We start from the raw sequence: 54,640 nt of genomic DNA on the forward strand, positions 1-54,640 counted from the left end.
TCACGTTCAGAAGAATTCTCGGAGATAGTACACACGATAGCTGCGGAGCAGAAAGATGAATAAACATTTTAAACTGAAAAAAGTGCTTATATGTATTGCTGCAGTGCTTGGAGGAGTGCTTGTTCTGGTCACTGTTATTTATATAAACATTAAAAACTTTACAGTTAAGAGAATGCAAAGTGCAGATGGTCAGGAAGTATATCTAATGGGTACATTCCACACCAATCACTTTGACACCATATCAAATTATTCTTTTGAAGAAATGCTAAATGCAATAGAAAACATAGATCCTGATGTTATTTTTATCGAGGCAAGAGAAGAAAACTACGAACAGTATGGGGTCGTGGATGGGCCTGTTGATATGTGTATCACATATTGCTATTGCCAGGATAATGATATTCCTGTGGAAATGATAGATTACTGGAAAGTAGATAACGATAATTACAAACGAAATACCACCACGGATGATAGGGATGATCATATTCATCAAAAAATAATTGAGAAACTTAAACTCTATGATAATAAAAAAGTCCTGGTCATATGTGGATTTGGACATTTGTATCCACAGGTGAATCGACTGCTGGCTGAAGGGATGGTAAAGGAGAAGCTCCCTCATATTTCAAGCTTGTTTAAGAGTGATGACAAGGAATTTAAGTATCCGTCTTCGGTAAATGAAGTCTGGGAGCAAAGAGCATTTTTTTATGCTTACACGTATCCTGAATCAATACAGGAAGATGAAACAATAAACGATGAAGTGAAAGCACAGTGGCCTATTGATGAAAATCATAGTTTCTATGATTCGCAGATTAAATATTGTGATTTGTTTAGCGCAAATCAGCTATACAGGTGAGATTAATTAACTTTGGGAGCAGACGAAAATGGTTGATATAAGAATTGCTACAAAAGATGATATAGATAGTTTGATGAGTATTCGCCTTGAAATGCTTAAGGTCGTGAATAATCTGCTAGAAGATTATGTGTATTCAGATGAACTGAAAAATGAGAGTCGCGATTACTTTATGAATGGAGATCAGATGACGGTTCTTGCCAGTGATGGAGGTGAAGTTATTGGATGTGCATCCATGAGTTTTATCAGGATAATGCCTACATTTAATCACCCAACAGGCAAAAGAGCCCATCTTATGAATGTCTACATAAGAGAAGAATATCGCCGACAGGGGATAGCTCAAAAGATGGTTGAGTTGTTAATTGAGAAAACTTGGGAAAAAGGTGCCACAGAAATCAGTCTTGATGCAACCACATTGGGAAGACCACTCTATAAAAGAATAGGATTTACAGATTCAGAAGAATGTATGGTTTTGACAAAACAATAGGAGAGACATAAATGGAACAGACAATTATTTTGGAAACAGAAAGACTTTTTCTTCGTGAAATGAATATGGATGACTTTGATGCATTATACAAAGTTCTCGCTGATAGAGACATCATGCAGCATTATCCATATACTTTTGACGAGAAAAGAGTCAGAGATTGGATTGAAAGAAATATGAATCGCTATCATAAGGATGGTTTTGGACTGTGGGCTGTATGCTTGAAAGATACCGGAGAGATGATTGGAGATTGCGGATTGACACTTCAGAATATTGATGGGGAGATGTTACCTGAGATTGGTTATCACATTCGTGCAGATCATCAGCGCAAAGGCTATGCAAAGGAAGCGGCAGCAGCTGTCAGGGACTGGGCGTTTGACAACACGAATTACCCAGCACTCTATTCATATTGCAAATACACAAATGTTGGTTCATATAAGACAGCGGAATCAATAGGTATGCATTTTGAGAAGGAATACCCAGATCCTGATAACAAGATTACACATGTATCAGTATTATTTCGCTAGGAGATGGCTCATGTTTTTCAAGAAAAAGATAGAGAAGAAAACCTATGACAAATCATCCAAGAAACCTGTAATAAAAGCTTCTATCTGTAATGGAGAACAGGTGGCAGGCTTCAAAGACAATAATACTGGTGCATTTGAAGAAGTGATGCTTATAAAGAATGCTGATGATTTGGCAGTATTCAAAGAAACATATGACATAACTGAAGAAATAGAGAAGATATATTAAAAGGGATTATAAACAGGTGATTGAAAATGATTGAGTATAAGCAGACTAAAGAATTTACAGTTGACCAATTGCAGAGATTATTTCTTTCAGTTAATTGGGAATCAGGAAAATACCCAGAAAAATTGGTTAGAGCAATGCTCAATTCTTCTAGAGTTATATCTGCATGGGATGGAGATAAGTTAATTGGGTTGGTTCGTGCATTAGATGATGGAGAGACTGTAGCATTTCTCCACTATCTTTTGGTAGACCCAGTATATCAGGGCTATCACATTGGAGATAACCTAATGAAGCAGATTATGAGTTTTTATGAGAATCTTTTGTACGTGAAAATTATACCATCTGATCCTAAAACAATTCCATTCTATGAGAAATATGGATTTAGACAATATGACAACTACTCAGCTATGGTTCGCAAGAATTTTTCATGAAACGATAATTTACGGAATATACACGTTTTATAGCCTTTTTTACCGTAGTCATTTTTGTAGTTAACATTGCTTTTACGGAAGATTAAGAGTTTATGTCCTTGTTTTCCGTAGGATTTTTTGCATGTTGCAAGGATGTAAGTGATTTGATTCAAAATTACTACGGAAAAACAATTGTTTTAAGCTAGTTGTTCCGTAAAGAGGTTCAATATACCAAAATTGACTACGGCAAAAATGACATGAGATGTTAAATATTCCGTAAATCTAATTTTTAAGGGAGAATAGCTATGCCAAAAGTGAAGCTTACAATTACAAAGAGTAAATGTAGATGTGGGTATTTCAAGGAAGGACAGGAGTTTATAGTGGATGACTTATGTCCACCATTATGTCATGAGTTATGGAATAATATATATCCTTCAGTCTATGGCTTGCAAAATGGTGCTACCCTTGACTATGGGGATGTAAGAGCAAAAATGTTTGATGCAAAATGTCCGGATGAAGGAAGGGTTTGCATACATGGGGAGGTTTTAGAGTAGATAATCTATGAATTCAAACATATCAAAGTTGAGTAACCAAGAAGCTGATATTCATATTAAAGAAGACAGTTCAAAGCTTTTATTGACAGGTGCACTCCATGGTGCAACACACATGAACCCCATGCTGCAATTAAGCCTGGAAAGAAGGGATATTCGATTGCTTTGAGAACTGGACCTAATATGCCGGAATGCGAAAGAATCATCAGTACTATTGAACATTTTTATGGTCATCTTGATATAGAGTCCGTTGCTCAAATGGGCCTGACATCGATTGAATATAAAGAGGATGTAGAACCTAGAAAAAAAGAGATAATTGATTTTTGTAGTAGGATTTAAAAAATTTAGCAACAATACAATAAATGTTTATCGCATGAATGTGTAGGATGCTTTATTTTTTACTTAGTTGCGATACTTGGGATTTGATGAGATTTATTTACAAAAAAACATTGCTAACTTTGGAATGGTAGGGGAAACATAATGATTATAGAAGTAATTAATCCAACAGAAAAGCAAAACATAGCTAGGAAAATCTTGGAGGCTCTTACCGATTGGTTTGGAATTGAGGAGAGTAGAGAAGACTACATTACGCGTAGTGCAGAGTGGACATTTTTAGTAGCTAGAGATGGTAATAATGACGTAGGATTTTTGTGCTTAAAGGAAACAGGAAAAGCTACTGTGGAAATTGCTGTGATGGGAGTTTTAAAAGAGTATCATAGGAAGGGCATAGGACGTCAGCTTGTTGAAAGAGGAAAAGAGATAGCTAGGTCTGAAGGTTATGAATTCATGCAGGTTAAGACTGTAAAAATGGGAGTCTATGAAGATTATGATAATACAAACCATTTTTATATCAGTTGCGGTTTTAAAGAACTAGAAGTTTTTCCACTATTGTGGGATGAGTGGAATCCCTGCCAGGTGTATGTGTTGGCTTTGAAGTGAGGTGTAACGTTTTGAATATATTAGCTGAAACAGATAGATTATTAATAGTTGAGATGACAATGGATATGGTGGAGGACGTCCACAGAAATTCATTAGATGAAGATATAAGAAGATTTGTACCTGATGAAGTATTTGAAACATTGGAAGAGGCCAGGGATACGGTGGAATTCCTAATGTCTCAATATAATTCCACTGATGGGCCGATGGTTTATGCATTGCTTTTGAAAGAGGATGATGTAAATATAGGGTACGTTCAACTTGTTCCCATTGGAGAAGGCAAATGGGAGATTGGGTACCATATTGCAAAACAGCATACATGCAAAGGCTATGCAACGGAAGCAGTAAAAGCATTTCTTCCGATTATAGCAAAGAAAGTTGGCGTAGATGAAGTTTATGGAATTCGTTTATTGGAAAACAAAGCATCAGGAAGAGTCCTGGAAAAATGCGGATTTGAAACCTTCTTTGAAGGAGAAGGTGCTTATCATGATGGAGTCTATGAAATAAGTAAGAGTGTTTGGGGATAGAAAATATGTTAAAAGATTTTTATGATATCGAAACAGAACCAATAGTAAATCTTGAAGCATTTTATGGTAAACCTAAAGAGATTACTGATAAATGCTTAATTATTTTTTCTAAAGAAATTCATGATTATTTGCTGGCAAATTATGCATGTGAAAACATCGGAACAATAACTGCTTGTAATGGAAATACACCTATATATTTAGTTGAACATAATGGCGAAAAAATAGCATTCTATTTAACAGGTATCGGAGCAGCTGTTACATCAGGAACTTGCTATGAGGTTCACTGGCAAACAGGTGCTACAAAATTTATTATGTTTGGCTCCTGTGGAAGCTTAAATCCCGAAGCCACAACAGGTAAATTCATTGTGCCAACCCAAAGTTACCGAGGCGAAGGCACATCATATTATTATGCACCGGCGGCAGATTATATTGATATAAAAGGTTCTGAGAGATTATCAGAAATTTTTGAAGAGCTAGATATCCCACATGTAAAAGGTCGAGTGTGGACAACAGATTCAATGCTCAGAGAGACAAAAGGGCTGGTTTCAAAAAGAAAATCTGAAGGATGTATAGCAGTAGAAATGGAACTTGCTGGTGTTCAGGCATTATGTGATTTTTATGGTTTGACACTGTATGATTTTCTTGAAGCTGGTGATGTACTTGCAGATAGCGGCTACGAAGTGAAAGAATTAAAAAATGCAAATCACAGTCTTGGAAAGTTATTTATAGCACTAGAAGTTGCGGTAAGAATATAAGCTTAGTTAGTCAAAATGGAGAGTCAAAAATGGTATTATTAGTTATTGATATACAAAAAGGAATTACAGACAACAGATTATATAATTTCGATGGCTTCATACGAGAAACAAAGAAGGTCATTGATGCTGCAAGAGCAAAGAATATTGAGATTATTTATGTTCAGCATGATGATGGTCCTGGAACAGGTTTTTCGGTAGGAGATGAGGACTATGAGATAGCAGATCAGGTTGCTCCAAGCGAGCATGAAAAGGTTTATGTTAAGACTATCAATAGTGCTTTTGGGAATGAGAAGTTGTCTCAACACTTACAAGAACAAGAAGATAAGCGCCTAATGATTGTTGGATTACAAACTAATTTTTGTATTGATGCAACAGTAAAATCTGCCTTTGAAAGAGGCTTCAAGGTAATTATTCCAAAGGGAACAAATTCTACTTTTGATAATGATTACATGAATGGTGAGACAACATACAGGTATTATAACGAAATGATGTGGCCTGAGAGATTTGCACAATGTGTATCTGTAGAAGAGGCTATTATAATGATGGAGAGAAATTATGGTACGAGAGATAATTAGAAATCAAATGTTTTTGGCGCAGAAGTGCGAGCCTGCCACAGAGAAGGATGCGCAGATAGCACAGGATTTGCTGGATACATTAAGAGCTAACATAGATCACTGTGTTGGTATGTGTGCCAACATGATTGGAGAAAGGAAGACTATTATTGCTGTTGCGGCTGGTCCTTTTCAGTTTGTAATGATTAATCCAAAGATTACCAAAAAGAAGGGCGAGTATAAGACTGAGGAAGGATGTCTTTCCTTAGATGGAGTAAGACCTTGCACCAGATATGAAGAGATTGAAGTCGATTTCCTTAATCAAAACTTTGAACCACAGCATGCCAAGTATACTGGGCTTACTGCTGAATCTATTCAACACCAGATTGACCATTGTAATGGGATAGTAATATAAGAACTTAATATATTTGTGAGGACAACATTGGATGATAATTAATCAACAGAAATATGTTTTATCAGATGGGCAAGAAGTTACAATAAGGAGTGCCATAGCCGAGGATGCACAAAAGGTAGTAGAGCACAGAGAAGCGGTTGCAGCAGAAACACATTTTATGGCTAGATATCCAGAGGATGGACCTTTCAATCTTGAAAGAACGAAAGACATTTTAGAGGGTATATCAAAAGATGAAAAAGACTTTATGGTGAATGCCTATATCGGTGATGAAATGGTAGGAGATCTAGCAGTGAGAGTAGTAAGACCTCACATTAAATTTCTTCATCGAGGATACTTGGGAATGTCAATTAGGCAGCAGTATACAGGCTTAGGACTTGGTAGCTTTATGATGCAGACTGCTTTGAATCAGGCAAAAGAAAATGGATTTGAACAAGTGGAATTAGGTGTCTTTAGCGATAATGACAGAGCAAGACACTTATATTCAAAATTTGGATTTGAAGAATATGGCAAAAATCCAAGGGCATTTAAGCTCAAGGATGGAACATATAGAGATGAAATAATTATGGTAAAGATATTCTAATATAGTGTTACGAAATACTGGAGATAATAGAGCAGATATATGAACTTAAAACAATTAAAAGAGAACCAAATAACGAAGCTCTACAATGAGCATATGGTAATAGATTTTCCCAAGGATGAATTGAAGCCACTGAATATGATTCTAGAATCAGTGCGTGAAGGTTTTTATGACTGCCTGGGGCTTTATGAAAAAGAGGAAATGGTTGGCTATACCTTCATGGTAAAGCTTGATAACAGCTATCTAATAGATTATATAGCTATCTTTCCAGAATTTAGAAATAAGGGTATAGGAGCGAATCTGCTAGGTATTATAGATGACTATCTTGAAACAGCAGATAGAATTTTTGGAGAAGTAGAAAATCCAGACTATACAGAGGATGAAGAGCAAAAGAAGCTTCAAACCAGGCGTCTAAACTTCTATCTACGCAATAGCTGTAGAGACACAGGTCTTCGTGTAAATTGTTTTGGTGTTAACTACATAATATTAGAAGCAGGAAAGACTCAATTTAAGGATAAAGATGAGGCTTGGAATCTGTATGAAAGATTCTATAAGAGCTTCTTAACTGAGGAGAAATTCAAGAAAAATATAAGAAGAATAAATTAGCAGAAAAAAATTTAATATTTACGATGGAATATAAATGAAAGTAAGTGTAATAAGAAAAGGAGAATATTGAAATGGAAAAGAAAAGAACAAAGAAAATAGTAGTAGGTTTGGTTATTTTAGCAGCGCTCATTGGTGGCTTTTTATTATGCTACAACAAGTTTGCTGCTAAGGGCACAGTTGGCGAAAAGGCCATAGTAATTGAAGTAGTAGATTCTAATGGCACTAGTTCAGAGTACGATGTTAACACAGATGCTGAGTATTTGAAGGATGCTATGGATGAGTTAGCCGCTTGTGACAGCTCTTTCTCATTTAGTGGCCAGGAAGGTGATTATGGTCTCATGGTAGAAGTAATCAACGGAGAGCAGGCTATCTATGCTGAGGACAATGCTTATTGGGCATTATATGTAAATGGAGAGTATGGACAGTATGGTGTAACTGAGCAGCCAGTAGGTGATGGAGATACCTATACTTGGAAATATGAATCTGCAGAATAATATGAATAATAAAATCTGTTTTACCACTAAAGATATTGCTTTGGCGGGGATGATGATTGCTGTAATTGAAGTATGTAAAGTGGCTCTTAGTTTTTTACCAAACATCGAGCTGACCACATTTTGGCTGATTATGTTCACTCTTTATTTTGGAAGAAAAGTGGCGGCAGTTGTTCCTGCGTTTATCTTGGTGGAAGGTGTCGTCTATGGAATGAATACATGGTGGATAATGTATCTTTATATCTGGCCATTGCTTGTATTCATAACATGGATTTTTAGGAAGGAAGATTCCGCATTATTCTGGGGAATTGTATCAGGGATATTTGGTCTCTGCTTTGGAATGCTTTGTTCAATTACATATTTTTTCATCGGATTAAGTTCTGGTGGAGTAGTTGCAGGATTTAATACCGCATTTTCCTGGTGGGTATCAGGAATAATGTGGGATATGGTTCACTGTGCAGGTAATTTTACATTTATGGTGGTTCTTTATACACCTATAAAAAATGTAATGAAAACGATAGCTTATAGAACCAATTGTTGAGTATCTTCAAGAAATAGGATAAGAGTTTTAGCACGAAATGGAGGAGTGTATGAAAAAGAAGGTAGGCGTGGTTGTAGACATTATTATGTATGTGATTCTGCTGGTTCAGATGATGTACGTGTTTATTGGAAACAATTTACACGAGCTGCTTGGAATAGGATTTTTTGTATGTCTCATTATTCATCTTTGCATTAAGAATTGGTGGGCCAAGACAATCCTGATTAAGGATAAACCTGCCTCTCGGAGATTTTTTGATATCATTACTATACTGCTGGTTTTGACAATCATAATTCTGATGCTCAGCAGTATGGGGGTATCAAGATTTTTGTTTACCTGGTTCCATTTCATGGGCAGCGCAGATTTGCACCGTTATCTTGCTACAGCTGTACTTACGCTTGGTGTAATCCACGGTGGAATGCACGGATTCTGGCACGCTAAGAGAAAGAAACTTGCTGTTGTGGGAATCGTTATTGCAAGTGTAATTGCTTTCGCGCTTGGTATCTTTGGAGTACCATTTTTAAATCGTCAAAAGAGAAGCGTGGAGATTTCCTATGCAGATAAGCAGCCAGAAGCAACTATAGAATGGCAAGGAAACAAGCCGCTGGTAGTATATTTTACAAGAATGGGAAATAGTAATTTTGAGCCAGATGTTGATGCTGTTTCTGGTGCATCTCTCCTTATGTCAGATGGAGAAATGATGGGTAACAACCAGCTATTGGCGAAGATGGTTTGTGACATCACAGGATTCGAATCAGAAGCAATCACTCTCACTGGAGAAAAGTATCCATCATCTTACAGTGACACGATTGTGGTGGCTGGTGATGAGCTTAAAGCCCAAGCCAGACCTGGTGTGGAGCCAATTGATGTTTCAGAATATGATTCAATTATTCTTATCTACCCACTGTGGTGGGGTTCGATTCCAATGCCTGTTGCCACATTTCTTGAGAATAATGATTTCGATGGAAAGACAATCTATCTAATCATAACTCATGGAAGCAGTGGATACGGAAATACGATATCTGAGATTGAAGAGCTCTGCCCTAATGCAAAGGTAGTTCCAGGGGCAAGCATTTATTGTGAGGACATCCCAGATGCAGGAAATCAGTTGATTGAGTTGCTTCGCAGTTGGAATACAGGAAGCAATTGATTTTAAAATTATTCCCTTATTATTAAAATATTGCTAGGAGGGTCATGCTGCAAATAGCATGGCTCTTTTAGTTTACATTACGCGGGTATAGTGTATAATAAAAATCGGATTATTTAAGGGAGTATGAGTATTATGAAGAAAAAAAGTGATATTTCTTATTTTATTATCTTTGGACTTTTCGTATTTACGATAATGTTCTTATTTTTTACTGTTCTAAATCCATTGGAGGTTTATGATGCTGATGACTGGCTATATATAGCTCAGCTTCGCAAACCCATTCCAATGATTCATGTTTGGAATCCTACAAGAGTTTTTCCTGAAACTGCAATGCCAGCTGTATCTTATTTTGGCGCATTGGTAATCAATCCCATAATAAACAATTATTGCCGCTCATTAACACTTGCTCACGGCTTGTTTGCAAGCATGGTATTTACAATTTATTTTGTCCAGTTTGCGGTGTTGTTCTACAAGCGTAAATTTGCAACAGCAAAGACAAGTATAGCTTATGGCTGTCTGTTCATTTTGCTTCATTTTATTTCGCATATTTACAAAGGCAGTGATAATTATTTCATGATAGGTGCAATTAATCTAACATGCTTTTATTACTATGTTTTATCTATGATAATAAATGCAATTTTGGTTATGCATTTTATGTCATATGGCGGTATTAAAAAATGGTTTAATGAAAGTAATTTGCCTCATAAATTGATTGTTGCTTTTTGGACTTACTTTTGCATTAATTCCAACCTGTTTTCATCGGTAGTCCTTGCAACTTATGTGGGTGTTGAACTGTTATTAAATCTTATTAATGACATAAAAGCAAAGGAATTTGATTTAAAGAAATACTGTACTGCTAATTGGTTGAATTTGATTATTATTATCTGTTGGTTCGGAGCAAATATTTTAGAGACTACCGGAGGCAGAGCTGACAATATCCATAAGAACTTTATTTTAAATATTCCAATAGTTACAGCATATGCCGTAGCCAGCATTGTAGCTAAGAATGTGTTTGTTACTATTTTGGATTTGGTAGTATTTATTTCATGGTTCAAATTACATGGGAAAAAGCTTAATGACACAGCACTAAAATTTGCAGTTATTATTGGTTTTGGAATACTGTATCTCATAATGTTAAGTGCATCGTCAGAACCATCGTATATGCTTAGAACAGAGGTATCGATTTGCAGTCTTTTCTATTTATTTATGGGTATGATTGCATGTTTAAATGAGCTTATAAAAACTAATTCAAAATACAAACGCGCACCATTGATATTGTTAGGAACGTTGGTACTATTTTTTATCTTCCCAGGCAGAATACTTAATTCCTACAACTATTCAAATATCACCTATGACAAGAGTGAAGCTTTAATGAATGATGTTATTGATCAATTTAAGGAAGCAGAAGAAAAGGGAGAAACTGAGCTTGTTCTTGAAATACCAAAGTTTAATGAAGGTGGAAATTGGCCTGTTAGTGTAGAAACTATCGGAGATAGATATAGTAGTGCCTTGTATAGACACAAGATAATTAAACCAGAGATTAAAGTTAAAGACATCATTGTAACCGAGGAGAAGAACGAAAAGTATGGTATTCCGGAAGAAAGGAGTACGGGTTCGTTCTAACAAGGATATAAAAATAACCATGTTGATTATTTATCAGCATGGTTATTTTAGTTTACCTAATGATTCACCTCATAGTATTGTAGTGCATATTGAGGATTGTAAATCGGTTTCATATCCTTATTGATTTCAATTTTATCAAGATTTTCATAGCGTGTTGAGAAAATATAGCTTTCATCCATATCCTTGACCAAATCTAAGGTGTCTGGATTTACAAAGATATATGAGCTAGCCTTTTGAGCTGGCACAAAATAACAAAGCGCCTCCCAGTCCTCCTCAATATAGAAAATACAATCTTTACCTTCTATATTCGATAACAACTTTTCATACTCACGCGAATAAAAATCTTTTGAAGTATGAAAGCCAAGTGCTGCAAAGCTGATTATATTTATCAGAAGGAATACAGAGAAAGATACGTATTTACGATAACTGGTTTTTGTTCTATTTACAATTATAGAATCTACAATATCAAACACCAAATAAAAAGGAATAAATACTATTGGCATCCAATATCTGAAACTGTAAAATGGTGCAACCTTAAGAACAACTAAAACGTAAAGCAAGCCGCAAAGGAGAAGAGCTGTACTATAGGTGTATTTTTCTTTGCCCCTCTTTATAACGACAGCCAAACTAATAATTGCAATGATGGCAAATATTATTGAGGTTACATCAATGGAGGCAGCAGAGCTTAAGGCTTGGCGACCTCTTCCTCCTCTGAAGATGTGATTAAATATATGATGCCATAACAATAAATAAACAACTGCCGATCCGCAGGCTGTGAGAATACAATTCCTTAGTTCTTTATATTTTTTCTCAAGTATTAAATGTATTCCAAAAGCTAAAGAAATAAAAAATAGGAAAATTACAAAATAGTAATGGCTAAGCATTCCCAGAATGGTAATGACAAAATATGCAGGATAGAATCCTTTATCTAGAGTTTTGTCCCAATATTTCTTAAAAAGGTATGCCAGCAAAATAGTAAAGAAGGTGAACTGTGCATACATTCTTATAAGAAGAACAGTATCCATAAAAGCCATACTTGTAGTGTAAGCAAGAATAAATCCAAAAGTCTTTCGACTATCGTGAGTCAGCTCTTTACCAAGTAAGTAAAGTATTGGGATAATCAAAAACATCCAAAAGATATTTACTGCAATGCCATACCACAAGCTATAGGAATCTTTAAATATAGAGCAAATGGTATGGATGAAAAAATAATAGAGTGGAGGATGAACATCGTTAGCCTGATTACTTAAAACATTACCATAATTAAAGGTGTTCTCTGGGCTAACTTCCATAAAGTCTTTATAAAAACCTTCGCCCGAATACTTCTTTCCGAATTCGATGTCAGGACAAATACTGCCAATGTTATTGGCAAGTCCAAAGGTCCAAACCTCATCAACATTGTAGTCCATTTTTCTATAGGTAAAAAACAGAGTAAGTACTGTTGAAATTAATAATAGAATTACGATGAAACGTCTATCAATTTTACTCATAAACTAATCCCCTTAAAATGAAATGTACGATACTAATAATAGATGTTTTTGAGGTGCCATTCAATATAATTTTCTACTAGCTGGCCGTTTTATTGAGAGAGTATTAGGTTATAACATAATAGAAGATGAGACCTACTTGGTGTTTTTGTAATAAACAGTGAGTATTATTGTTTAATCAACAAATTATTATATCACGTAGTTAAATAGTGTGATAGTATACTTCTTGCGGTTGCTCGAGATTAATGAAATCTCCTATATTGCTAGAATGTTTGTGACCCGAAAAATGATTTCAAAACATCCTTGAGCAAATATATATATTAGGAGAATAAATTATGAAAACAATGGAGGAACTGCGCCGGAATTTCAAGTTGCTGGATTCTGGTGTGGCAGGTGCGAATTACACGTATCTGGACAACAGTGCGACTATGCAGGTTCCTGAAAGTGTGTTGGAAAGCATATGTGATTTTTATCACACCAGTAATTCCAATATCCATAGAGGAATTCATGCATTAAGCGAAAAAGCTACCGATTATTATGAGGAAGCAAGGGAGAAAACCAGAGAATTTATTGATGCCAAATATCCAGAGGAAATAGTCTTCACATCTGGTACAACAGGCTCAGTAAATATGGCTGCACAGATGGTAGAGCATCTCATTTCTGAGGACAGCGTGATAATTGTTTCAGAGATGGAGCATAATTCTAATTTTTTACCATGGCTGGCATTATCAAAAAGAAAGAAGGCAACTCTTAAAATCATTCCAGTTTTGGCTGATGGAACACTTGATTATGATGCCTTCGAAAATATGCTTTCTGAAAAGGTAGCGATAGTTTCTGTTACAGAATGTTCTAATGTAACAGGAATTAAAAATTCAGTAGATAGAATCATTAAATCTACTCGTGAAAAAACAAATGGACTGGTTTTGATAGACGGTGCACAGGGAGTAGTGCACGGAAGAAAGAGTATTTCAAAGCTTGGTCCAGACTTTTATGTTTTTTCTGGTCATAAGATTGGAGCCCCAACTGGTACAGGAGTTTTATATGTAAAGAAGGAGCTTCAGAACAAGCTTAGACCAGGTTACTTTGGCGGCGGAATAGTTTATCAGGTATACCACGACGATGCAGTATTTTTTGATGGAGCAAGAAAGTTCGAGGCTGGCACACCTAATTATGTAGGAGTAATTGGACTGGGTGCTGCTATTGATTTTTGGCTTGATGCTGAGAAGAATATTGGCAAAGAAGTAATTGAGGAGTCCGAAGCTTCTATTATGAAGAAGCTTGAGGAAGAGTTAGGAAAAATTGATGGTATTAATATATTAGGAAAACCTGATAAGCGTTTCGGTTGTCTCTCATTTACAACTAATAAGCTTCATTCCTACGATGTATGCAAAATGTTAGACAGCTACAACATTGCTGTTAGAAGTGGACACATGTGTGCTCATAATTACCTTCGTGCTTTGGGGGCAGAGAGTATCGTAAGAGTTTCGATTGCACCTTACAACACAATGGAAGAGATTCTTTATTTTGTTGATTGTATGAAGGAAATCTTATCTGTACCTGCCATGGAAGGAAGAACAGAATGTGGAAGAATGTCCATGGAAGATGTTGAGAGAGAGATTATCAATGATTTTGCTGAGATTGGCTCAGGAATCAATCAGTACGCCCTTATCACTGCATGTGCAGATGAGTTGCAGGAGCTTCCAGAGGAAGAGCAGAATGAGGATAATCTTGTTAAGAGCTGTCAGGTAAACACATGGCTCAAAACCGATTGGGTGGAGAATAAATTCTCTTTTGAGGCCGACAGTGAATCCGTGGTTGTAAGAGGCGTTATGTCACTTCTACAGGATATTTACATGGATAGAACAAAAGAGGAAGTGGAAAACTATAACTGCAAATTGATTCATGCAGATTTTGTTAAGAACTTCCTTAACCATGATCAGATAAATGGAATTAATGAAATATTAGCCAAAGTTCAGCAAGAGGCTATATAAAAAAAGTGGCTCGGGTTTTCCTGAGCCACTTTCTTTATCTATGAATTTAAAATAGCCTGTACCTGGTCGCGCTTTTCAAAGAGGACGCATCCACCTACATGGTCATCCTTAAGGATATCTGTATCCTGAAGTACCTTGAACAGTCTTGAAGAAATAGCACCCTTTAGGGAAGCCTCTTTTACATTTGTATCTGAATAAGGAGAGAAAGGACATGGCTCTGCCCCGCCGTGAGAGTTAATATGGAAAAATCCTCTTCCGGCAGCCACGCATCCACCGGATGATTTTTCATCTCCAGGGAATGAGATGAATACCATCTCCTCATACTTTTCTCTAAGCTCTGCAATACGTGCTCTAAGCTGTTCTTCCTGTGCTTCTGATAATGCTAAATCCTTACTCTCATCTGAGACAGGGACATATTCGACGAATATAACAGCTTTACAGCCATAGCCACCAAGCATTTGAATAAAATCATCTGATAAAACATCTTCAAAATTTTCTGTGGTAACTGTCACTGAATTTCCAAAAATCAAATCCTTCTTTTTGAAGGTTTCCATATTTGAAATTAACTTGTCGTAAATGCCTTCACCTCTGCGGTTGTCGGTTGCTTCTTTATGACCTTCTATACTCATGATAGGCACAAGATTTCTGTTCTTATCAAACATCTCAAAATATTCATCGCTTATAAACACACCATTTGTGAATATTGGAAAAAGAATATTTGGAATATTACTTGCAGCTTTGATAACACCTTTTCTAAGAAGTGGTTCTCCACCAGCAAGAAGAATAAAGCTGATTCCTAATTCCTCAGCCTCGTTGAAAATCTTTAACCATTCTTCATCTGACATCTGATTTACTGGCTCACAATCCTTTGTAGCCTCATTCTGTCTGGAATAGCAGCCTGCACAATGAAGATTACAGCTACTGGTGATTGATGCAATCAAAAATGGAGGAACATGCAATCCTTCATCCTTATATTTTTTTCTGACATTTGAAGCCTTCTTCGAAGCCATTGCAAACTTTGCCATGAAAATACTTTCAGCAGGATTCTTCAAAGTGGCTCTAACTGCATCCTTAACAACTCTTTCCACGCCCTTTGTCATATAGGACTGGATATCAAAATTCTCATTACCCATTAAAAACCTCTAAAACATTTTGCTTAATTTAATTGCGTTCAATATAATATACCTTCTCCTATGATAATGTCAATAGTATTAATATTATACATCTTAAAATTTTAAAAGAGTATAATGATAGTATGTAAAGAATATAAGTGGGGTATACAATGGCAGAATGTGGGGTATGTTATCGACATTGTAAAATTTCAGAAGGGGGCTTTGGCTTCTGTGGAGTGAGAACCTGCAGGGATGGAAAAGTAGTTCCAGATAATTATGGAATGCTTACATCTATTGCACTAGATCCAATCGAGAAAAAGCCACTTAACAGATTCTATCCTGGAAGCAGGATATTATCTGTTGGAAGCTATGGCTGTAATTTACGCTGTCCATTTTGTCAAAACTATCAGATATCCTGGTCTGATGAGGTGACATACACAAAGCGTGAAGCCAGATATGTTTCGCCAGAAGAGTTGGCAGAAATTGCAGAAGACCAGAAGAAAAACGGAAATATCGGTGTTGCCTTTACCTATAATGAACCATTGATTTCCTATGAATTTATTCTGGATACAGCGAAGCTGCTTAAGCAAAGAGAATTAAAAACTGTACTGGTTTCAAACGGAATGGCTGATGTTGATACAGTTGGAGAATTGTTTGAGTATGTGGACGCCATGAATATAGATTTAAAGGGCTTTACTGACAGTTATTATGAAGAGCTGCTGAAGGGCAATCGGCAGATGGTAATGGATTTTATCACTGAGGCTGTGAAGCATTCTCATGTAGAGCTTACTACGCTGATTATTCCAGGGGAAAATGATAGCGATGAGGAAATACTTGAACTTAGTCAGTGGATAGCATCATTGTCTGAGGAGATTCCACTTCATCTATCAAGGTTTTTCCCTAGATTTCATATGACAGACAGGGATGCTACTCCAGTGGATAAGGTTTATCATTTAAAGAGTATTGCAGAGAAAAATTTGAGGTACGTTTATACAGGTAACTGCTAATTGATTGGGAGGAAAAAGATGGGGATTTTAGCTGCATTTATGGTTCCACATCCGCCTATGATAGTTCCTGCTGTAGGCAGAGGCGGCGAGGAAATCGTTCGGAAAACTATTAATTCTTATGAAGCTGTGGCAGATGAGATTGCAAAGCTTGAGCCTGAGACAATCATCATCACCAGCCCTCATAGTATTATGTACTCAGATTATTTTCATATCTCGCCAGGACATGGTGCCAGAGGGAGCTTTGCAAGATTCAACGCACCTCAGGTGACTTTTGAGGAACAGTATGACGAAGAACTCCGAGATAGAATCTGCCTGCTTGCAGATAAAGAAGAATTCTCAGCTGGAGATTTAGGTGAAAAGGATCCAGAGCTTGACCATGGAACAATGGTGCCACTGTGGTTCATTCGAAATAAATACAAAGGTGGAAAGATAGTTCGTATCGGTCTGTCTGGTCTTAGCCTGTTCGACCATTATCATTTGGGCCAGCTAATTCAAAGAGCAGTAAATGACTGTGGTCGCAAGGTGGTTTTTGTTGCAAGCGGAGATTTATCTCATAAGCTCCAACCAAGTGGACCTTATGGCTTTGCAAAGGAAGGTCCTGTCTATGATGCAAAGATTATGGATGTGGCTGGGCGTGCTGCCTTTGATGAAATGTTTGATTTTAGCGAGGATTTGTGTGATAAAGCAGCTGAGTGCGGTCATCGTTCCTTTGTGATTATGGCTGGTGCGCTTGATGGAATAAATGTCGAAGCAAAGGTGTACTCTCATGAGGATGTGACAGGTGTTGGTTATGGCATAGCCTCGTTCTATCCAAAGGGCGAGGATGACAACCGTAACTTTAGAGATATTTTTATGGATAAACTTAAGGGTGAGCTGGAAAAGAAAGTTGCTAATTCCGATGATTATGTAAAGCTTGCAAGGAAATCACTTGAAAGCTTTATTATGCATGGCAAGATAATAGATGTTCCAGAGGGCCTTCCAGCAGAGATGCTCGAAAAACAGGCAGGAGCTTTTGTGTCCATTCATAAGACAGGAAGACTGCGTGGTTGTATCGGTACCATCATGCCTACTGCGGAAAACGTGGCGGTGGAAATTATACGAAATGCAATAAGTGCCTCCACAAGGGACCCTAGATTTAACCCAATCGGGCCAGAGGAGCTTCCATATCTCGATGTAAATGTGGATGTGCTTGGAGCCCCTGAGGATATCGATTCTCCATCACAGCTTGATGTAAAACGATATGGCGTAATTGTTAGCGCAGGACATCGCAGAGGTTTGTTGCTTCCGGATTTGGAAGGGGTTGATTCTGTGGAACAGCAGATAGCAATAGCCCGTCAAAAGGGTGGCATTAGAGAAGATGAAGAAGTAAAGCTTCAAAGATTTGAAGTGGTAAGACATATATAGTTTTTGTTGCATACAGAGGACTGTCGTTTTGGCAGTTCTCTTTTCCTTTTGCACAATTAAAGGCCGGATGAGGTGTGACTCATCTGGCCTTGTTAATTAAGTTTAGCGTTCAAATGGTATGCCTGTATCAATATTTTTTCTTTCCACAATTCATCTTCAGCATCTAAAAGGTACGTTTCATATCCATATTGTTTTCCATTTGAAGCGATGATTTTTTCATCATCAATGTGAAAGGCGATTCTGTACTTGCTTGGCATTTTCTGCGGAAGAATAGTAGTATTATCTTTCTGCACTTCTTTTAGATGTCTCTGACCATTTACTATTCCATCAAAACGAATATTATACAATCTAAATAGGTGTCTGATATAGCTTTCCGTTCTGAAGGAGGAGGTATAAACCCATACCTCAAAGCCGAGCTCCTGAAGTTCATTAATCAACGCAGGAGTGCCCAGCCGCAGTCGTTCTTTATAAATTTTATTGAAGGGAAATGCGGGTGGCTCTTCAACCCTGTGAGTGTCAGGTGACACAAACAAAACCTCATCAAGATCGAAGGATATACGCATTTTCTCACCAGCATTATTAATCATAAGAAGGTAGCTCCTTAATAATGTTGATTACATCTCTAGACCAGTGTTCTGGATCATTGATTGGATATACACGGAATTCATTGGCTACATTGTCAAACATACTGACTTCAGCATTATCGAGATGTAGAGTGTATAGATAGTTGTCGACATAAAGTGCTTCCATCAGCTTTTTGTCCTCAGGGTTAGTTCTTTTTGAGGTACCGGTAACTATACCAGTAGCAGTTAAATGATATTTACGCAACAAGGCTTTAATATAATCAGTAGAATAGTAATTCATACTGTATACCCAAATATCAAAACCGTTTTTTTCAAGCATTCTAAACAAGGCAGGGATTCCCAATCTCAGCCTGTCTGGGTAAATCTTGTTAAGTGGAAATGGTAGTGCTTTTTCAGCCTGTCCCTGCTTGCCGTTGTAGAAAACAACCTCGTCCAAATCAAGGGTAACTCGTTTGTTGTGCTCTGAATGTTGAACGATTTCTTTGATTTCCTGATTATGAACTACATTTACCACCTGAATAGGAATCTTTGGGTAACCCAGTCTCATGGCCGCAGCCCATCTGTGATGACCATTTAGAATCATATAGCCATCAGGATGAATTCGCTCCACTACTATTGGTTCCTCACCCATAAAGTAATTTTGATAGACTCTTTCAGAGTTTAGAAACTTTTTTTCATAGTCCGAGATGATTCGATAACTTGGGCCAACTGAAGGCTGTGAAAACTCATCATCAGGATTAGGGTGCAGATTTTCACATTTGCATCGTCTTACCAAAAGGCGATGAAGCAGACCGGACCTTATTGGAATGGCCACACCGTCATGTCGTTCTATTTCATCAGCTATATATGTTTCAAATTGTGTATTGCTTTCCATAGGCTACCCTTTTTTGTGGATAAATCACATGTTTACTATTTTACAGGTACGCAATGCTTATCGTTAATGTCACAAACCTTCTGGACACGACGACGGTATTTCTCCTCCATGAGTGGATCTGTATTAAGCCATGTCTTTACAACTTCCATGGCCATCAAGCCACCGATGATTTTTGCGCCCAGGCAGAGGATATTAGAATCAGTATGCTGTCTTGCGAGAGTAGCGCAGAGTGGATCCTGACATACTGCCGCATAGCAGCCATTGATTTTGTTAGCGATAAGAGCGCTACCGTAGCCAACGCCATCACAGAAGATGCCTCTGTCACATTCGCCCTTTGCCACTGCAAGGGACGCTGGGTAAACAAAATCTGAAAGATCACAGCTTTCCCCATCATAAGTACCAAAATCTACAACTTCATATCCGTTACTCTCAAGATATGCCTTAATTTCATTCTTCATTTCTGTTCCTGCATGATCATTTGCCATTGCAATTTTCATATGGAATACCTCCTAAAATATATGGATTCTTGTAGGTGTTTTCTATGATTCCTTGCCTACAAGAAGTCTTGTATAACTGTGATTTCATCACAGCTTCTTTTTATAAACACCTCTACAATATCATAAATATGTGAAGACTTAATAGATTTTTTAGAATTAATTCATTGCATTTGGAGTTTTAGTTTGCATAATTATAGATATAAGGTGTTATCTATTACCTGATTGAAATATTCAATTGTTAATCCTTGAAAATTTAGTAATAGAATCTGAGAAAGGTAACAGAAAAGCATTAAAAAGAGTGATTTTCTAATTTGCTGGAGGGATGATGAAAAAGTTTAAAGATAAATCCTGGTATCCACTTACCGTTTCAATTTGCATAGGAGTAGTACTTTTTGTACTTTTGATAAGGCTGGGCACAGTTTTAAACATAATTGGTTCTTTCCTGGGATTCTTTTCCACAGTTTTATTTGGAGCAATCATAGCTTATATAGTTAATCCGCTGGCAATGTTTCTCAGAAGAAAAGTTTTTGGAAAGCTTAAAAATGAAAAGACAAAGGCTACACTGGGTAATGCCTGCGCATTCCTTTTGTTGATTGTTATTTTGGTATTTATCGGTGTTCTTGTTATTCCTCAGCTGATAGACAGCGTTAAAATCTTCGCTCAGAATTTTAATGGCTATGTGGACGGGCTGCAGAGAACACTTACTGCAATTGGCGTATCAAATTCAACTTTGGATTTAAGTAGTTTTGTCAATAATTCAAAGGATTTGTTAAATACCATTAAGGATTATGCTTCTAAAAATATGGATACAATTATGTCAGCCACAGCTGATGTAGGAAAGGGTGTTGGTCAGGCATTTATAGCACTTTTGCTTTCAATTTACTTCCTTGCTGAAAAGGATAAGCTTAAGGCTGGCGGCGCAAGATTCTTAAAAGCCCTATGTAAAGATCAATATGAAAAGGTTGAATATATAATCAAGCAAAGCGATAAGATTCTTAACTGCTATATCGTTTATAACCTTATCGATGCAATGGTAGTTGGTATTGTAAATGCGATATTCATGACAATAGTTGGAATGCCATATGCAGGACTTGTTTCCGTGCTTGTTGGTATCTTTAACATTATCCCTACATTCGGCCCTGCCATTGGTGCAGTAATTGGAGGCTTCCTGCTTCTTTTGGTGGAGCCATGGTATGCAGTAGCTTTCTTGATTTTCACAGCTGTACTTCAGACACTTGATGGCTATGTAATCAAGCCTAAGCTTTTTGGCGATTCTCTGGGTGTTTCAGGTCTTTGGATTCTCATTGGCATCGTGGCTGGTGGAAAGATGTTTGGTGTGGTAGGAATCCTTCTTGCTATCCCTATGGTTGCCATCCTGGACATGATTTATCATAAATTCCTTCTTCCATTCCTGGAGAATAAGGATGAGGAAGAGAGTGAAAAGGAAGAGCATTAAGAGTCTGAAGAGCCGGAAGGGCCGGAAGAGCGTTCATATGGTTATATTGTAGGATTTGTAGGAACCCGTGAGATTCACGGGTTCTTTTTTATGTGAGATATCTCATGAGATTTCTATTATGAACTTTTTTTTATTAGGAAGACATTTTTATTTAAGAAAACTTTTTGTTGTTTGGTGAGTAAAGCAGGTTAATTCTCATGCATATTAAAATAACTTGTGTATGTAATATGGTTGTAAATTGAAATTTGACAAAATGGTAGCTAGGTGTTATATTTGTTCACAAGTTATAAAAACATATCTATTTTTATCACTTTTGTGGCGGCTCGCCACGTTTTTTCGATTATATTTTGATTTTGTATATTGTATTTTGGTCAGGTGATAGGCATTGAATTGCCTGTTTACGGAATATTGACAGTTTATATGGAATTATTACGTAGGCGTTTTTCTAATTTATTGTCTGATTACGGAACAATGAGAGAACATAGTCTTTTTTTACGTAGGGATAGTGCGCTATATGATCTAGTTTTATAGGATTAGCTAAGATTTACTACGTAAAATCAAATGCAAACCAGCCATTATTCCGTAAAGACACCTGATTTATCAAAAATGGTTACGGAAGAATAGTGGTGTTTTGTCGTATGTTCCGTAAATGACATTGAAACTTAAGAATGGAGGAATAAACAATAGAAAATTATAAGAAAGAACTCGAGTATCAATTGCTAGAAGTACAGGAATTATTAAAGAAATCTAATAGGAATGTGGCTAGATATAAGGATTTACCGAACTCTCATGTTTATATTTCATACAGTAATGGTAGTCCTCAGTATTATTTAAAATCTGCAGATAAGCCTAGACATTATGTTAAGAGAAAAGACGTTAGAAATATTGCAAAATATGCCCAACGAGATTATGAAAATGAGATGAATAAGCAGTTAGTATTTTTGGAAAAGAAACTTACTCATTTTTTAGATTGGTATGACATAGAAAAAATAAAAGAATATGACAACTATTCTCCCGCTAAGCGGGCATTGATAAAACCTCTAGTTCCTTCGGATTACTTATTTGCCGAGGAATGGTACAAAGAACATCCTGGTCAACGTAATTCATACCCCGAAGAGGGAATGTATCAAACCAACCGTGGTGAAATGGTGCGCTCTAAATCAGAGAAGATTATTGCTGATGCCCTAGCTAAGTATGGGGTTCCATATCAATATGAGCCAGTTTTAGAATTGGGATATAACACAGTTTATCCAGATTTTGCAGTGCTAAATTTGAGAACACGAAAGACTCTTTATTGGGAGCATTTAGGTATTGTTTCAGATATGGAGTATGCTACAAAGAACTTTATAAAGATACAGAATTATGAGAAGAATGGCTACCTTCTGGGCAAGGACTTAATTACCACAATGGAATCGACAGACTTACCTATCGACATAAAGCTTGTAGAGCAGAAAATAAGGGAGTTTTTATTGTAGCTTTGCTATGCAACAAACTTCAGATTTAGTATACTAATTCAAAATGACGAGCTAAAAGGAAGAATGCTTGATTTTAGAATAAATGAAATGCAGAAAGTTTGGGGAACCAGATATGAGAACTAAATACGTAATAGTGCTTCCAAATTATTGATATAGATGTGGTGGTAAAACCTGATGATGTCAGTGAGGCAATCGAGGCATTAGCGGGGAATGGTTATATTCATGAAGGAAACCTGGGAATTGAAGGCCGAGAGGCATTTAAATATGAAGGAAAAAAGTATTTGCAGACGCATCACTTGTATGTATGCCCAGAGGATTCAGCAGAGTTGAAAAGACATCTGGCATTCAGAGATTACTTGAGAAGGCATCCTCAGGACAAAGAAAAGTATGGTAATGTGAAACTTGGGGCGGCAAGAAAATATCCTGATGATATAGAAAAATATATTGAGTATAAGTCGCCAGTAATAGAAGAGATATATGCTTCTATGGGCATTACCAAATAGATATATTACGAGGGGAATTAGATATGAATATTGAAATTAAAAAGATGAAGTCCGACGAGGAAATCAGAGGCAAAGCGTATGTCCATTGGAAATCCTGGCAGGATGCTTATAAAGGTGTAGTTGCGCAGGATTATTTGGATGGGTTGACCATAGAAAAGTGTGAAGACATTGCATTTAAATTTCCAGAGAATACATTCATTGCTAAAGATGGAGATAAGGTAGTGGGATTTGCTACCTATGGTAAGTATCGTAATGACGAACTGACAGATGCTGGAGAGATATATGCCATCTATGTTTTAGAAGATTATTATGGGTCTGGTGTGGGACAATCTCTTATGCAGGCTAGCTTGGGAGAGCTTGATTACCCAATGATTGCGCTGTGGGTATTGAAAGAAAATGGTCGTGCGATTCGCTTCTATGAGAAATGTGGATTTCAATTAGATGGAAGAGAAGAAGAAATCAACCTGTGTGGCCCGATTAAGGAAGTGCGGATGATTTTTGAACGTTAAAATATGGTAACCCGTGATTTTCACGGGTTCTTTTTATATTCTGCTATGCAACAATCTGCTGATTTAGTATACTAATTGGAAATAGATGCGTAGATGGGAGGATGCTATGATTACTGGAATACATCATATTTCTATGAAATGCGGTTCGGAAGTAGAGTTAAATAAAACTAAGGATTTTTACATCAATTTGCTTGGACTAAAAATGCTTAGAACCTGGCCAGACGGAATCATGATTGATGCTGGAAATACCCTGCTAGAAATATTTACTAACGGTGAAGGCATCAAAGAGCTGGGGGCGATTCGTCATATCGCATTCGCTACTGATAATGTGGATGAAATAATTGAGAAGGTAAGATCTGCGGGGTACGAAGTATTCAAAGAGCCAACAGATGTTGTAATTGCTTCAACACCTGAATTGCCAGCGAAAGTAGCATTTTGTTATGGACCTCTTGGAGAAGAAGTAGAATTCTTTCATGAAAAGTAATAGGACCTGTAGATGAATTCAAATTTTTCAAGTAAGAAAAACTAATTAGAATTGAAAATGGAGGGTTGAGCTATGAAGTATGTATGTGATGTATGTGGTTATGTTTACGATGAAGAGGTGGGAGAGCCTGATTGGGATGTTGAGCCAGGTACAAAATTCGAGGATTTGCCAGAGGATTTTGTATGCCCAGTCTGCCTGGTCGAAAAGGAACATTTCAAACCTGTAGAAGAGTAAAAGCAAATCATAGGAGGAAACCAATATGAAGGTATATTGCTATGAAAGATGTACAACCTGTAAGAAGGCCTTAAAGTGGTTAGATGATAATGGAATCAAGTATCAGCTAATCGATATCAAGGGGGATCATCCAGACGAGAAGATTCTCAGGGATGCCCATAAGAAGAGTGGTGTTGAGCTGAAGAAGTTCTTTAATACAAGCGGACAGCTCTATAGACAGATGGAGCTTACCAAGAAATTACCAGAGATGTCTGATGATGAAAAATTCAAGCTTTTGGCATCAGACGGTATGCTTGTAAAGAGACCACTTGTTATTACAGATGATGCGGTGCTTCTTGGATTTAAAGAGGCTGAATGGACAGAGGTGCTTAAGTAGGACTAGAGGATTTGAGGCATGAAGATTGGAGTTATTTCAGATGTTCACAGCAACGTTGTGGCATTAAAGGCGGTTATAGATTACATGGAAGCAGAGGGGTGCGAGGAATATCTTTTTCTGGGAGATTATGTGTCGGACACTCCTTACACGAGAGAAACACTGGATTATTTATATGAATTTATAGATACCCACACCTGTCAGCTTCTCAGAGGAAACAGGGAAGAGTATATGCTTAATCATCGAAATGCGGTGCTAGAAGGCAGGGATGAAGAAAAGTGGATTTACAATTCTGCCTGTGGCAATTTACTTTTCACCTACGAGCTTTTGACAGAAGAAGATTTGGATTTCTTTGATAAGCTTCCTATTTCCTTTGATTATGAGAAGCCTGGATATCCAACAATCAAATGTTGTCACGGTTCACCAGTAAAATCAAACGAAAGAATACCACTTGATGGTGAGGCGGCTAGAAAATGGTTTGAAAAAATCGATGCCAACTATCTGCTTTGTGGTCACACTCATTACCCTGGAGAATATTCATATGGTGACAAACATTATTTCAATTCTGGCAGTGCGGGAATTGCAATCAATGATGCAGGATTGGCTCAGTGCATTATCTTGGAAGATATCACTATTGATGGTAAAAAGGAGTGGAAACCTACATTTCTAAAAATTCCATTTGATAACAAAAAAGTTGTATGCGACATCGTAGAAAGCGGCCTATTGGAGAAGGCTCCTTGGTTCGTAAACACAAATATTCAGGTGCTTTTAACAGGCGAAGACAACTCATATGAAATGGTTGAGTGTGCTGCGAAGCTTGCTGAGGAAGCTGGCGAGATTTGGCCATTGGTGGATGATAAATTTTTCGCAATAGCAGCAGAGAAGTATAATATCCATGACTATAGGGAAGAATATGGATTGCTTGGATGAAATGAGCGGCACAGTATAAATAAAACATCAATAATCAGACAATAAAATAGGAGGGACAACATGCAGATTTCAGATATCGATTATGGAAACTCCTTTGATTGGGGAAATACGTCAAAGGATTATGCAAAGTACAGAGACATCTATCCAGAAGAGTTTTACCAGAAGATTTTATCGCTGGGCCTCTGCAAAGATGGGCAGAAAGTTCTGGATATCGGCACAGGCACTGGAGTCCTTCCAAGGAATATGTATAAATACGGAGCCAAGTGGATTGGAACGGATATCTCTGAAAATCAGATTGAGCAGGCAAAACGACTTGCTGCTGAAAGTGGAATGGATATAGATTTCTACGCAAGTCCAGCTGAGCAGGTTGATTATCCTGATAACACCTTTGATGTAATCACGGTTTGCCAGTGCATCTGGTATTTGGACCCTAAAGTCATAAATGAAAAGTTTGCCAGGATGCTGAAGCCTGACGGAAAACTTCTCATCTTATACATGGGCTGGCTGCCTTACGAGGATAGATTGGCAGGAAAAAGTGAGGAGATTATTTTAAAGCATAATCCAAATTGGTCCAGCTACGGAGATACGATACATCCAGTATTTGTGCCAGATGAGTTACTGGACAACTTTAACATTATCAAGCGTGAGGAGTTTCCTATGGAGGTCACTTTCACCAGAGATGGCTGGCATGGTCGCATGCGCGCCTGTAGAGGTGTGGGAGCAGCCATGAATGAGGAACAGATTAAGGCATGGGACGAGGAACATTGGAATATGATGTTGGAAAATGCGCCTGATATTTTCCCAGTAAAACACTATATGTCTTATGCAGAATTGCAGTTGAAAAAGTAAAAGATTAGTTATTGATAGGAGATAAAAACATGGTAAAACACATTATATTATGGACACTTAAGGATGAGCTTTCTGCTGAGGAAAAAGAGCAGGTAAAGAAGGGAATCAAAGAAGGTCTGGAAGGACTTGCAGGAAAGATTCCAGGAATGATTGATATTAAGGTAAAAATCAATGGTCTCGCCAGCTCAAATGCAGATTTGATGCTTGATTCCACATTTGAGAGCGAGGAGGCTCTTAAGGGCTACGCTGTACACCCAGAGCATGTAGCAGTGGCAGATGGAAAGGTTAGACCTTACACAAAAATTAGAAGCTGCCTCGACTTTGAAGTGTAGAGGGATTGGAGGAAACTATGAGCAAGAAATTAGCAGTTATCTTTCCTGGGGTGGGCTATCACACAGATAAGCCACTTCTCTATTATTCAAAAAAACTTGCTAAAAACAAGGATTACGAAATCGTAGAAATAAAGTATGATTTGCCAGAGGCAGGCACGGTAATAAAAGCAGATGCGGAAAAGCGTCAGCAGGCTTTTGATACTGCTTTTGAGCAGGTTACGGAGCAGTTAAAAGATATCGTATTTACGGACTATGAAAAGGTGGTTTTCATAGGAAAAAGTATCGGTACAGCTTTGGCTGCAAGATATAATATGACCTATGAGCTGGAGGCAGATCAGATTATCTTCACCCCAATAGAAACAACCTTTGCCTTTGTAAATCCATGCGAGGGCTTTGTTTTCCATGGGGATGCTGATCCACTTTGCGATACCGATATGTGCACACAGCTTAGTGATGAGTTGTCACTGACATATGTGGTAATTCCAGATGCAAACCATTCTCTTGAAACAGGAGATGTAGCGGTTGATATTGCCAATCTTCAGAAGGTAATGGAGATGGTTGATAAGTTATTATAAGATATACAGCCGCCTCAAATGTGGCATTAAGATTTAGTTATAAGGTTAGGAAATTGAAATGAGACTTTTATTTGTTAGACATGGAGACCCAGATTATGTAAATGATACACTTACAGAAAAGGGACATCGAGAAGCGAAGCTTTTGGCAGACGTTATTGAGCAGTATCGTATAGACGAAGTGTATCAGTCGCCGCTAGGCAGAGCCAAGGATACCGCCAGCTACAGCTGCAAGAAGTTAGGCATCGAGCCGATTACATTAGATTGGTTAAAGGAATTTCCAGCACAGGCGAATCCTAATATTTCAGAAGATGTGCGTAGGGCTTATGCTAATGAGCTTCAGAAGGATGAAACAACGGGAGAATACAAGTCTCATATCTTATGGGATGTTTTACCATCTTATTATATTGACCATCCAGAGCTTTTTGATAGAAATGGCTGGAGGGAATCGACACTGGTTAAGGCCAGCAACATGCCAGCTTTGTATGATGAGGTGACTGGCGAGTTTGAAAAGTTTTTGAAAGCTAATGGCTATGAAAAAGATGGCATGGCTTACAGAGTTTCAGAGAATAACGACAAGACCATAGCCTTCTATTGCCACTATGGATTGACTTCGTTACTGCTATCATATTTGTGGAACGTATCACCTTTTGTGGTATGGCAGTTTACTGCTTTGGCACCAACATCTGTTACTGAAGTGGTTACAGAGGAGAGAGAAAAAGGAATTGCTACATTTAGAACTCTTCGTGCAGGTGAAATAACGCATTTACGAATCGGAGATGAAGAACCATCTTTTTCAGCAAGATTTTGCGAAAGATATGAAAATGTAGATGAAAGACATTAGAGAGAGGAATTATTATGTCATATTTAATTAAAGATACAACAAAAGAAGAAAGAGAACAGATTGTCAAAGAGTCACTTGGAAATATTGAGGCAAATTGTGACGGTTGCATGGCTGGACTGGCTGAAATGTATCAGGATTACATCGATGGCAAAAAGGAACTTAGAGAAATCAACATGGAGTTCAATGCTCGATATGTAAAAGATAATGATATGGAAACACGTGGTTCTAGCTGCGTGATGTAAATAAAATAATTAGTAAAAGGAAGAAGGAAAATGCAGATTGGAAGTTCAAATGATACAGCAGCTGTAAAAGCACAGTATGCTACATCAAAATCATATGATGTTAGAGTAAAATTTCATGATATGTATTCTACAAATAAGCAGGGCTACAGTAACTGGCTTGTTTCTAACTATGATATCCGTGAAGGCATGAAGGTGCTTGAGCTTGGCGGAGGCCCAGGCGGTTTGTGGGTAGGAAGAGAAGATATTATTGATAGATGCAGTAAATTCGTATTTACGGATTTTTCTGAAGGAATGCTTGAAAAAGCAAAAGAGAATCTTGGGGAACGCGATAATCTGGAATATCGTGTAGCTGATATTCAGAATTTAGATTTTGAAGATGACGAATTCGATGTTGTAATTGCAAACGGAATGCTTTATCATGTGCCAGATTTGGAGAAAGCACTTAGCGAAGTTAGAAGAGTACTTAAGGATGGCGGAGTATTTTACTGCGCTACTTTTGGCGAGAATAACTTTACAGATAAGCTTGCTGAGTGGTTTGAATTAGGTGGTGAGGAGTTCCATCCAAATCACAATTTTACATTACAAAATGGTGGAGAAAAGTTGCAGAAAGAATTCAATGAAGCGAAAGCAATTGTCTTTGAGGATTCTCTTCACATAACTGAAATGGAGCATCTTGTTGAGTATCTTCAGAGTCTTGCAGCTTTCAAGGCAGTTTTGGATTTACCAGTTGAGAAAATCAGGGAGATTCTTTCAGCACATTTTGTAGACGGAGCAATTGATTTGCCTAAGGAATATGGAACCTTTGCGTGCCAGTAGAGTATAGCTTGATTTACGAGGACTAGATGGATAACTTGTTTTGCGAAGGCTTAAAAGAAAACAACATAGAGAAACTTTTGTCGGTGCCTAAGAGTGATCTGCATAATCATTCAACAAAAGGTTGCAGAAGACAGTGGCTTTCCAAGCAGCTTCAGGTGGATATTCCTAAACCGCCACAGCATCTTAATGGACTTGATGGAATGCAAGATTGGTTTCAGTCTTCCATCAAGCCTTTTTGTAATGGATATGAAAACATGGTGCTCAGATGGAAAGGGGCATTTGCAGAGGCGAAGCGAAATAGTATTAAGCGCCTTGTAATGAACTTCGGTACAGCTGAAGTAGACCAAGTTGGTACAGTAGAAGATTTTAAAAATCTCCTTGAGGGATTTCACAACGAATACTGTCCAGATGCGATTTTTGAAGCAGAGTTAACATATCCATCTTTCTGCGATGTGGAAGCTGCAGCAGAAGAGATAGATAAGTATCTTGGCACAGGCTATTTCAAAGCAATAGATGTGTGTGGTGGCGAGAATATGAAGCCATTTGAAGCATTTCTCCCCCTGTATAGGAAAGCAGAAAAATATGGCCTGGTTAAGAAAATGCACGTGGGAGAGACTGGAAGTGCCGAGGATGTAAGAAGAGCTGTTGAGGTACTGGGACTAGCAGAGGTGCATCATGGAATCAATGCATCAACCTCGAAGGAAACTATGAGATTCCTTGCGGATAATCAGATACAGTTGAATGTCTGTCCAAGCAGCAATGTGATGCTAGGATTTGCAAAAGATTACGGGACACACCCGATTAAGATACTGGTTGAAAACGGAGTTAAGGTCACCATCAATACCGATGACCTTCTTATTTTTGATTCATCAATCGAGAATGAATATCTTAGACTTTATCAATCAGGCACACTTACAGCAGAACAGTTAGACGAGATTAGAAAAGTGGGATTGGGAGAAAAGTGATGATATTTTTAATGCGACATGGTGAAGATGACAATACAAGATTGGGAGGCTGGAGTGATGCTGGGCTTTCAGTGAAGGGAAGAGAACAGGTTGAAAGAGCCTGTGATTTTTTCGATGGCAATTCACAGGACATAAGATATATTTTTGCCAGTGATTTGCAGCGTGCGAAAGACACAGCTGATATAGTTTCAAAATATCTAGATTTACCAGTTACTCAGCTTAAGGAGTTTAGAGAGACAAACAATGGTGATTTGGCAGGTATGCCTAAGGAAAGATTTCAGAAGGAATATCCAGGGCTTTATTATGCTTCCTTAGATTGGGAACAGAAATATCCTAATGGAGAAAGCCCTAAGGATTTTTATAATCGAATCAAGGAAGCTTGGGGTAAGTTTAAAGTAAGCACAGAAGCTTTAGAAGGAAACGTGCTTTTAGTTACCCATGCAGGAGTAATTAATATTATTAGATGCATAGAAGAAGGGGTTCAATACACCAACAAGGAAGTGCATTTTAAAACGGGGCATGCGGAAATAGTATCGTTAAATAGAAATGTTATTTTTCTTGATGTGGACGGAGTGCTGAATTCTAAGTTTTGGGATAATGAGCATCAGCGTGAAATAAGTGAGGGGAAATATGTGGATGTTGATTCGGTTAAACTATTTTCAAAGCTTGTTAAAAAGACTAATGCTAAGGTTATTCTTCATTCAGGATGGAGATTTTGGTTTGATGATGAAATGAAACCTAATAGGGCTGAGGCAAAATTTTTTGCAGATGTCATGGAAAAAGAAGGGGTGTTTATTTCGGGAGTAACTCCGGATTTAACTACAGAAGAAATCAGAAAAGCTAAGAAATTCAGTCTTGTTAAAGCTGGCGAGATTCTTCAGTGGCTAAAAGACAATCCTACTGATAATTGGCTGGTTATTGATGATTTAGATCTTCAAAATAGTGAGATTGCAAGCCATCAGGTTAAGACAGACGCGGAGGTTGGGCTTACAGAGAATGATGTTGAGAAAGCTCTGAATCTATTATTAGGCTAATATGATTGTGGAGCATAATTGTGTGTGTAGAGTGGGGATAAAATGAGTAAAATTATTGCAGCTTGTGGAAATTAGTTGCACAGGCTGTAAACCAGAAAACTGGTGCAGATATCATGTGGTGAAATGCTGCGAGGATAGAGGCATTAAAACTTGTTCTGAGTGTTCTGAGTATCCCTGCGATAATATGCGAGAATGTTTTGAGGTTACAAAATCTTTTGAGCCTAAGTGTCGTGAGGTATGCACAGAGGAAGAGTATAAGCAGTTGAAGAAAGCATTTTTCGAAAAGGAAGAGAATTTGAGGTAGATATATGATAGCTATAAATTGGATAAATATATTATGGACAATTGGTAACATTGCATTATGGATTGTAATAATAGCGCTGATTCTTAGATTTGTTAAAAAGATGAGGAAATAATGACTAGTTGGGAGATTACTAGAATGGAGAAGCTTAGTGTAAATGGAACTGAATATGAAATCAAAAAGCTCTTAGGATTATAAAAGACTATCGGCCATAGGTATAAAGATGCCAGCAATGCTTGAAGTAGATGTGGACAATGAACGAATTGCAAATACTAATATTGATTATTTCCCAACTAATTTTGTAGTTAATAATGGTGAGATTTTTTACATTGATTATGAGTGTAATGACTACATGGAAGAGTGGAATTTTGAAAATTGGGGAATTAAATATTGGTCAAAAACTCCAGACTTTTTAAAGTATGTAGAGGAGCATAGCTGAATTAAGAGGAAAATATTATATGAAAAAGTATAAGGTAGCTGCAGTAATAATGATAATACATGGTGGTTTCATGGAACTCGGTGGAGTTTTTTGCATGATACTTGCATTGTTATTAGGAACGGATAAGTTTGATATTGGACAATATTTTGAATTCAAACTTCCATATTTCCAAGAGAATATATATATGATGATGGTTATGGGGGCAATTTATGGTGTTCTTAGATTAACAGGAGCAATAGGATTACTAAAAAATCAAATGTGGGGGTTGGCTCTATCTCTAATTATTTCCACAATTACTATTTCTTTAATGATGTTTTTATTACCTGCAGGTATTATGGATGGAATTCTTGCGGGAAGTACGTTGATTCTAATATTAATGCAATTTTTGGGAGATAAAAAAATTGTGGAATAAAGTATTAAATTTATGAAGGATGAGTATATATGTTACCAACAGTAGAGGAAGCATTAAAAGAATTAGAGATAGCAGGTGAAATGAATCCAGGGCCATGGGTTAAACATTCAATAAATACCGGATTGGCTGCAAAGAATATAGCTGAAAAGGTTCCGGGGATGGATGCTGAGAGGGCATATGTATTTGGACTTTTGCACGATATAGGACGTCGATTTGGTATAACAGATATACCTACTCATGTTTATGATGGCTATAAATACTGCATGGAAAAAGGGTGGGATGAGGTTGCCAGAATTTGTATGACACATTCATATCTCTTAATGCAGGAAAACTTTGATTATGAGCCAGATACTGAGCATGAAAAAGCTATCAAGGCATACATCAGTGACTGCATAGCCGATGATTATGACAAGCTTATTCAGCTTTGTGATTCTTTGGCAGTAGATTATGGTTTTGTAATCCTTGAAAAGAGATTTGTTGATGTCACTAGGAGATATGGAATCATGGAGGATTATATTAATGGCTGGGAGGTTGCCTTCAGCATCAAAGAATACTTTGATGAAAAGATGGGCTGCTCAATTTATGATGTACTTCCTGATATAGGTAAAACATCTTTGTTGACACCTAAGCCTTGGAAACCGCCAGTGAAATGAGGATTCTTATGAAAACACGAGAAGAGGCATTGGCCTACGGCTTAACATTCGCATATACGTACCAGGAAGCTCCTTTTCATGATCCAAACTGGCAGCTTATTAGGGTGAAACCTAGTAAGAAAGCTTTCTTGTGGACATATGAAAAGGACGGATACATTTGCTTAAATTTAAAATGTGACCCAGAGTGGAGAGATTTTTGGAGAAACACATACGCTGCAGTTCAGCCTGGGTACCATCAGAATAAGGAGCACTGGAATACTGTGATTTTGGATGGGTCTATTCCAGATGAGGATATCAAAAGGATGATAGCGGAGAGTTATGACCTTGTGACAGACTCTCCTACAAAACGTATATACGAAGCAGTTAAAAGGATTCCAAAGGGAAAAGTTGCAACCTATGCTCAGGTAGCTGCTATGGCGGGTAATCCAAAGATGTGCAGAGCGGTTGGAAATGCTCTTCATAAAAATCCAGACTTTGAGAATATACCTTGCTATAGAGTAGTGAATTCCAGGGGTGAGCTAGCAGGTGAGTATGTTTTTGGTGGAGCCTGGGCTCAAAAAGAGCTTTTGGAAGCAGATGGAATAGAAGTTATTGATGGAAGAGTTGATTTGAGAATATATGGGGTTGAAATAGGGGAAGATAATGTTAACAAATAAAGAAATACTATAAGCTGCCCATAGGAGCGAATTTTATTTCTTATGGGAACAATACTGTAGTTGGAGTTGCATCTGCAATAACCAGTGCCTTGGCTAGGAAGATATTTGCCCGAGGTAAGGTACCATTTTATTGTTCTGCCTGGTCAAATATTCGTTCAGTAAGAAATGCAGTTAAAAGTGGATTTATTCCAGCATGGGTGGAGATGACTATAAAACCTACAGAGATAGTGGATGAGATGAATATGTAGATAGGAGAATGATTTTTGTATGGGGGATAAAATGAGTAAAATAATTGCAGCTTGTGGAAATGATTGTGCTGCATGCCCGCGATATATAGCACATCCTTATGAGAAGACTTATGAGGAGTTAAATCATACGGCAGAGCTTTGGATGAAGATAGGATATCGTGACCATGTGGTTACCAATGAAGAAATTAGTTGCACTGGCTGTAAGCCGGAAAATTGGTGCAGATATCATGTGGTGAAATGCTGTGAGGATAGAGAAATTCACACCTGTGCTGAGTGTGCAGAGTATCCATGCGATAATATGCGAGAATGTTTTGAGGTTACTAAGTCTTTTGAACCTAAATGTCGTGATGTGTGTACAGATGAAGAATATCAACAATTAAAGAAGGCTTTTTTTGAAAAGGAAGAGAATGTGAGGCAGAAATATGAAGACTTCAAAAGGAATTACTGGAATAGAAAATTTAACAGTAAATGGAACTGAATATGAAATCAAAAAGCTCTTAGGAAAGGGCAAGGGGGGATATTCATATTTAGCAGAAAAAGATGGCAAAGAATATGTTGTAAAACAGATTCATCATGAACCATGTTCTTATTATCAGTTTGGAGACAAAATTCAGTCTGAAATTAATGACTACAAAAGATTGTCAGCTATTGGAATTAAGATGCCAGCCATGCTTGATGTAGATGTGGATAATGAGCGCATCGTAAAAGAGTATATAGAAGGGGAAACAATTTATGACCTTGTTCTTGAAGATAATATGCAGGAGGATTACCTTGCGCAGATAGAATCCATGTGTAAACTGCTTTATCCATCAAACACTAATATAGATTATTTCCCAACCAATTTTGTAGTGAATAATGGTGAGATTTTCTATATCGACTATGAATGTAATGACTACATGGAGGAATGGAATTTCGAAAACTGGGGTGTAAAGTATTGGTCTAAAACACCAGAGTTTTTACAGTATGTAGAGGAACATAGCTGAAATATGGCGATAACGGGGGATTAATACAAATGGAAAATATAAATATCAGATTAGAAACAGAATCAGATTACAGGGCAGTTGAAGAGCTGACTCGTAATGCATTTTGGAATGTATATAAGCCTGGTGCAGATGAGCACTATTTTGTGCATACAATGAGAAATCATCCAGATTTCATACCTGAGCTTGCATTTGTGCTTGAAAAGGATGGAGAGATTATCGGAAATATCATGTATACCAAGGCTTGGCTGGAGGATGAAAATGGAAACAAGAAAGAAATTGTTTCCTTTGGTCCTTTGTGCCTCGCACCTGAGTATCAGAGATTGAAGCTTGGCAAATTATTGATTGAGCATTCCTTTGAAGTGGCTCGAAAAATGGGATATGACGTGAATATTATTTTTGGAAATCCAGGCAATTATGTAGGTAGCGGATTTGTTAGCTGTAGAAAGAAAAATGTCAGCTGTTTTCAGAAAGGAAATTATCCAACAGCCCTTTTGGTGTGCGAGCTGGTACCAGGTGTCTTGGATGGACATGAATGGATGTTTATTCCAAGCACAGCTGCAGACTGTTGTGATGATACAGCTGCTGTAGAGGAATTTGATAAGACATTTCCAACCAAAGAAAAGAAATGGATGCCAAGCCAGGAGGAGTTTTATATTTACAGTCATTCATCAGTTGTGAGGGAGTAGAAGTATAAGGGAGAAAAGAAATTGAAGACAGTTGTATTACTATATGAGACATGTTGTATTTATGAAATCGTAATTACGAATTACTTCCTTCAGTATACTGGACGAGAATTGGTCTTTGCGACTATAGATGGAAAGCCTGTTACAGCTCAGGAAAAGTTTTCACTGAACGCTACTTGTGCGTTAAAGGATATTAATCCAAAAGAGGTCGAACTGCTTTTAGTACCAGGTGGAGACATTTCTTCAATTGATAATGAAGAAGTATATTCATTTATTCGTGCAGTTGTGGAAAATAAGCAGTTAGTTGCAGGCATATGTAATGGCGTGGACGAACTGGAAAATGCTGGAATTTTAGAGGGAATAGAATCTACTCATTCAACTAATGAATCACTTGTTGTTGGCGAGCTTGTAATCACTGCAAGAGCAAATATGTATGTGGATATGGCTATTGCTATTGGAAAGAAGCTTAATCTCTTTGTGGATGAGGCAGATTTGCAGGAAACTATAGATTTTTGGAAGTTTCATAAGACATTATAATTGAAAAAAATCATAGTTCAGCTCCATTTACGGAATAAAGTATTGTATTAGTCAATTGTTACGTAGTCATTTTTGAAATAATGAAGTAATTATACTGATTACAGGAGTGAATTTACGGAACAATTTATAATTGTTATCATTTTTTCCGTAGGAACTTTAATTCTAGATGGTTAAAACGTGGTAAAGCTTACGGAAAAAGAACTTGAATTGAATGAAATACCGTAATTTATGTTCATGTAAGGAGTACGACTACGGAATTTATTGGTTTTTGTTAGGGAAATACCGTAATTGATGCAGTTAAGGAGATAGCTACAATGAAAATAGAACACGTAGCAATGTATGTAAACAACCTTGAGGCCGCCAGAGATTTTTTCGTGAATTATCTAGGTGGAAAATCTAATGATGGCTACCACAATAAGAATACAGATTTCCGTTCTTACTTTATTTCCTTTGAGGATGGTGCAAGACTTGAAATCATGAATAAGCCAGGTATGGTTGATATTGACAAGCCTCTTAATAGAACTGGGTTGATTCATATCGCATTTTCGGTAGGAAGTAAGGAAAAGGTGGATGAACTGACAAGCAAACTAAAAGAAGATGGCTTTGAAGTTGTCAGCGGACCTCGCACTACAGGAGATGGCTATTATGAAAGCTGCATTGTGGGAATCGAGGGGAATCAAATCGAAATAACGGTTTAACGATCTACTAAAACTAAGGGGCAATAAATAGGAGAAGAGATTATGCCAAACGAAAATGGAACCTGGATAATGTATGGGGTTGAGTGGGATGACCCAGAGTGCCTTCATACTGTGGATGATGTAATTGAATATATTAATGAGATTGGTTTTTTGCCTTTATTCAAGAATGAGATTCCTGGTTTTTCACTGGAGGAGCGAACTGTTCCAGAGTATTGGTGGAGCGGAGATATGGAGGTTGATCCTTGGGAGTGGCGCGAGATAATTGCCCGCCGTGGAGAAGTTGCTTATGGCAAATTTTTCGATAAGAAGGCGGGATTTATTTCTAAAGAGTGGCTTCCATATTTTGCAAATTATAGACGTGATGGCTATGATTTTGACTCTCTTTGGGAGGATGGCAAAGCTTCTCGCAGACAGAAAAAGATAATGGATTTATTTGAGGAGAATGAGGAGCTCTACTCCAATGAAATCAAAAAGCTGGCAGGCTTCGGTAAAGGTGGAGAGAAGGGCTTTGATGGTACAATCACTGACCTTCAGATGAAGACATATCTTACTGTAAAGGATTTTCGCCAGCGTAAAAACAAACAGGGAGAAGCCTATGGTTGGCCGATTGCTATATATGCAACGCCAGAAAATCTTTTTGGCTATGACCATGTAAGGAGTAGATATAAAGAGAATCCATCTGATTCAAAAGAAGCTATAGCTAATCATATAAGGGATATTTACCCTATAGCTACAGAGAAGCAGATACAAAAAATAATTAAGTGATATAGAAAAGGGGATAAAAATGGCGTTAATACAAGTAAACTACTTATCAAAAGCCTTATTCAGAGAGGTGCCTGTGAATGTGATACTTCCGGTGGATCGTTTTGATGCAGATACTAATAGATATCTAAATGGAAAAGATCGTAAGTACAAAACACTTTATCTCCTGCATGGTCTTTTAGGAAATTATACTGATTGGATTAGTCAGACCAGAATCCAAAAGTGGGCCGAAGAAAAGAATCTGGCGGTAGTAATGCCATCTGGTGATAATGCTTTTTATTTCAATTCCAGAACACCTTGGAATGATTATGGAACATTCATAGGAGAAGAACTGGTGGATGTAACCAGAAGAATGTTTCCGCTCTCTGAAAAGCGTGAGGATACATTTATCGCAGGTCTTTCTATGGGAGGATTTGGTGCACTTCGAAATGGTATCGTATATTCGAAGAATTTTAGTCATGTTGCAGGGTTGTCTTCCGCAGTGCATATTTTTGAGGATACCTCAGAGGAAGCAAATATTGGACTGTTTGATAACATAGAAGATGCTTCAAAGACCAACAAGAACCCTTGGGTGGCTGTAGAAGAAATGCTTTCTGAAAAGCGTCCTATTCCAAAGATTTACATGGCTTGTGGAACCAAGGATGACTTAATGCCAGCTAATATTTCTTTCAGAAATTTCCTACAGGAGAAAGGTTTTGAAGTAACTTGGGATGAAGATGATTACGGTCACGACTGGGATTTCTGGGATAGTCAGATTAAGAAAGTTCTAGATTGGTTGCCTTTGGAATAAAATACCTGGAGGAGAGTTGGAATCCTGATGGTACATTTGGACCAGAGAGATATATTGAAGTTCATGTGTGGAGTGATAGAGGAATAAAACTATGAGTATTACAGTAAATTTAAGATACAAAGGTGTAAATGGTGCAGCGAAGAAATTTGCTGAGGAGATGATTAGCAGTGGAACTGTTGATGCCATTAGAAATGAAAATGGGAATCTGCGCTATGAATACTACATTGCTTTAGATGATCCAGAGACTGTTCTTTTGATTGATAGCTGGAAGAACCAGGAATCAATAGACATACATCACGCATCCCCTATGATGGGCAAGATAATGGAGCTTAGAGAAAAATATGACCTTCATATGACTGTGGAGAGATATGTTTCGGATGATACTATGCCGGATAGAGATGAATCTTTCATAAGAAAATAATCAAGTGATAAAAAGGGACTAGAAGGAGAATAATGTTATGGCATCATGGATGGTACACCTTAGGATAGCAGATGAACTGCTGAACAGAATTGATGATTTGGATGAGACTGCTTTTGTATTGGGAAATATTGCTCCGGACAGTGGTGTTCCAAATGAGGATTGGTCGGTATTTACACCACCTACAAATGTAACTCATTTCAAGACAAAGCCAGAGGAGAGAACCTTTATTGACATAGATAAATTTATTACAGAATATTTCTCGTCAGAGGCAATAAATGGTTATACCCAAAAGGAATATTCATTTTTCCTTGGCTACTATACTCATCTTTTGACTGATATTGAGTGGTCAAAAATGGTTAGAGAAGAGGGAGTAACTGAAGAGAACGCTGCAAAGGAAGGCATGTCTTATCAGGACTTCATCTGGAAAAATAAGGAAGACTGGTATGACCTTGATTTCAGATATCTGGCAGACAATCCAGAGTTTAGAGCGTTTCGTATATACGAAGAAGCGGATAACATAACAAATGTGTTCATGGATATATTTGCTGAGGATGCTTTTGAAAATAGACGTGAATATATATGCGGCTACTATCGTAGTGATGATCATGGCGACCTTTATAGGGACTACAAATATCTCTCGAAAGAAAGATATGACAGTTTTGTAGATGAAACAGTTGGTATTATTAAGACGTTAATTTAATGAATTACTAAAAGTAGAGGGCAGAATAATGAATAATACTTACAAAGAAGCACTAAAATTTTGGAATAATGCATTTGAAATGGATGAGGATGCAAAGAATGAATATAAGCAGGAGTATGATCCTGTGGATGGTTGGAAAGATTTATGTTCATCAGCTAAACTGCAAAAAGTAATTATTGAACAACTTGCTGGTCAGAATAGAGTTTTAGATTATGGATGTGGCGAAGGCTGGGCTGGAATAACCATAAATAAGTCAGGCTGCAAGGATGTAACCTGTGTCGATGTGGGAAAAAATGCAATTGAACTTTGCAAATGCTTTATGAAACATTTCAATATAGAGAATGGTCTTAGAGCAGAATGTGTTTCAACTGATTGGCTAAAGAATGAACCTGCAGAATCATATGATGGCATCTTTTGCAGTAATGTTGTAGATGTTTTACCAGCTGATATAGCTTTGGATATCATAAAGAATTTTGCTAGAATAACTACCAAGGATGCGAAAATCGTTATTGCTATGAATTTTTATGCTGAGCCTGTCAGTAAGCCAGAGAAAAAAATAGAATTCAAAAATGGGAATGAAATGTATGTAAATGGAATTCTCAGAATGACCTCAAGAACAGATGAGGAATGGTCGGAGATTTTTAGTCAGTTCTTTAATGTTGAAGAAGTAACATATTTCGCTTGGGATGGGGAAGACGAGGAAACACGAAGAATATTTGTTATGAGTAAAAAATAAGGAGTACACCATGAGCAGAGACACAAAGTATTTATTTGAGACAGAGAGATTAGGATTTCGTCATTGGAATGAGGAGGATGCGGAGGTCCTTTTTGGTATGGCAAAAGAGCCAGAGGTAGGACTTCCTTGTGGCTGGCCAGCACATAAGAAAATAGAAGAAAGCATTGATGTTATTAATAATGTTTTCACCAATGCAGAAAATTATTGCCTTTGTCTGAAGGAGACAGGCAAGCCAGTGGGCACAGCAGATTTAATGTTCCATTTTGACAATGATAATGAGTGCGAGTTGGGATATTGGCTTGGCAAAGAATACTGGGGACAGGGGCTCATGCCTGAAGCCTGTACAGAGCTTCTCCGTCGTGCCTTTGAAGACTTAAATGTAGAGAAGGTATGGTGTGGTTATTACCAGGGTAATGAAAAATCTAAGAGAGTCCAGGAAAAACTGGGCTTCAAATACCATGACACTCAGGAAAAAGTGAAGCTTCAGCTCTTAGATGAAGTTAGAACAAATATCATGAATCTGATGACAAAGGAAGATTGGTTGAAATTGGTTAATTGTTAGGAGTAAATTAATGGGATTTTTTTCAGAGATTGATGGAGAATTAAAACCATCCGATGATTATTTGGCAAACCATACACTGGAAGGCTATGAAGATGGCGATATGGAGCATGATGACTATGAGGTTGAAGATGATGATGTAGCCATGTCGGTCATGAGAAAATGCAAGGATTGCGGCAAGGCATTTACTTTGTCTGGCGCGATAAAGGATTTTGATTCTTATTTTGATGGCGAGTTTTTTTACATGGAAGAATTTGTTGGTCAGCTCTGTGGCAAGTGCGCCATAGCTGAGATAGAAGAGGAGTTTTAGGAAAAAGATTGGCTTAGCCGAAGGGGGGAATATGGAAATTGAGAAAACTAAAGGAGAAATAAAATGACTTGGAAAACAGTTAATATACATTTAATGAAAGGAAATGTTTTAGCTCCTTATTCTTTATAAATTAGCAAAGATTAAGGAGATTAAAATGAATACAAATAAAGCTAGAAATCAGATTACTAAACTATATTTTATTGATGGAATCGGGGGATTGATGATTGCTGGAGCCTCTTGGGTGGCATTACTTGCCGCAAGAGGATTTTCCACAGTTGAGATTGGATTATTTGAAAGCATATTTCATGTAGCGAGCATGATCTTTGAGGTGCCTTCAGGAGCAGTGGCAGACGTATTTGGACGTAAGAAGGTTATGATTACAGCCAGCGTAATGGCTATTATTTCATCCATCCTGATGATATTCACAAACACCTTCGCCGGTATATCAGTTGCTATGGTTTTTTCTGCCCTAAGCTACAACTTGGCATCAGGTACCAGAGAAGCGCTAGCTTACGACAGCCTAAAGGCAGCAGGCATTGAAAATGAGTACAGCAAGTTCGCTTCTAATGACATGGTGATTTATCGCCTAACCAGTTCATTGGGTACTCTTATGGCGGGAATAGCTCTAATGCTTGGATATAAGAAGGCGAATGCCTTGGACATCCTTATGGCCACAGCAGCAATCCTAATTGGAACCACACTGATGGAACCAAAGAGTGAGTTAAGCCATCACACCAGTGGCAGCGCCCGTTTTAAAGAGGTGGCTCTAGAGAGTGTCAGATTCATCAAAGAGAATCGTAAGGCAAGGCTAATCATCATATTCAACGCATTTATAGGCGCAGTGGCGACACTTATAGTTTTCTTCTTACAGGCAAAATTGCCACAGCTTGGAATCAAAACTATCTGGCTTGGGCCAGCATTATTTTCAGTAGGTTTAGGTTCTGTCATTGGCGCAAAGGCAATAGAATACTGTACGTATTTACGATACAAATATGTCAGCCTATTTGCCGTCATAGGAATCGCCATAGCCTTCGGCTCAATCTTCACAGGCAGTATTGCCCTGACGATGCTTGGTGCTTTCGTAGGAGGCTTTGCTGACAGCTTTATAGAAGTACGCTCAGATGTTGTATTAAACAATATGATTCCATCCAGCCAGAGAGCAACATTAATGTCTATCAATTCCTTCACTTTTTCCGTTATAATGATTATTTTGTCACCTGTTTTTGGATGGATTTTTTCTTAGGAGAATAAAATGGACAGACCGATTCTAAAAAACAAATTGTATCTCTATTTGACGGAGTTTTTTGCGGGGATGTCAGTAATGGCAGTAGAATTAGGCGCTAGTAGGTTACTGGCGCCATATTTCAGTTCATCACAAATTGTGTGGACTATTATCATTGGTACGATAATGATTGCTATGGCACTAGGAAATCTTTATGGAGGCCGTATGGCGGATAAGGACCCAAATCCTGATAAGTTATATAAGCGCATTATCATTGCTGCCATATGGATAGCCGCTATACCAGTTGTGGGAAAGTATGTTATTTTAGCTATATCTGCGTTGATAATCTTTACCGTAAATACGAATTTTCTTGTCATTGCAGGATTTGCAGCCTGCATGATTATATTCGTATTTCCGTTATTCCTTTTAGGTACAGTGACTCCATCACTGGTGAAGTTTTCTGTGGACAGTCTTGATGATAGCGGAAGTGTCGTTGGTAAGCTCAACGCAAGCAATACCATCGGAAGCATTATAGGCACCTTTGTTCCTACTTTTATAAGCATTCCTGCAGTTGGTACGGCCATCACATTTCTGATATTTGCAGGAATTTTGCTTGCGCTTTGTATAGTGTATTTTGTTAGTTCTAAAATAAATTTTTCTCAGGCCAAGAGGGTTCCTGCTAGCATTGTGATATTTTTAGTCTGCTGCCTTCTTGGTCATAGCAATAGCTTTGCATTTTGGCAGACTAATCTAACATATGAAGGTGAATCAATTTACAATTATCTTCAGGTTCACGAGGAGGGCAATCAGGTCATCCTTTCCACCAATGTTCTTTTTGGCGTCCAGTCGGTATATCAAAAGGACAAAGGTCCCACAGGTCTCTACTATGATTATGCTATGGCGTCACTTCCAATGGTAGGAACATCAGAAACTATGAAAATTCTTATCTTGGGAAATGGCAGTGGAACCTTTGCAACTCAATGCGAGAGATATTACGATAACCTGGATATTACTGGTGTAGAGATTGACGAAAAGATTACGCAGCTTGCAAGGGATTATTTCGAGCTTCCTGAGGATGTACCAGTAATCACTTATGATGGTCGAGCTTATCTGAATGCCTCAAAGGATAAATATGATGTGATTATGGTTGATGCATATCAGGATATAACCATCCCATTTCAGATGTCTTCCAAAGAATTCTTTCAATTGGTGGCAGATCATTTAGATGAAGATGGAGTGATGGTTGTGAATTTGAATATGCGTAGCAACTCACCAGGAAACATCAATGACTATCTGGCGGATACCATAGGGGCAGTATTTCCAAATATCTATACAGCCGAGGTACTGGGCTGCACTAACAGGATTTTATATGCCAGCTTCAATCCACAGATGGAAGAAAATCTGACTAAAGCCATTGATAAAGAAACAGATGCAGACTTGTTTTACATGATGTCTTTAGCACAGGTGGGCATGCAAAAATATAATCCAGGAAATCTCATTATGACTGACGATAAGGCTCCGGTGGAGCTCCTTGGAATGAAAGTTATAGATGAGTTGATTTCTGATGAGGTCGCATATTACAAAAAAATATTCAATGAAGAGGGAATAGAGGGACTTACTTCATTGATTTTAAGAGAGGTAAATTAATGATATATATAGGCTGTCACTTATCAGTGACTAATGGATATGAAGCAATGGGACGTCAGATGACTGATTTTGGCGGAAGCACCTTTGCTTGGTTTACAAGAAATCCAAGAGGTGGAAAAGCAAAGGATATTGAAGCCTCTGATGTTGAAAAGCTACAAGCGATTCTTGAGAAAGAGAAGTTTGGAACACTTGTAGCCCATGCCAGCTACACTATGAATCTTTGCTCGGCAAAGCCAGAGACCAGAGCTAATGGGCTTGATATGCTGCAGCAGGATTTACAGAGAATGGAGCAGGTTCCAAATCAGTATTACAATTTCCATCCAGGCTCTCATACAGGACAGGGTGCCGAGGTTGGAATTCATCAGATAGCAGATGGATTGAATCAATCCCTTTGGGCTGATATGAATACCACAGTGCTTCTTGAAACAATGGCTGGAAAAGGTTCTGAAGTTGGTAAGACCTTCGAAGAACTCCGAGAGATTATTGACCGTGTAGAGTTAAATGAAAAGCTTGGGGTATGTCTCGATACCTGCCACATCTGGGATGGTGGATACGATATAGTAAATGATTTAGATGGAGTACTGACTAAGTTTGATAAAGTGATTGGCTTGGACAGACTTAAGGCAATCCATTTCAATGACAGTAAGAATGAATGCGGTGCAGCAAAGGATAGACATGAGAAGCTAGGACAAGGTTGTATTGGTATGGAAGCTATGAAAAGAATTGCTCTTCATCCAGTCACCCAGAATCTTCCATTTATTCTTGAAACGCCAAACGATGATGCCGGATATATCGAAGAAATCGCAACAGTTAAAAGCTGGTTTTAAGAGGTTGAAAAACCTCTTAAATTTTTTCTTGACTCTAACGTTACGTCATACTTTATATTAAAAGCACACGGAGGGACAGACAGCAATGATGACAGTAAATGAAGTTAGCAAAATAGCGGGAGTGAGTATACGCACCCTGCAATACTATGATCAGATTGGTCTTTTGAAGCCGGCAGAGTATACAGAATCTGGTTATAGACTGTATGACGATACAGCAATGGAGAGATTGCAGCAGATTTTATTGTTCAGAGAGCTTGAGTTTCCACTGAAAGAGATTAAGGATATAGTGGACAATCCTGATTTCGACAAGGAAAAGGTACTAGACCAACAGATAGAGCTTTTAACCTTGAAGAAGGAACACTTAGAAAACCTGATAGCTTTCGCCCGTGAGATTAAAACAACAGGAGGAAGGAAAATGGACTTTTCAGTATTTGATAATAGTAAAATTGAGGAATATGCAAAGAAGGCAAAGGAAGAGTGGGGCAACACAGCTGCCTATAAGGATTTTGAGAAGAAGTCTGCTGGCAGAACTAAGGAAGATGAGAAGCAGCTTTGGGCTGAATTCATGCAGCTTTTTGCAAAGCTGGGAGAGGTAAAAAATGATTCGCCGGATTCTGCCGCAGCACAGAGTATTGTAAAGGAGATTCAAAATTATATTTCTGAGAACTTCTACAAATGTGATAACAAGATCCTTCTTGGTCTTGGGCAGGCATACGCCAGCGGCGGAGAGTTTACAGAAAACATTGATAAGGTTGGCGGAGCGGGCACAGGAGCCTTCGCTTTCGAAGCCATAAAAGCATATTGTAAATAAGATTCATGGGGCCACATAAGTGGCTCCATTTTTTATAGGTAAATATGGCATTTGGACTATTTTTTTGCCCAGAAAACATATATAGTAGAATAATAATTTAAACGAGGGAGAAGAATAGGATGAAGGAGTGGATTAGAAAATTCAGCTTAAAGAAGGCTGGTTTCATATCAGTTGCAATAGGTTCGGATTATCCCAATCAAATTTAATAAGTTTTGGGGAATCGTGATATCAGTTTTCCTGATTGCTACATTACCATTGTCGTTCTTTGGGATTATTGAGCAGTTCCTTGGAACCATGTTTGAAAAATGTGTAATGTCCATTGTGACAATAGTTGGATTTATCGCTGATACAAGAATTGCTTTTGAAAAGAGATGGTAGAAGACATACATGGTGCTAATAATTGGAGCCTAGGAACTATTCTTCAGGAGCCAGGTAATCTGCATCTATATGAGAAGATGGGATATCACCAAAACGGAGTGATAGAAATAACTTATAAATATTGTCAGTTAGGCTAATCATAGTTGGGAGGAAAAAATGACACTTGATGAATTAAGACTTGATATTGCAAAAGAACAGAAAAAGGGAATTCCTTTTATAGCAGCATCTATTATTCTTTGGGGACTGATTGCGATAGTTACTATACTTCAGATTCCTATTAAATCTAAGAATATTTTAGTATTTTGTTGTGCGTGCCCATTGATGCCGCTAGCCATGATATTTGGAAAAATAGTCAAGGTGGATTTGTTTTCAAAAAAGAATCCACTTAGCAATGCGGGGTTATTGTTTACAATGAATCAAATGCTATATATCTTAATTGTTATGTGGGTATTTAGTGCTGTTCCAGAAAAAATGGTTATGGTATTTGCAATGGTATTCGGTGCACATTTGTTGCCATATGCATGGCTCTATCTTTCTAAGGCTTACATTATTTTTGCAGTTGCAATACCTGTGATTTCACTTATATTTGGTGTCATATTTAATGCGACAGTAGTGGCCTTGGCAGTATGTTTATGTGAAGTGGTTTTTCTTTTGATTTTAGTTTATGAAGTTAAGAAATTATAAGATAAATTTAATATAGATAAGGATAAAATAATGATATCAATCGAAGAAATCCCAGTAGAAAATATAAATGAATTCTGGTCAATCCATTTAAAGTATTTATTGGATGATGGAATTATAGATGATCCAGAGGATATAGAATATTTCTCTGGAGATGAATATAGAAATATTATCAAAAATCATATGATTCGTAAATGCGATAAACATCATATGGTATATTTCAAAGAAGATGAGAATCGAATTGGAGCTGCCCAGTATAATACTTATCAGAGTGAAGATGGTAAGTGTTTTGTAATGGATTTTTGGGTATTCCCTGAACATAGAGGAAATGGTACTGGGCACAGATGCTTTGAGGCACTTGAAAAATATACTAAGGCTAATGGTGCTTCGTACTATGAAATCAATAGTGAAAAAGAAGATTCCATTAGGTTTTGGAAATCAATAGGATTTATAGAAAATGGTACTGACGAATATGACATGCAGCTTTTTATAAAGCGATAGGAGGGCAACATGATTAAGACAGTAGCTATTGTAAGTTTATCATCGGGAACCATTGGCGAAGATTTCGTAAAGCATGAAGTTGATCTTGGCATGAAAAGACTCAATGCTTATGGTCTGAATGTAAAGATGATGCCTCATGCCATGAAAGGAATAGAGTATGTTAAGAATCATCCTGAGGAGAGAGCAGAGGATTTGCTTGAAGCCTTTAAAGATGACTCTGTTGATATGATTTTTTGTGCTATAGGCGGTGATGATACTTATCGTCTTTTGCCATATCTATTTGAAAATGATGAGTTAAAAAATGCCATAAGCAAAAAGGTGTTCCTAGGTTTTTCCGATACAACAATGAATCATTTTATGCTGCATAAAGCTGGTCTTAATACCTTTTATGGTCAGTCATTCTTAGCAGATGTATGTGAAATGGATAAGCAGATGCTTCAATACACAGCAAAGTATTTTGAAGAATTAATACAGACAGGAACTATAAAGGAAATCACTCCAAGTGATGTTTGGTATGAGGAGAGGACCGATTGGTCACCTGCTGCTTTAGGAACTGCTAAAATATCTCACAAGAATGATGGATTCGAATTGCTTCAGGGACCAAGCACTTTTAGCGGAAAGATTCTAGGAGGTTGCCTTGAATCTATCTTTGATATCTTCGATAATACAAGGTATGAGGACACGGTTTCTCTTTGCGAAAAGTATAAGATCTTCCCTGATTTAGAGGATTGGAAAGGCAAAATCTTACTTCTCGAAACAAGTGAGGAGCAGCCTTCTCCAGAACACTATAGAGAAATGTTGTTAACACTGAAAAACACAGGAATATTTGAGGTTATTTCTGGTGTTTTATGTGGAAAACCTATGGATGAAAAATACTTCGCTGAGTATAAGCAGATAATTTGTGAGGTAGTAGGCAACCCAAGCTTGCCAATAGTTGCTAATGTCAATATTGGTCATGCCACACCTAGATGTATCATACCATTTGGTGTTGATGCAACAGTTGATATAGAAAAGCAGGTTATTAGATTTTAGAAATCAGAGGTAATTATGGTTACAATAATTACAGGTGCATCTCATGTGGGGAAAACTGTGTTGGCACAGAGGATGCTGGAAAAGTATAAATATCCCTATGCATCAATCGATCATTTGAAAATGGGATTGATTAGAAGCGGGAACACAGAGCTAACACCAGAGGATGATGAACAGCTTGTAGGATATCTATGGCCTATTGTCAGGGAGATGATTAAGACTGCTATAGAGAACAAGCAGAATCTTATCATTGAAGGCTGCTATATTCCTTATGATTGGCGAAAGGATTTTGATGAGCAGTATTTGCAGGAGATTGCATTTATATGCCTAGCCATGACGGAGGAGTACATTGATTCTCATTTTGCTGAGATAAAATCGCATGCTTTTGATATAGAAAACAGGCTGGATGATAGTGATTGCACTATTGAAAGACTTAAGGCTGATAATAGACAGGTGATTTCAGGATACCAGAACGCTGGGGAGAAAGTAAATTTAATTGAAAAAAATTATGAGGATGTAATAGAACATTTACTTCAGTAAAGATATTTAATTATGCCAGAATATAGGAACAGGGTGATTACGGAAAAATTAAGTAATATATAAGATTATTACGTAGATTTTTAGGAGAGAAAAGAGTTTTTATGAGTATAATTACGGAAGAATTATTGGTTATTATGAATTTTGCCGTAGGTAACCTATATGAATTGCATCTAAAACTAGAATAGTCTACGGTAAAAATATGGAAGAAATGTATTTATTCCGTAAATAGAGTATAAGCAAGAACAATCACTACGGTATTTATAGTAGATTACTAGGATTTACCGTAAATGATGAATAAATATCATAATAATTCCTATAGGAGAAAAATATGAACCAAAAAGAAAGAATGCTTGCGAATCTTCCATACAAGGCATGGCTTGACGGCCTCAGTGAAGAGCGCATGGAGAATAAAAAGAAGATATATAAGTACAACAACATGGAGCCTGATAAGCAGGAGGAAAAGGATAAGCTTATAAAGGAAATTCTGGGCAAGACAGGAGAATGCATAAATGTTGAAGCACCTTTTCACTGTGATTATGGCTACAACATCGAGGTTGGAGAGAACTTCTTTGCCAATTATAACCTGGTGATTCTTGATGTGGGAAAAGTGAAGATTGGAGACAACGCGCAGATTGCTCCAAACGTTGCCATCTATACCGCAGGGCATCCAATACATCCAGATTCAAGAAATTCAGGCTATGAGTATGGCATAGATATTACTATTGGAGATAATGTGTGGATTGGTGGTAATAGCTGCATTATGCCAGGAGTGACTATAGGTAATAATGTGGTCATTGGAGGCGGAAGTGTCGTAAACAAAGATCTTCCAGATAATGTTATTGCAGTGGGAAATCCTTGTAAGGTAGTGAGGGAAATCACAGAAGCTGACAGGGATTATTATTACAAAGATAGAAAGTTTGATGTAGACGACTATATCGTATAAACGAAGTAAATGGAAAATAAGAACCTAATTAAAAATAAAATAGTGGTATGCTTCTTGGCAATTGTATGTTGCCTGCTTTGGGGTAGTGCATTTCCAAGCATAAAAATAGGCTACAGGCTTTTTGAGATAGATGCCAGCGACAGTATGTCGCAGATTCTTTTTGCTGGAATTAGATTTTTCCTGGCGGGAATACTTGCTATTATTTTTGGCAGTCTTCTTCAGAAAAAGGTTTTGTATCCAAAGAAAGAATCATGGCGAATGGTATGCACACTCAGTTTGTTCCAGACCATTCTACAGTATTTCTTTTTCTACATGGGATTGGCCCACGCGTCAGGTGTGAAATCATCTATTATCAATGGCATGAGCACCTTTTTCGCAATCCTTCTAGCTTCTCTTGTAAGAAAGCAGGAGCGATTAACTACCAACAAGGTGGTAGGCTGCGTGCTTGGAGCTGTAGGTGTAATAATAGTAAGCCTTGCTGGTGGAAGCATAGGTGAGGGCTTTGCCATCAATGGCGAGGGCTTTATCCTTGTGGCATCGGTTTCCTATGCCATCTCATCAGTACTTATCAAGGAGTATTCCATCAAAGAAAATCCTGTGACACTCAGCGGATATCAGTTCATCATAGGTGGAATTGTTATGATGCTGGTTGGATTTTTTGCAGGTGGTAGACTGCATATGACCTCACTTACAGGCATTCCACTTATCATTTACATGGCGCTGATTTCATCTGTAGCATATTCAATTTGGGGCGTGCTGTTAAAGTACAATCCAGTATCGTCGGTTACAATATACGGATTTACGAATCCGATTTTTGGTGCATTGCTTTCAGCTATACTTTTGTCAGAGTGGAAGACAATTACAGCTCAGTATCTAGTGGCGCTTGTACTTGTAAGCCTTGGAATATATATTGTAAATAGGGTAAATGATTAATGTTATAGTATTGATAAATACAAAGACATAATTAAGGGGGATTTTAGTGAATTATTTTGTAGAGGGGTTGCAAGGAAGTGGTAAGAGCACACTTGTAAAAAGACTTTCAGAAAAGCATCCAAATTATACAGCTATACACGAGGGAGATTACTCTCCAGTGGAGCTTGCTTGGTGTGCTTATGTTGATAGAGAAACATATAAACAGATTCTTGAAAAGTACAAAGATATCCGTGATGAGATTGAAAAGAATTCTTTTGCAGAGGATGACCATATGATTATCTGCTATACAAAGATTCTTACAGATATTCCCGGATTTCATAAGGACCTTGAAAAATATGAGATTTACAATGGAAATCTAGACTCGGAAACATTTAGAGATATTGTCTTGAGACGATTTAAAAATTGGCAGGGAGATAATAATATCTTTGAATGTTCAATCTTCCAAAATATTATCGAGGATATGATTCTCTTTCAAAAATGTAGCGATGAAGAGATTGTCGATTTTTACAAGCAGATACAAGAAGTTCTTGCTGACAAGCCATATGAGATAGTGTATCTTCAGGCCGATGATATCAAATCAAATATTGATATAATAAGAAAAGAAAGATCTGATGATCAGGGCAACGAAATGTGGTTTCCGCTGATGTTAGGATACTTTGATAATTCACCATATGCACTTGAAAAAGGGGTGAAAGGAACTGAGGCTTTGTTGGAACATTTTAAGCACAGACAGGAATTGGAACTTCGTATATGCGAAGAACTATTCCCTGAAAGAAATATAGTGCTTAGGTCGAAAAATTACAAAATATGACTTCTTGTGGGCTACTTAAGGAAAAAGCCCACAAGAAGTCATGCTTTTAGAAGCACTTGAAGGAGAAAAGAAATGGAAACATGGTTTTACACAGTAGTAAGCATAGACGGGGACTATGCAAATCTCAAAAGAACCGATATTGAATCAGATGAGCTCAAGCTTGTAGCCAGAGCACTTCTTCCATCAGACATTGAAGAAGGAACAAATCTTAAGTACGAATTAATGCAGTATTTTATTGTTTAATAATCAGCCTATTATTGGCAAAAAAGGGGGTCTTTATGAATAGTTTAGATAGTAGAATAAAACTTAATAACAATACATCCATTCCTTGTTTAGGATATGGAACTTACAAAATTAAGGATGCAGATGAGGCTTATAATTCAGTGAAATCTGCACTTGATGCAGGCTATCGTCATATTGATACAGCCGCATTTTACGAGAATGAGAAGCCTGTGGGGAAGGCAATAAATGATTACATAAATTCTCACGACCTTAAGCGTGAAGATATCTTTGTAACCAGCAAGGCTTGGAAGACAGAGCTTGGATATGAGAAGACATTAAAAGCTTTTGAAAAGACAATGAAGGAAATCGAATTAGATTATCTTGATTTGTACCTTGTTCATTGGCCTGCTTCCTATGCTTTCGATGATGACTGGGAAAATACTAATCGTGCTACCTGGAAGGCTATGACAGAAATCTACAAGTCGGGCAGAATAAAGGCTATCGGTGTCTCAAATTTCCTTACACATCATCTTGAGACTATCATTGATATGGAGGTAATGCCTGCTGTAAATCAGATAGAAATCAACCCTGGATTTCTTCAAAAGGATACAGTGGATTACTGTCAGAATAAAGGTATTTTGGTGGAGGCATGGAGTCCACTTGGAAGAGGAAAATCGCTGAATCATCCTGTACTGGAAAAATTGGCAGCTAAGTATGGCAAGACAGTTGCTCAGGTTATATTGCGCTGGGAGATACAGCATGACATTGTGCCGCTTCCAAAATCTACTACGCCATCACGAATAGTAGAGAATTCTAAAGTTTTCGATTTTGAACTCAGCCCAGAGGATATGGCTGTTATTGATGCGATTGAACCTTATGGAAATAGTGGCCACGGACCAGATGATAAGTAGAAGATTGATATGGAAAATTTATTAACTCATATAAAAAATATTATTGGAATCATAGTTAAATATCTAAAGTACTCTGTTATTGATGGCATCATAATCGGAGCAGCCAATTACACCTTTATGTATTTTATGGAGATGCCATGGAAGATTGCTATTTCCATTTTGATGGGAGTCACTAATCTTGTGCCTAATTTCGGACCAGTTGTGGGCGCTATAATTGGTGGTGTTGTGCTGGCGATTTCTGATGTTAAGCAGGCACTGTGTTTCCTTGGTTTTACGGTGGTTCTTCAGACAGTTGACGGTTTATTCATCAAGCCTAAGTTGTTTGGAGACAGCTTTGGAATCTCTGGCGTGTTTATGCTTATAGCCATGATAGTTGGTGGCGGTTTGTTTGGCATTTTCGGAATGATTTTTGTGGTTCCTGTGGTTGCCATAGCAAAGTATTTGATAAAGGATGTTTTGCTACCTAATAAGAACAAAAAGGATTAGGTTTACTTATAAGTTTTTGCTAGAAGAAAAGGGAAATTGATTTGATATTGTGGGTACTTGCTACATTTGTAGCATTCTTTATAAAAGGTCTTTGTGGATTCGCAAATACGTTAGTTTTTACAACTATCCTGGGTTTTGGCGAGGCCAATGTAAATATTTCTCCAGTGGAACTGTTGCTCGGCTTCCCATCTAATCTCATATTGGTTTTTAAAAATCGAAAGCAGCTGAATAAAAGAGTGTTTATTCCGTTAGCCTTGCTTGTTCTAGCGGGAAGTATTCCAGGTGCTATTCTTTTGAAGAATGCAGATGTAAGAGCATTAAAGATTTTCTTTGGAATTGTTGTGGTGCTGATTGCAGTTGAAATGTTTCTTCGTGAATACCAGTTGATAAAAGCCAGAAAATCCAAGCTTTTATTGGGGATAATCGGGTTGTTCTCAGGTTTGCTGTGTGGATTGTTTGGAATAGGTGCGTTACTTGCGGCCTATGTGGGAAGAGTTACAGAATCAAGCACAGAATTTAAGGCAAATATCAGTGCAGTTTTTATAGTAGAAAATATATTTAGAATTGTTGTTTACAGTCTGGTTGGGGTAATTACATTAGAGTCTTTACGACAGGCTGCTATGTTGCTTCCAGTGATGCTTATAGGCTTGTTCGCAGGAATGAAAAGCTCAGAAGTGCTGGATGAAAAAGTGATAAAGAAACTTGTAATTATTCTTTTGGCTATATCTGGCGCCGTGCTGGTGTTTAGAAATTTGTAGGGAGGATTTGATGGATATTAAATATAGAAAACTTACAGAGGAAGATATACCAAGTATTAATAACCTCTGTTGTAAGAATGAATTATATTATCAGTTTTGTCCTCCTTTTGTGACAGAAGAAAGTATTAAGGCTGACATGGAAGGTTTGCCACCTGGAAAGACATCTGATGATAAGTATTATGTTGGTTACTTTGAAAACAATAAGCTTATTGCAGTAATGGATTTGATTTATGGATATCCTGCTGAAGATACTGCATACGTTGGCTTCTT

77 protein-coding genes (2 of these 77 cut by a window edge) are annotated in these 54,640 nt (G+C 37.6%); 72 read left to right on the forward strand and 5 right to left on the reverse strand.

All coding sequences use genetic code 11. The features are described from left to right. From BMZ41_RS08500 to BMZ41_RS08590, 18 genes are all read left to right on the forward strand, one after another. Window positions 1-63: the 3' end of an alpha/beta fold hydrolase gene (locus BMZ41_RS08500; RefSeq protein WP_090528614.1), read on the forward strand. Its footprint begins 1,002 nt before the window's first position; 63 of the gene's 1,065 nt are visible here — the last part of the coding sequence; its start codon lies off the left edge, out of view; the stop codon is at window positions 61-63. Beyond that, the gene (locus BMZ41_RS08505) at window positions 56-850 is read left to right on the forward strand and encodes a hypothetical protein (RefSeq protein WP_090528617.1); all 795 of its coding nucleotides are present in this window, start codon (window positions 56-58) and stop codon (window positions 848-850) included. Before BMZ41_RS08500 ends, BMZ41_RS08505 begins: the two co-directional genes overlap by 8 nt. Window positions 851-878: 28 nt before the next feature. Continuing rightward, window positions 879-1,334: a GNAT family N-acetyltransferase gene (locus BMZ41_RS08510; RefSeq protein ID WP_090528620.1), complete on the forward strand. Its 456-nt coding sequence runs from the start codon at window positions 879-881 to the stop codon at window positions 1,332-1,334. 11 nt (window positions 1,335-1,345) lie between these two features. Next, entirely contained in the window at window positions 1,346-1,858 is a 513-nt protein-coding gene (locus BMZ41_RS08515; RefSeq protein ID WP_177184185.1) for a GNAT family N-acetyltransferase, read from the forward strand. 10 nt (window positions 1,859-1,868) lie between these two features. Next, the gene (locus BMZ41_RS08520; RefSeq protein WP_177184186.1) at window positions 1,869-2,084 is read left to right on the forward strand and encodes an aspartate dehydrogenase; all 216 of its coding nucleotides are present in this window, start codon (window positions 1,869-1,871) and stop codon (window positions 2,082-2,084) included. Window positions 2,085-2,110: 26 nt separating this feature from the next. Beyond that, the gene (locus BMZ41_RS08525; protein ID WP_090528626.1) at window positions 2,111-2,512 is read left to right on the forward strand and encodes a GNAT family N-acetyltransferase; all 402 of its coding nucleotides are present in this window, start codon (window positions 2,111-2,113) and stop codon (window positions 2,510-2,512) included. Between the two features lie 284 nt (window positions 2,513-2,796). Next, window positions 2,797-3,045, forward strand: a complete 249-nt coding sequence (locus BMZ41_RS08530) for a TIGR04076 family protein (protein ID WP_090528629.1) — start codon at window positions 2,797-2,799, stop codon at window positions 3,043-3,045. A gap of 477 nt (window positions 3,046-3,522) precedes the next feature. Next, window positions 3,523-3,981 (forward strand): GNAT family N-acetyltransferase, encoded by a 459-nt coding sequence (locus BMZ41_RS08540; RefSeq protein ID WP_177184187.1) that lies wholly within the window; start codon window positions 3,523-3,525, stop codon window positions 3,979-3,981. A gap of 11 nt (window positions 3,982-3,992) precedes the next feature. Continuing rightward, on the forward strand, window positions 3,993-4,505 hold the full coding sequence (locus tag BMZ41_RS08545) for a GNAT family N-acetyltransferase (protein ID WP_242942033.1): 513 nt from the start codon (window positions 3,993-3,995) through the stop codon (window positions 4,503-4,505). A 5-nt stretch (window positions 4,506-4,510) separates the two neighbouring features. After that, window positions 4,511-5,260 (forward strand): nucleoside phosphorylase, encoded by a 750-nt coding sequence (locus tag BMZ41_RS08550; RefSeq protein ID WP_090528635.1) that lies wholly within the window; start codon window positions 4,511-4,513, stop codon window positions 5,258-5,260. Between the two features lie 29 nt (window positions 5,261-5,289). Next, on the forward strand, window positions 5,290-5,835 hold the full coding sequence (locus BMZ41_RS08555) for a cysteine hydrolase family protein (protein ID WP_090528636.1): 546 nt from the start codon (window positions 5,290-5,292) through the stop codon (window positions 5,833-5,835). After that, window positions 5,816-6,226, forward strand: coding sequence for a peptide deformylase (locus BMZ41_RS08560; RefSeq protein WP_090528639.1), 411 nt, complete (start codon window positions 5,816-5,818; stop codon window positions 6,224-6,226). The genes BMZ41_RS08555 and BMZ41_RS08560 overlap by 20 nt, the downstream gene beginning before the upstream one ends. A 31-nt stretch (window positions 6,227-6,257) precedes the next feature. Then, entirely contained in the window at window positions 6,258-6,806 is a 549-nt protein-coding gene (locus BMZ41_RS08565; protein WP_090528642.1) for a GNAT family N-acetyltransferase, read from the forward strand. A gap of 39 nt (window positions 6,807-6,845) precedes the next feature. Then, entirely contained in the window at window positions 6,846-7,409 is a 564-nt protein-coding gene (locus tag BMZ41_RS08570; RefSeq protein WP_090528645.1) for a GNAT family N-acetyltransferase, read from the forward strand. 71 nt (window positions 7,410-7,480) lie between these two features. After that, entirely contained in the window at window positions 7,481-7,903 is a 423-nt protein-coding gene (locus BMZ41_RS08575; protein ID WP_090528648.1) for a DUF4430 domain-containing protein, read from the forward strand. A 1-nt stretch (window position 7,904) separates the two neighbouring features. Next, the gene (locus BMZ41_RS08580; RefSeq protein WP_242870711.1) at window positions 7,905-8,441 is read left to right on the forward strand and encodes a hypothetical protein; all 537 of its coding nucleotides are present in this window, start codon (window positions 7,905-7,907) and stop codon (window positions 8,439-8,441) included. 49 nt (window positions 8,442-8,490) lie between these two features. After that, the gene (locus tag BMZ41_RS08585) at window positions 8,491-9,588 is read left to right on the forward strand and encodes a flavodoxin (RefSeq protein ID WP_177184188.1); all 1,098 of its coding nucleotides are present in this window, start codon (window positions 8,491-8,493) and stop codon (window positions 9,586-9,588) included. A gap of 132 nt (window positions 9,589-9,720) precedes the next feature. Next, a complete protein-coding gene (locus BMZ41_RS08590; protein ID WP_090170546.1) occupies window positions 9,721-11,208 on the forward strand; it encodes a hypothetical protein in 1,488 nt (495 codons plus the stop codon). A 56-nt stretch (window positions 11,209-11,264) separates the two neighbouring features. On the opposite strand, the gene BMZ41_RS08595 is transcribed toward BMZ41_RS08590, so the two are convergent. After that, window positions 11,265-12,698 carry a glycosyltransferase family protein gene (locus BMZ41_RS08595; protein ID WP_090528654.1) on the reverse strand — a complete coding sequence of 478 codons (1,434 nt, stop codon included), beginning with the start codon at window positions 12,696-12,698 and terminating at the stop codon, window positions 11,265-11,267. Window positions 12,699-13,030: 332 nt separating this feature from the next. On the opposite strand from BMZ41_RS08595, the gene BMZ41_RS08600 reads away from it, so the two are divergent. Continuing rightward, window positions 13,031-14,686: an aminotransferase class V-fold PLP-dependent enzyme gene (locus BMZ41_RS08600; protein WP_090528658.1), complete on the forward strand. Its 1,656-nt coding sequence runs from the start codon at window positions 13,031-13,033 to the stop codon at window positions 14,684-14,686. A 38-nt stretch (window positions 14,687-14,724) separates the two neighbouring features. On the opposite strand, the gene BMZ41_RS08605 is transcribed toward BMZ41_RS08600, so the two are convergent. After that, window positions 14,725-15,819 (reverse strand): radical SAM/SPASM domain-containing protein, encoded by a 1,095-nt coding sequence (locus BMZ41_RS08605; RefSeq protein ID WP_090528661.1) that lies wholly within the window; start codon window positions 15,817-15,819, stop codon window positions 14,725-14,727. 149 nt (window positions 15,820-15,968) lie between these two features. Here BMZ41_RS08605 and amrS point away from each other — a divergent pair, with 149 nt between their 5' ends. After that, window positions 15,969-16,805 (forward strand): AmmeMemoRadiSam system radical SAM enzyme, encoded by an 837-nt coding sequence (gene amrS / locus BMZ41_RS08610; protein WP_090528665.1) that lies wholly within the window; start codon window positions 15,969-15,971, stop codon window positions 16,803-16,805. A gap of 18 nt (window positions 16,806-16,823) precedes the next feature. Continuing rightward, window positions 16,824-18,209 (forward strand): AmmeMemoRadiSam system protein A, encoded by a 1,386-nt coding sequence (gene amrA, locus BMZ41_RS08615; protein ID WP_090170555.1) that lies wholly within the window; start codon window positions 16,824-16,826, stop codon window positions 18,207-18,209. Window positions 18,210-18,301: 92 nt separating this feature from the next. Here amrA and BMZ41_RS08620 read toward each other — a convergent pair whose 3' ends face one another. Genes BMZ41_RS08620 through BMZ41_RS08630 form a run of 3 tightly spaced genes read right to left on the reverse strand, consistent with a single transcriptional unit; the run spans window position 18,302 to window position 20,164 of the window. Beyond that, the gene (locus BMZ41_RS08620; protein ID WP_242870719.1) at window positions 18,302-18,796 is read right to left on the reverse strand and encodes an HAD family hydrolase; all 495 of its coding nucleotides are present in this window, start codon (window positions 18,794-18,796) and stop codon (window positions 18,302-18,304) included. Continuing rightward, window positions 18,789-19,667 (reverse strand): ParB N-terminal domain-containing protein, encoded by an 879-nt coding sequence (locus tag BMZ41_RS08625; RefSeq protein WP_090170929.1) that lies wholly within the window; start codon window positions 19,665-19,667, stop codon window positions 18,789-18,791. Before BMZ41_RS08625 ends, BMZ41_RS08620 begins: the two co-directional genes overlap by 8 nt. 35 nt (window positions 19,668-19,702) lie before the next feature. After that, window positions 19,703-20,164 (reverse strand): RpiB/LacA/LacB family sugar-phosphate isomerase, encoded by a 462-nt coding sequence (locus BMZ41_RS08630; RefSeq protein WP_015551008.1) that lies wholly within the window; start codon window positions 20,162-20,164, stop codon window positions 19,703-19,705. Window positions 20,165-20,489: 325 nt separating this feature from the next. Between BMZ41_RS08630 and BMZ41_RS08635 the strand changes: the two genes are divergently transcribed. The 51 genes from BMZ41_RS08635 to BMZ41_RS15845 all read left to right on the forward strand — a co-directional run. Next, complete coding sequence (locus tag BMZ41_RS08635; protein ID WP_177184189.1) at window positions 20,490-21,620, forward strand: AI-2E family transporter; 1,131 nt, start codon at window positions 20,490-20,492, stop codon at window positions 21,618-21,620. A gap of 716 nt (window positions 21,621-22,336) precedes the next feature. Further along, entirely contained in the window at window positions 22,337-23,095 is a 759-nt protein-coding gene (locus tag BMZ41_RS08640) for a PDDEXK family nuclease (protein WP_090170935.1), read from the forward strand. A gap of 152 nt (window positions 23,096-23,247) precedes the next feature. After that, window positions 23,248-23,598 carry a GrpB family protein gene (locus tag BMZ41_RS08645; protein ID WP_255405324.1) on the forward strand — a complete coding sequence of 117 codons (351 nt, stop codon included), beginning with the start codon at window positions 23,248-23,250 and terminating at the stop codon, window positions 23,596-23,598. Window positions 23,599-23,621: 23 nt separating this feature from the next. Continuing rightward, window positions 23,622-24,107 carry a GNAT family N-acetyltransferase gene (locus BMZ41_RS08650; protein WP_090528675.1) on the forward strand — a complete coding sequence of 162 codons (486 nt, stop codon included), beginning with the start codon at window positions 23,622-23,624 and terminating at the stop codon, window positions 24,105-24,107. A gap of 106 nt (window positions 24,108-24,213) precedes the next feature. Next, entirely contained in the window at window positions 24,214-24,591 is a 378-nt protein-coding gene (locus BMZ41_RS08655; protein WP_090170944.1) for a VOC family protein, read from the forward strand. Between the two features lie 72 nt (window positions 24,592-24,663). Then, window positions 24,664-24,825 carry a rubredoxin gene (locus BMZ41_RS08660; RefSeq protein WP_090170947.1) on the forward strand — a complete coding sequence of 54 codons (162 nt, stop codon included), beginning with the start codon at window positions 24,664-24,666 and terminating at the stop codon, window positions 24,823-24,825. A gap of 25 nt (window positions 24,826-24,850) precedes the next feature. Beyond that, on the forward strand, window positions 24,851-25,201 hold the full coding sequence (locus tag BMZ41_RS08665) for an arsenate reductase family protein (protein ID WP_090528678.1): 351 nt from the start codon (window positions 24,851-24,853) through the stop codon (window positions 25,199-25,201). Window positions 25,202-25,219: 18 nt separating this feature from the next. After that, the gene (locus BMZ41_RS08670; protein WP_090170953.1) at window positions 25,220-26,128 is read left to right on the forward strand and encodes a metallophosphoesterase family protein; all 909 of its coding nucleotides are present in this window, start codon (window positions 25,220-25,222) and stop codon (window positions 26,126-26,128) included. Window positions 26,129-26,188: 60 nt separating this feature from the next. Beyond that, window positions 26,189-26,977, forward strand: a complete 789-nt coding sequence (locus BMZ41_RS08675; RefSeq protein WP_090528681.1) for a class I SAM-dependent methyltransferase — start codon at window positions 26,189-26,191, stop codon at window positions 26,975-26,977. A 29-nt stretch (window positions 26,978-27,006) separates the two neighbouring features. Then, a complete protein-coding gene (locus tag BMZ41_RS08680) occupies window positions 27,007-27,309 on the forward strand; it encodes a Dabb family protein (protein WP_090528684.1) in 303 nt (100 codons plus the stop codon). 17 nt (window positions 27,310-27,326) lie between these two features. Further along, complete coding sequence (locus BMZ41_RS08685) at window positions 27,327-27,884, forward strand: alpha/beta hydrolase (protein ID WP_090528687.1); 558 nt, start codon at window positions 27,327-27,329, stop codon at window positions 27,882-27,884. A gap of 58 nt (window positions 27,885-27,942) precedes the next feature. Continuing rightward, the gene (locus BMZ41_RS08690; protein WP_090528690.1) at window positions 27,943-28,725 is read left to right on the forward strand and encodes a histidine phosphatase family protein; all 783 of its coding nucleotides are present in this window, start codon (window positions 27,943-27,945) and stop codon (window positions 28,723-28,725) included. Window positions 28,726-28,739: 14 nt separating this feature from the next. Further along, window positions 28,740-28,967 (forward strand): purine biosynthesis protein PurH, encoded by a 228-nt coding sequence (locus tag BMZ41_RS08695; RefSeq protein ID WP_090170967.1) that lies wholly within the window; start codon window positions 28,740-28,742, stop codon window positions 28,965-28,967. Window positions 28,968-28,997: 30 nt separating this feature from the next. Continuing rightward, window positions 28,998-29,783, forward strand: a complete 786-nt coding sequence (locus BMZ41_RS08700; protein WP_090528693.1) for a class I SAM-dependent methyltransferase — start codon at window positions 28,998-29,000, stop codon at window positions 29,781-29,783. A 26-nt stretch (window positions 29,784-29,809) separates the two neighbouring features. Beyond that, window positions 29,810-30,748, forward strand: a complete 939-nt coding sequence (locus BMZ41_RS08705; protein ID WP_090170973.1) for an amidohydrolase family protein — start codon at window positions 29,810-29,812, stop codon at window positions 30,746-30,748. Continuing rightward, window positions 30,748-31,782: a histidine phosphatase family protein gene (locus BMZ41_RS15760; protein WP_207646141.1), complete on the forward strand. Its 1,035-nt coding sequence runs from the start codon at window positions 30,748-30,750 to the stop codon at window positions 31,780-31,782. The genes BMZ41_RS08705 and BMZ41_RS15760 overlap by 1 nt, the downstream gene beginning before the upstream one ends. 64 nt (window positions 31,783-31,846) lie before the next feature. Next, entirely contained in the window at window positions 31,847-32,086 is a 240-nt protein-coding gene (locus BMZ41_RS08715) for a DUF3795 domain-containing protein (protein WP_242942039.1), read from the forward strand. A 229-nt stretch (window positions 32,087-32,315) separates the two neighbouring features. Continuing rightward, window positions 32,316-32,522: a hypothetical protein gene (locus BMZ41_RS08720; protein WP_207646143.1), complete on the forward strand. Its 207-nt coding sequence runs from the start codon at window positions 32,316-32,318 to the stop codon at window positions 32,520-32,522. A gap of 19 nt (window positions 32,523-32,541) precedes the next feature. Next, entirely contained in the window at window positions 32,542-32,934 is a 393-nt protein-coding gene (locus BMZ41_RS08725; protein ID WP_090170979.1) for a hypothetical protein, read from the forward strand. A gap of 29 nt (window positions 32,935-32,963) precedes the next feature. Next, window positions 32,964-33,587, forward strand: coding sequence for an HD domain-containing protein (locus BMZ41_RS08730; RefSeq protein ID WP_090170982.1), 624 nt, complete (start codon window positions 32,964-32,966; stop codon window positions 33,585-33,587). 8 nt (window positions 33,588-33,595) lie between these two features. Next, window positions 33,596-34,243, forward strand: a complete 648-nt coding sequence (locus tag BMZ41_RS08735; RefSeq protein ID WP_090528696.1) for a methylated-DNA--[protein]-cysteine S-methyltransferase — start codon at window positions 33,596-33,598, stop codon at window positions 34,241-34,243. 89 nt (window positions 34,244-34,332) lie between these two features. Then, complete coding sequence (locus tag BMZ41_RS08740) at window positions 34,333-34,491, forward strand: hypothetical protein (RefSeq protein ID WP_330386172.1); 159 nt, start codon at window positions 34,333-34,335, stop codon at window positions 34,489-34,491. A 31-nt stretch (window positions 34,492-34,522) separates the two neighbouring features. After that, window positions 34,523-34,969: a DUF3795 domain-containing protein gene (locus tag BMZ41_RS08745; protein WP_176754587.1), complete on the forward strand. Its 447-nt coding sequence runs from the start codon at window positions 34,523-34,525 to the stop codon at window positions 34,967-34,969. Further along, window positions 34,914-35,474 carry a BUD32 family EKC/KEOPS complex subunit gene (locus BMZ41_RS08750; RefSeq protein WP_090170991.1) on the forward strand — a complete coding sequence of 187 codons (561 nt, stop codon included), beginning with the start codon at window positions 34,914-34,916 and terminating at the stop codon, window positions 35,472-35,474. Before BMZ41_RS08745 ends, BMZ41_RS08750 begins: the two co-directional genes overlap by 56 nt. Before the next feature lie 29 nt (window positions 35,475-35,503). Then, a complete protein-coding gene (locus BMZ41_RS08755; RefSeq protein WP_090528699.1) occupies window positions 35,504-36,160 on the forward strand; it encodes a GNAT family N-acetyltransferase in 657 nt (218 codons plus the stop codon). 21 nt (window positions 36,161-36,181) lie between these two features. Then, complete coding sequence (locus BMZ41_RS08760; RefSeq protein ID WP_090170997.1) at window positions 36,182-36,694, forward strand: DJ-1/PfpI family protein; 513 nt, start codon at window positions 36,182-36,184, stop codon at window positions 36,692-36,694. A gap of 314 nt (window positions 36,695-37,008) precedes the next feature. Next, a complete protein-coding gene (locus tag BMZ41_RS08765) occupies window positions 37,009-37,392 on the forward strand; it encodes a VOC family protein (protein ID WP_090528701.1) in 384 nt (127 codons plus the stop codon). 42 nt (window positions 37,393-37,434) lie between these two features. Further along, window positions 37,435-38,157, forward strand: a complete 723-nt coding sequence (locus BMZ41_RS08770) for an AlkZ-related protein (protein WP_090528704.1) — start codon at window positions 37,435-37,437, stop codon at window positions 38,155-38,157. A gap of 19 nt (window positions 38,158-38,176) precedes the next feature. Next, window positions 38,177-38,944: an alpha/beta hydrolase gene (locus BMZ41_RS08775; protein WP_090171004.1), complete on the forward strand. Its 768-nt coding sequence runs from the start codon at window positions 38,177-38,179 to the stop codon at window positions 38,942-38,944. A gap of 91 nt (window positions 38,945-39,035) precedes the next feature. Next, window positions 39,036-39,365, forward strand: coding sequence for a putative quinol monooxygenase (locus BMZ41_RS08780; protein ID WP_090171007.1), 330 nt, complete (start codon window positions 39,036-39,038; stop codon window positions 39,363-39,365). Between the two features lie 37 nt (window positions 39,366-39,402). Next, entirely contained in the window at window positions 39,403-40,065 is a 663-nt protein-coding gene (locus BMZ41_RS08785; protein WP_090171010.1) for a zinc dependent phospholipase C family protein, read from the forward strand. A 28-nt stretch (window positions 40,066-40,093) separates the two neighbouring features. After that, complete coding sequence (locus tag BMZ41_RS08790) at window positions 40,094-40,801, forward strand: class I SAM-dependent methyltransferase (RefSeq protein ID WP_090528707.1); 708 nt, start codon at window positions 40,094-40,096, stop codon at window positions 40,799-40,801. 10 nt (window positions 40,802-40,811) lie between these two features. Further along, window positions 40,812-41,363, forward strand: a complete 552-nt coding sequence (locus tag BMZ41_RS08795) for a GNAT family N-acetyltransferase (RefSeq protein ID WP_090528710.1) — start codon at window positions 40,812-40,814, stop codon at window positions 41,361-41,363. 10 nt (window positions 41,364-41,373) lie between these two features. Beyond that, window positions 41,374-41,670 carry a hypothetical protein gene (locus BMZ41_RS08800; protein WP_090171019.1) on the forward strand — a complete coding sequence of 99 codons (297 nt, stop codon included), beginning with the start codon at window positions 41,374-41,376 and terminating at the stop codon, window positions 41,668-41,670. Window positions 41,671-41,824: 154 nt separating this feature from the next. After that, on the forward strand, window positions 41,825-42,913 hold the full coding sequence (locus tag BMZ41_RS08805; RefSeq protein ID WP_090528713.1) for an MFS transporter: 1,089 nt from the start codon (window positions 41,825-41,827) through the stop codon (window positions 42,911-42,913). 78 nt (window positions 42,914-42,991) lie between these two features. Continuing rightward, the gene (locus tag BMZ41_RS08810) at window positions 42,992-44,539 is read left to right on the forward strand and encodes a spermidine synthase (RefSeq protein ID WP_330388850.1); all 1,548 of its coding nucleotides are present in this window, start codon (window positions 42,992-42,994) and stop codon (window positions 44,537-44,539) included. Further along, a complete protein-coding gene (locus BMZ41_RS08815) occupies window positions 44,539-45,366 on the forward strand; it encodes a deoxyribonuclease IV (protein WP_090171028.1) in 828 nt (275 codons plus the stop codon). Before BMZ41_RS08810 ends, BMZ41_RS08815 begins: the two co-directional genes overlap by 1 nt. An 85-nt stretch (window positions 45,367-45,451) precedes the next feature. Next, window positions 45,452-46,177 carry a MerR family transcriptional regulator gene (locus BMZ41_RS08820; protein ID WP_090528719.1) on the forward strand — a complete coding sequence of 242 codons (726 nt, stop codon included), beginning with the start codon at window positions 45,452-45,454 and terminating at the stop codon, window positions 46,175-46,177. Between the two features lie 222 nt (window positions 46,178-46,399). Then, complete coding sequence (locus BMZ41_RS15620; RefSeq protein ID WP_177184190.1) at window positions 46,400-46,555, forward strand: hypothetical protein; 156 nt, start codon at window positions 46,400-46,402, stop codon at window positions 46,553-46,555. A gap of 156 nt (window positions 46,556-46,711) precedes the next feature. Then, window positions 46,712-47,239: a DUF7010 family protein gene (locus tag BMZ41_RS08825; protein WP_090528722.1), complete on the forward strand. Its 528-nt coding sequence runs from the start codon at window positions 46,712-46,714 to the stop codon at window positions 47,237-47,239. A gap of 30 nt (window positions 47,240-47,269) precedes the next feature. Further along, on the forward strand, window positions 47,270-47,737 hold the full coding sequence (locus BMZ41_RS08830; protein ID WP_090168392.1) for a GNAT family N-acetyltransferase: 468 nt from the start codon (window positions 47,270-47,272) through the stop codon (window positions 47,735-47,737). Between the two features lie 9 nt (window positions 47,738-47,746). Next, a complete protein-coding gene (locus tag BMZ41_RS08835) occupies window positions 47,747-48,769 on the forward strand; it encodes a S66 family peptidase (RefSeq protein ID WP_090528725.1) in 1,023 nt (340 codons plus the stop codon). 15 nt (window positions 48,770-48,784) lie between these two features. Then, window positions 48,785-49,306, forward strand: coding sequence for a P-loop nucleotide/nucleoside kinase family protein (locus BMZ41_RS08840; RefSeq protein WP_090528728.1), 522 nt, complete (start codon window positions 48,785-48,787; stop codon window positions 49,304-49,306). A gap of 328 nt (window positions 49,307-49,634) precedes the next feature. Next, on the forward strand, window positions 49,635-50,249 hold the full coding sequence (locus tag BMZ41_RS08845) for a sugar O-acetyltransferase (protein ID WP_090528731.1): 615 nt from the start codon (window positions 49,635-49,637) through the stop codon (window positions 50,247-50,249). A gap of 9 nt (window positions 50,250-50,258) precedes the next feature. Next, window positions 50,259-51,182: a DMT family transporter gene (locus tag BMZ41_RS08850; protein WP_090528733.1), complete on the forward strand. Its 924-nt coding sequence runs from the start codon at window positions 50,259-50,261 to the stop codon at window positions 51,180-51,182. Between the two features lie 46 nt (window positions 51,183-51,228). After that, window positions 51,229-51,993: a P-loop NTPase family protein gene (locus BMZ41_RS08855; RefSeq protein ID WP_177184191.1), complete on the forward strand. Its 765-nt coding sequence runs from the start codon at window positions 51,229-51,231 to the stop codon at window positions 51,991-51,993. Between the two features lie 72 nt (window positions 51,994-52,065). Continuing rightward, complete coding sequence (locus BMZ41_RS08860) at window positions 52,066-52,236, forward strand: chorismate--pyruvate lyase (protein WP_090528739.1); 171 nt, start codon at window positions 52,066-52,068, stop codon at window positions 52,234-52,236. A 35-nt stretch (window positions 52,237-52,271) separates the two neighbouring features. Beyond that, window positions 52,272-53,126, forward strand: coding sequence for an aldo/keto reductase (locus BMZ41_RS08865; protein ID WP_090528742.1), 855 nt, complete (start codon window positions 52,272-52,274; stop codon window positions 53,124-53,126). Window positions 53,127-53,135: 9 nt separating this feature from the next. Continuing rightward, complete coding sequence (locus tag BMZ41_RS08870) at window positions 53,136-53,612, forward strand: AI-2E family transporter (RefSeq protein ID WP_090528745.1); 477 nt, start codon at window positions 53,136-53,138, stop codon at window positions 53,610-53,612. A 41-nt stretch (window positions 53,613-53,653) separates the two neighbouring features. Continuing rightward, complete coding sequence (locus tag BMZ41_RS08875) at window positions 53,654-54,370, forward strand: sulfite exporter TauE/SafE family protein (protein WP_242942035.1); 717 nt, start codon at window positions 53,654-53,656, stop codon at window positions 54,368-54,370. Between the two features lie 10 nt (window positions 54,371-54,380). Beyond that, on the forward strand, window positions 54,381-54,640 hold the start of the coding sequence (locus BMZ41_RS15845) for a GNAT family N-acetyltransferase (RefSeq protein ID WP_090528748.1). Its footprint extends 664 nt past the window's final position; the window shows 260 of its 924 coding nt (coding positions 1-260); its start codon is at window positions 54,381-54,383; the stop codon falls past the right edge of the window.

Origin of the sequence: Pseudobutyrivibrio sp. UC1225 (assembly GCF_900115215.1) — a bacterium.
In the GTDB taxonomy this organism is placed as follows: domain Bacteria; phylum Bacillota; class Clostridia; order Lachnospirales; family Lachnospiraceae; genus Pseudobutyrivibrio.

Excerpts from the sequence above, each read along its gene's own strand:
- BMZ41_RS08505 (WP_090528617.1), top strand. The coding sequence starts at position 56 with ATGAATAAACATTTTAAACTGAAAAAAGTGCTTATATGTATTGCTGCA.
- BMZ41_RS08510 (WP_090528620.1), top strand. The coding sequence starts at position 879 with ATGGTTGATATAAGAATTGCTACAAAAGATGATATAGATAGTTTGATG.
- BMZ41_RS08515 (WP_177184185.1), top strand. The coding sequence starts at position 1,346 with ATGGAACAGACAATTATTTTGGAAACAGAAAGACTTTTTCTTCGTGAA.
- BMZ41_RS08520 (WP_177184186.1), top strand. The coding sequence starts at position 1,869 with ATGTTTTTCAAGAAAAAGATAGAGAAGAAAACCTATGACAAATCATCC.
- BMZ41_RS08525 (WP_090528626.1), top strand. The coding sequence starts at position 2,111 with ATGATTGAGTATAAGCAGACTAAAGAATTTACAGTTGACCAATTGCAG.
- BMZ41_RS08530 (WP_090528629.1), top strand. The coding sequence starts at position 2,797 with ATGCCAAAAGTGAAGCTTACAATTACAAAGAGTAAATGTAGATGTGGG.
- BMZ41_RS08540 (WP_177184187.1), top strand. The coding sequence starts at position 3,523 with ATGATTATAGAAGTAATTAATCCAACAGAAAAGCAAAACATAGCTAGG.
- BMZ41_RS08550 (WP_090528635.1), top strand. The coding sequence starts at position 4,511 with ATGTTAAAAGATTTTTATGATATCGAAACAGAACCAATAGTAAATCTT.
- BMZ41_RS08555 (WP_090528636.1), top strand. The coding sequence starts at position 5,290 with ATGGTATTATTAGTTATTGATATACAAAAAGGAATTACAGACAACAGA.
- BMZ41_RS08560 (WP_090528639.1), top strand. The coding sequence starts at position 5,816 with ATGGTACGAGAGATAATTAGAAATCAAATGTTTTTGGCGCAGAAGTGC.
- BMZ41_RS08565 (WP_090528642.1), top strand. The coding sequence starts at position 6,258 with ATGATAATTAATCAACAGAAATATGTTTTATCAGATGGGCAAGAAGTT.
- BMZ41_RS08570 (WP_090528645.1), top strand. The coding sequence starts at position 6,846 with ATGAACTTAAAACAATTAAAAGAGAACCAAATAACGAAGCTCTACAAT.
- BMZ41_RS08575 (WP_090528648.1), top strand. The coding sequence starts at position 7,481 with ATGGAAAAGAAAAGAACAAAGAAAATAGTAGTAGGTTTGGTTATTTTA.
- BMZ41_RS08580 (WP_242870711.1), top strand. The coding sequence starts at position 7,905 with ATGAATAATAAAATCTGTTTTACCACTAAAGATATTGCTTTGGCGGGG.
- BMZ41_RS08585 (WP_177184188.1), top strand. The coding sequence starts at position 8,491 with ATGAAAAAGAAGGTAGGCGTGGTTGTAGACATTATTATGTATGTGATT.
- BMZ41_RS08590 (WP_090170546.1), top strand. The coding sequence starts at position 9,721 with ATGAAGAAAAAAAGTGATATTTCTTATTTTATTATCTTTGGACTTTTC.
- BMZ41_RS08595 (WP_090528654.1), bottom strand. The coding sequence starts at position 12,698 with ATGAGTAAAATTGATAGACGTTTCATCGTAATTCTATTATTAATTTCA.
- BMZ41_RS08600 (WP_090528658.1), top strand. The coding sequence starts at position 13,031 with ATGAAAACAATGGAGGAACTGCGCCGGAATTTCAAGTTGCTGGATTCT.
- BMZ41_RS08605 (WP_090528661.1), bottom strand. The coding sequence starts at position 15,819 with ATGGGTAATGAGAATTTTGATATCCAGTCCTATATGACAAAGGGCGTG.
- amrS (WP_090528665.1), top strand. The coding sequence starts at position 15,969 with ATGGCAGAATGTGGGGTATGTTATCGACATTGTAAAATTTCAGAAGGG.
- amrA (WP_090170555.1), top strand. The coding sequence starts at position 16,824 with ATGGGGATTTTAGCTGCATTTATGGTTCCACATCCGCCTATGATAGTT.
- BMZ41_RS08620 (WP_242870719.1), bottom strand. The coding sequence starts at position 18,796 with ATGATTAATAATGCTGGTGAGAAAATGCGTATATCCTTCGATCTTGAT.
- BMZ41_RS08625 (WP_090170929.1), bottom strand. The coding sequence starts at position 19,667 with ATGGAAAGCAATACACAATTTGAAACATATATAGCTGATGAAATAGAA.
- BMZ41_RS08630 (WP_015551008.1), bottom strand. The coding sequence starts at position 20,164 with ATGAAAATTGCAATGGCAAATGATCATGCAGGAACAGAAATGAAGAAT.
- BMZ41_RS08635 (WP_177184189.1), top strand. The coding sequence starts at position 20,490 with ATGAAAAAGTTTAAAGATAAATCCTGGTATCCACTTACCGTTTCAATT.
- BMZ41_RS08650 (WP_090528675.1), top strand. The coding sequence starts at position 23,622 with ATGAATATTGAAATTAAAAAGATGAAGTCCGACGAGGAAATCAGAGGC.
- BMZ41_RS08655 (WP_090170944.1), top strand. The coding sequence starts at position 24,214 with ATGATTACTGGAATACATCATATTTCTATGAAATGCGGTTCGGAAGTA.
- BMZ41_RS08660 (WP_090170947.1), top strand. The coding sequence starts at position 24,664 with ATGAAGTATGTATGTGATGTATGTGGTTATGTTTACGATGAAGAGGTG.
- BMZ41_RS08665 (WP_090528678.1), top strand. The coding sequence starts at position 24,851 with ATGAAGGTATATTGCTATGAAAGATGTACAACCTGTAAGAAGGCCTTA.
- BMZ41_RS08670 (WP_090170953.1), top strand. The coding sequence starts at position 25,220 with ATGAAGATTGGAGTTATTTCAGATGTTCACAGCAACGTTGTGGCATTA.
- BMZ41_RS08675 (WP_090528681.1), top strand. The coding sequence starts at position 26,189 with ATGCAGATTTCAGATATCGATTATGGAAACTCCTTTGATTGGGGAAAT.
- BMZ41_RS08680 (WP_090528684.1), top strand. The coding sequence starts at position 27,007 with ATGGTAAAACACATTATATTATGGACACTTAAGGATGAGCTTTCTGCT.
- BMZ41_RS08685 (WP_090528687.1), top strand. The coding sequence starts at position 27,327 with ATGAGCAAGAAATTAGCAGTTATCTTTCCTGGGGTGGGCTATCACACA.
- BMZ41_RS08690 (WP_090528690.1), top strand. The coding sequence starts at position 27,943 with ATGAGACTTTTATTTGTTAGACATGGAGACCCAGATTATGTAAATGAT.
- BMZ41_RS08695 (WP_090170967.1), top strand. The coding sequence starts at position 28,740 with ATGTCATATTTAATTAAAGATACAACAAAAGAAGAAAGAGAACAGATT.
- BMZ41_RS08700 (WP_090528693.1), top strand. The coding sequence starts at position 28,998 with ATGCAGATTGGAAGTTCAAATGATACAGCAGCTGTAAAAGCACAGTAT.
- BMZ41_RS08705 (WP_090170973.1), top strand. The coding sequence starts at position 29,810 with ATGGATAACTTGTTTTGCGAAGGCTTAAAAGAAAACAACATAGAGAAA.
- BMZ41_RS15760 (WP_207646141.1), top strand. The coding sequence starts at position 30,748 with ATGATATTTTTAATGCGACATGGTGAAGATGACAATACAAGATTGGGA.
- BMZ41_RS08720 (WP_207646143.1), top strand. The coding sequence starts at position 32,316 with ATGCTTGAAGTAGATGTGGACAATGAACGAATTGCAAATACTAATATT.
- BMZ41_RS08725 (WP_090170979.1), top strand. The coding sequence starts at position 32,542 with ATGAAAAAGTATAAGGTAGCTGCAGTAATAATGATAATACATGGTGGT.
- BMZ41_RS08730 (WP_090170982.1), top strand. The coding sequence starts at position 32,964 with ATGTTACCAACAGTAGAGGAAGCATTAAAAGAATTAGAGATAGCAGGT.
- BMZ41_RS08735 (WP_090528696.1), top strand. The coding sequence starts at position 33,596 with ATGAAAACACGAGAAGAGGCATTGGCCTACGGCTTAACATTCGCATAT.
- BMZ41_RS08745 (WP_176754587.1), top strand. The coding sequence starts at position 34,523 with ATGAGTAAAATAATTGCAGCTTGTGGAAATGATTGTGCTGCATGCCCG.
- BMZ41_RS08750 (WP_090170991.1), top strand. The coding sequence starts at position 34,914 with ATGAAGACTTCAAAAGGAATTACTGGAATAGAAAATTTAACAGTAAAT.
- BMZ41_RS08755 (WP_090528699.1), top strand. The coding sequence starts at position 35,504 with ATGGAAAATATAAATATCAGATTAGAAACAGAATCAGATTACAGGGCA.
- BMZ41_RS08765 (WP_090528701.1), top strand. The coding sequence starts at position 37,009 with ATGAAAATAGAACACGTAGCAATGTATGTAAACAACCTTGAGGCCGCC.
- BMZ41_RS08770 (WP_090528704.1), top strand. The coding sequence starts at position 37,435 with ATGCCAAACGAAAATGGAACCTGGATAATGTATGGGGTTGAGTGGGAT.
- BMZ41_RS08775 (WP_090171004.1), top strand. The coding sequence starts at position 38,177 with ATGGCGTTAATACAAGTAAACTACTTATCAAAAGCCTTATTCAGAGAG.
- BMZ41_RS08780 (WP_090171007.1), top strand. The coding sequence starts at position 39,036 with ATGAGTATTACAGTAAATTTAAGATACAAAGGTGTAAATGGTGCAGCG.
- BMZ41_RS08785 (WP_090171010.1), top strand. The coding sequence starts at position 39,403 with ATGGCATCATGGATGGTACACCTTAGGATAGCAGATGAACTGCTGAAC.
- BMZ41_RS08790 (WP_090528707.1), top strand. The coding sequence starts at position 40,094 with ATGAATAATACTTACAAAGAAGCACTAAAATTTTGGAATAATGCATTT.
- BMZ41_RS08795 (WP_090528710.1), top strand. The coding sequence starts at position 40,812 with ATGAGCAGAGACACAAAGTATTTATTTGAGACAGAGAGATTAGGATTT.
- BMZ41_RS08800 (WP_090171019.1), top strand. The coding sequence starts at position 41,374 with ATGGGATTTTTTTCAGAGATTGATGGAGAATTAAAACCATCCGATGAT.
- BMZ41_RS08805 (WP_090528713.1), top strand. The coding sequence starts at position 41,825 with ATGAATACAAATAAAGCTAGAAATCAGATTACTAAACTATATTTTATT.
- BMZ41_RS08810 (WP_330388850.1), top strand. The coding sequence starts at position 42,992 with ATGGCAGTAGAATTAGGCGCTAGTAGGTTACTGGCGCCATATTTCAGT.
- BMZ41_RS08815 (WP_090171028.1), top strand. The coding sequence starts at position 44,539 with ATGATATATATAGGCTGTCACTTATCAGTGACTAATGGATATGAAGCA.
- BMZ41_RS08820 (WP_090528719.1), top strand. The coding sequence starts at position 45,452 with ATGATGACAGTAAATGAAGTTAGCAAAATAGCGGGAGTGAGTATACGC.
- BMZ41_RS08825 (WP_090528722.1), top strand. The coding sequence starts at position 46,712 with ATGACACTTGATGAATTAAGACTTGATATTGCAAAAGAACAGAAAAAG.
- BMZ41_RS08830 (WP_090168392.1), top strand. The coding sequence starts at position 47,270 with ATGATATCAATCGAAGAAATCCCAGTAGAAAATATAAATGAATTCTGG.
- BMZ41_RS08835 (WP_090528725.1), top strand. The coding sequence starts at position 47,747 with ATGATTAAGACAGTAGCTATTGTAAGTTTATCATCGGGAACCATTGGC.
- BMZ41_RS08840 (WP_090528728.1), top strand. The coding sequence starts at position 48,785 with ATGGTTACAATAATTACAGGTGCATCTCATGTGGGGAAAACTGTGTTG.
- BMZ41_RS08845 (WP_090528731.1), top strand. The coding sequence starts at position 49,635 with ATGAACCAAAAAGAAAGAATGCTTGCGAATCTTCCATACAAGGCATGG.
- BMZ41_RS08850 (WP_090528733.1), top strand. The coding sequence starts at position 50,259 with ATGGAAAATAAGAACCTAATTAAAAATAAAATAGTGGTATGCTTCTTG.
- BMZ41_RS08860 (WP_090528739.1), top strand. The coding sequence starts at position 52,066 with ATGGAAACATGGTTTTACACAGTAGTAAGCATAGACGGGGACTATGCA.
- BMZ41_RS08865 (WP_090528742.1), top strand. The coding sequence starts at position 52,272 with ATGAATAGTTTAGATAGTAGAATAAAACTTAATAACAATACATCCATT.
- BMZ41_RS08870 (WP_090528745.1), top strand. The coding sequence starts at position 53,136 with ATGGAAAATTTATTAACTCATATAAAAAATATTATTGGAATCATAGTT.